Annotated in this window: 41 protein-coding genes and 1 pseudogene (1 of these 42 cut by a window edge); 11 read left to right on the forward strand and 31 right to left on the reverse strand. The window is 54.7% G+C overall.

Features of this window, described 5'->3' with window-relative positions; translation table 11 throughout:
- Window positions 1-254 precede the first annotated feature (254 nt).
- Entirely contained in the window at window positions 255-2,867 is a 2,613-nt protein-coding gene (gene pepN / locus SK62_RS13235; protein ID WP_015570910.1) for an aminopeptidase N, read from the reverse strand.
- Between the two features lie 254 nt (window positions 2,868-3,121).
- Here pepN and pncB point away from each other — a divergent pair, with 254 nt between their 5' ends.
- The 4 genes from pncB to SK62_RS13255 all read left to right on the forward strand — a co-directional run bounded on the left by pncB (window position 3,122) and on the right by SK62_RS13255 (window position 8,933).
- Window positions 3,122-4,324, forward strand: a complete 1,203-nt coding sequence (pncB, locus tag SK62_RS13240) for a nicotinate phosphoribosyltransferase (RefSeq protein WP_047719334.1) — start codon at window positions 3,122-3,124, stop codon at window positions 4,322-4,324.
- Window positions 4,325-4,492: 168 nt separating this feature from the next.
- Window positions 4,493-5,893 (forward strand): asparagine--tRNA ligase, encoded by a 1,401-nt coding sequence (gene asnS, locus SK62_RS13245; protein ID WP_015570955.1) that lies wholly within the window; start codon window positions 4,493-4,495, stop codon window positions 5,891-5,893.
- Between the two features lie 606 nt (window positions 5,894-6,499).
- Window positions 6,500-7,558: a porin OmpF gene (ompF, locus tag SK62_RS13250; RefSeq protein ID WP_015570956.1), complete on the forward strand. Its 1,059-nt coding sequence runs from the start codon at window positions 6,500-6,502 to the stop codon at window positions 7,556-7,558.
- Between the two features lie 184 nt (window positions 7,559-7,742).
- Window positions 7,743-8,933 carry an amino acid aminotransferase gene (locus tag SK62_RS13255; RefSeq protein ID WP_017384820.1) on the forward strand — a complete coding sequence of 397 codons (1,191 nt, stop codon included), beginning with the start codon at window positions 7,743-7,745 and terminating at the stop codon, window positions 8,931-8,933.
- A gap of 53 nt (window positions 8,934-8,986) precedes the next feature.
- Here SK62_RS13255 and SK62_RS13260 read toward each other — a convergent pair whose 3' ends face one another.
- The 7 genes from SK62_RS13260 to cmoM form a co-directional block, all read right to left on the reverse strand.
- Window positions 8,987-9,634 carry an MBL fold metallo-hydrolase gene (locus SK62_RS13260; RefSeq protein ID WP_015570958.1) on the reverse strand — a complete coding sequence of 216 codons (648 nt, stop codon included), beginning with the start codon at window positions 9,632-9,634 and terminating at the stop codon, window positions 8,987-8,989.
- A 20-nt stretch (window positions 9,635-9,654) separates the two neighbouring features.
- Window positions 9,655-10,206 carry a YcbK family protein gene (locus tag SK62_RS13265; protein ID WP_003858202.1) on the reverse strand — a complete coding sequence of 184 codons (552 nt, stop codon included), beginning with the start codon at window positions 10,204-10,206 and terminating at the stop codon, window positions 9,655-9,657.
- A 175-nt stretch (window positions 10,207-10,381) separates the two neighbouring features.
- On the reverse strand, window positions 10,382-12,205 hold the full coding sequence (gene ldtD / locus SK62_RS13270) for a L,D-transpeptidase (RefSeq protein ID WP_039271185.1): 1,824 nt from the start codon (window positions 12,203-12,205) through the stop codon (window positions 10,382-10,384).
- A gap of 179 nt (window positions 12,206-12,384) precedes the next feature.
- Entirely contained in the window at window positions 12,385-16,833 is a 4,449-nt protein-coding gene (gene mukB, locus SK62_RS13275) for a chromosome partition protein MukB (protein WP_045329586.1), read from the reverse strand.
- Window positions 16,833-17,537 (reverse strand): chromosome partition protein MukE, encoded by a 705-nt coding sequence (gene mukE, locus SK62_RS13280; protein ID WP_017384823.1) that lies wholly within the window; start codon window positions 17,535-17,537, stop codon window positions 16,833-16,835. Before mukE ends, mukB begins: the two co-directional genes overlap by 1 nt.
- The gene (gene mukF, locus SK62_RS13285) at window positions 17,518-18,840 is read right to left on the reverse strand and encodes a chromosome partition protein MukF (protein ID WP_015570962.1); all 1,323 of its coding nucleotides are present in this window, start codon (window positions 18,838-18,840) and stop codon (window positions 17,518-17,520) included. Before mukF ends, mukE begins: the two co-directional genes overlap by 20 nt.
- A 3-nt stretch (window positions 18,841-18,843) precedes the next feature.
- Window positions 18,844-19,623 carry a tRNA uridine 5-oxyacetic acid(34) methyltransferase CmoM gene (cmoM, locus tag SK62_RS13290; protein ID WP_003858212.1) on the reverse strand — a complete coding sequence of 260 codons (780 nt, stop codon included), beginning with the start codon at window positions 19,621-19,623 and terminating at the stop codon, window positions 18,844-18,846.
- 120 nt (window positions 19,624-19,743) lie between these two features.
- Between cmoM and elyC the strand changes: the two genes are divergently transcribed.
- Window positions 19,744-20,523: an envelope biogenesis factor ElyC gene (gene elyC, locus SK62_RS13295; RefSeq protein ID WP_015570963.1), complete on the forward strand. Its 780-nt coding sequence runs from the start codon at window positions 19,744-19,746 to the stop codon at window positions 20,521-20,523.
- Here elyC and SK62_RS13300 read toward each other — a convergent pair.
- The 13 genes and pseudogenes from SK62_RS13300 to SK62_RS13360 form a co-directional block, all read right to left on the reverse strand.
- Complete coding sequence (locus SK62_RS13300; RefSeq protein WP_003858216.1) at window positions 20,500-21,393, reverse strand: YcbJ family phosphotransferase; 894 nt, start codon at window positions 21,391-21,393, stop codon at window positions 20,500-20,502. The genes elyC and SK62_RS13300 overlap by 24 nt on opposite strands.
- 142 nt (window positions 21,394-21,535) lie before the next feature.
- Window positions 21,536-22,282 (reverse strand): 3-deoxy-manno-octulosonate cytidylyltransferase, encoded by a 747-nt coding sequence (kdsB, locus tag SK62_RS13305; RefSeq protein ID WP_047719333.1) that lies wholly within the window; start codon window positions 22,280-22,282, stop codon window positions 21,536-21,538.
- Window positions 22,279-22,461, reverse strand: a complete 183-nt coding sequence (gene ycaR / locus SK62_RS13310) for a protein YcaR (protein WP_003858220.1) — start codon at window positions 22,459-22,461, stop codon at window positions 22,279-22,281. Before ycaR ends, kdsB begins: the two co-directional genes overlap by 4 nt.
- A 45-nt stretch (window positions 22,462-22,506) precedes the next feature.
- Window positions 22,507-23,736, reverse strand: coding sequence for a winged helix-turn-helix domain-containing protein (locus SK62_RS13315; RefSeq protein WP_047719332.1), 1,230 nt, complete (start codon window positions 23,734-23,736; stop codon window positions 22,507-22,509).
- A gap of 43 nt (window positions 23,737-23,779) precedes the next feature.
- The gene (lpxK, locus tag SK62_RS13320) at window positions 23,780-24,757 is read right to left on the reverse strand and encodes a tetraacyldisaccharide 4'-kinase (protein WP_045142737.1); all 978 of its coding nucleotides are present in this window, start codon (window positions 24,755-24,757) and stop codon (window positions 23,780-23,782) included.
- Window positions 24,754-26,502: a lipid A ABC transporter ATP-binding protein/permease MsbA gene (gene msbA, locus SK62_RS13325; protein WP_003858227.1), complete on the reverse strand. Its 1,749-nt coding sequence runs from the start codon at window positions 26,500-26,502 to the stop codon at window positions 24,754-24,756. Before msbA ends, lpxK begins: the two co-directional genes overlap by 4 nt.
- Window positions 26,503-26,538: 36 nt before the next feature.
- Window positions 26,539-28,802, reverse strand: a pseudogene (locus SK62_RS13330) (ComEC family protein).
- A 212-nt stretch (window positions 28,803-29,014) separates the two neighbouring features.
- Complete coding sequence (gene ihfB, locus SK62_RS13335) at window positions 29,015-29,302, reverse strand: integration host factor subunit beta (RefSeq protein WP_003858233.1); 288 nt, start codon at window positions 29,300-29,302, stop codon at window positions 29,015-29,017.
- A 170-nt stretch (window positions 29,303-29,472) separates the two neighbouring features.
- The gene (gene rpsA / locus SK62_RS13340) at window positions 29,473-31,146 is read right to left on the reverse strand and encodes a 30S ribosomal protein S1 (protein WP_003858235.1); all 1,674 of its coding nucleotides are present in this window, start codon (window positions 31,144-31,146) and stop codon (window positions 29,473-29,475) included.
- 111 nt (window positions 31,147-31,257) lie between these two features.
- The gene (gene cmk, locus SK62_RS13345; protein ID WP_015570968.1) at window positions 31,258-31,941 is read right to left on the reverse strand and encodes a (d)CMP kinase; all 684 of its coding nucleotides are present in this window, start codon (window positions 31,939-31,941) and stop codon (window positions 31,258-31,260) included.
- Window positions 31,942-32,126: 185 nt separating this feature from the next.
- Window positions 32,127-33,410 carry a 3-phosphoshikimate 1-carboxyvinyltransferase gene (gene aroA / locus SK62_RS13350; protein ID WP_015570969.1) on the reverse strand — a complete coding sequence of 428 codons (1,284 nt, stop codon included), beginning with the start codon at window positions 33,408-33,410 and terminating at the stop codon, window positions 32,127-32,129.
- A gap of 68 nt (window positions 33,411-33,478) precedes the next feature.
- Complete coding sequence (gene serC, locus SK62_RS13355; RefSeq protein ID WP_017384829.1) at window positions 33,479-34,567, reverse strand: 3-phosphoserine/phosphohydroxythreonine transaminase; 1,089 nt, start codon at window positions 34,565-34,567, stop codon at window positions 33,479-33,481.
- Between the two features lie 162 nt (window positions 34,568-34,729).
- Entirely contained in the window at window positions 34,730-35,422 is a 693-nt protein-coding gene (locus tag SK62_RS13360; RefSeq protein ID WP_017384830.1) for a DUF421 domain-containing protein, read from the reverse strand.
- A gap of 127 nt (window positions 35,423-35,549) precedes the next feature.
- On the opposite strand from SK62_RS13360, the gene ycaO reads away from it, so the two are divergent.
- The 4 genes from ycaO (at window position 35,550) to pflA (ending at window position 41,852) form a co-directional block, all read left to right on the forward strand.
- Window positions 35,550-37,310, forward strand: a complete 1,761-nt coding sequence (gene ycaO, locus SK62_RS13365) for a 30S ribosomal protein S12 methylthiotransferase accessory factor YcaO (RefSeq protein ID WP_015570974.1) — start codon at window positions 35,550-35,552, stop codon at window positions 37,308-37,310.
- A gap of 406 nt (window positions 37,311-37,716) precedes the next feature.
- The gene (gene focA / locus SK62_RS13370; protein WP_017384832.1) at window positions 37,717-38,574 is read left to right on the forward strand and encodes a formate transporter FocA; all 858 of its coding nucleotides are present in this window, start codon (window positions 37,717-37,719) and stop codon (window positions 38,572-38,574) included.
- 51 nt (window positions 38,575-38,625) lie between these two features.
- Window positions 38,626-40,908 (forward strand): formate C-acetyltransferase, encoded by a 2,283-nt coding sequence (gene pflB, locus SK62_RS13375; RefSeq protein WP_015570975.1) that lies wholly within the window; start codon window positions 38,626-38,628, stop codon window positions 40,906-40,908.
- 203 nt (window positions 40,909-41,111) lie between these two features.
- Entirely contained in the window at window positions 41,112-41,852 is a 741-nt protein-coding gene (pflA, locus tag SK62_RS13380; RefSeq protein WP_003858250.1) for a pyruvate formate lyase 1-activating protein, read from the forward strand.
- Window positions 41,853-41,888: 36 nt separating this feature from the next.
- Here pflA and SK62_RS13385 read toward each other — a convergent pair whose 3' ends face one another.
- From SK62_RS13385 to lrp, 10 genes are all read right to left on the reverse strand, one after another.
- Window positions 41,889-42,410 carry an anti-virulence regulator CigR family protein gene (locus SK62_RS13385; protein ID WP_047717603.1) on the reverse strand — a complete coding sequence of 174 codons (522 nt, stop codon included), beginning with the start codon at window positions 42,408-42,410 and terminating at the stop codon, window positions 41,889-41,891.
- A 122-nt stretch (window positions 42,411-42,532) separates the two neighbouring features.
- Window positions 42,533-43,681 (reverse strand): MFS transporter, encoded by a 1,149-nt coding sequence (locus SK62_RS13390; protein ID WP_003858254.1) that lies wholly within the window; start codon window positions 43,679-43,681, stop codon window positions 42,533-42,535.
- Window positions 43,682-43,955: 274 nt separating this feature from the next.
- Window positions 43,956-44,819, reverse strand: a complete 864-nt coding sequence (locus SK62_RS13395) for a dimethyl sulfoxide reductase anchor subunit family protein (protein ID WP_017693703.1) — start codon at window positions 44,817-44,819, stop codon at window positions 43,956-43,958.
- 1 nt (window position 44,820) lies between these two features.
- On the reverse strand, window positions 44,821-45,438 hold the full coding sequence (locus tag SK62_RS13400; RefSeq protein WP_017384545.1) for a DMSO/selenate family reductase complex B subunit: 618 nt from the start codon (window positions 45,436-45,438) through the stop codon (window positions 44,821-44,823).
- A 10-nt stretch (window positions 45,439-45,448) separates the two neighbouring features.
- Window positions 45,449-47,893, reverse strand: a complete 2,445-nt coding sequence (gene dmsA, locus SK62_RS13405; protein WP_047718661.1) for a dimethylsulfoxide reductase subunit A — start codon at window positions 47,891-47,893, stop codon at window positions 45,449-45,451.
- 211 nt (window positions 47,894-48,104) lie between these two features.
- Window positions 48,105-49,397, reverse strand: coding sequence for a serine--tRNA ligase (gene serS / locus SK62_RS13410; protein WP_048249604.1), 1,293 nt, complete (start codon window positions 49,395-49,397; stop codon window positions 48,105-48,107).
- A 92-nt stretch (window positions 49,398-49,489) separates the two neighbouring features.
- A complete protein-coding gene (gene rarA, locus SK62_RS13415) occupies window positions 49,490-50,833 on the reverse strand; it encodes a replication-associated recombination protein RarA (protein WP_006809396.1) in 1,344 nt (447 codons plus the stop codon).
- A gap of 9 nt (window positions 50,834-50,842) precedes the next feature.
- Window positions 50,843-51,457 carry an outer membrane lipoprotein periplasmic chaperone LolA gene (gene lolA / locus SK62_RS13420; protein ID WP_003858270.1) on the reverse strand — a complete coding sequence of 205 codons (615 nt, stop codon included), beginning with the start codon at window positions 51,455-51,457 and terminating at the stop codon, window positions 50,843-50,845.
- 127 nt (window positions 51,458-51,584) lie between these two features.
- Entirely contained in the window at window positions 51,585-55,253 is a 3,669-nt protein-coding gene (locus tag SK62_RS13425) for a DNA translocase FtsK 4TM domain-containing protein (protein ID WP_045330660.1), read from the reverse strand.
- A gap of 135 nt (window positions 55,254-55,388) precedes the next feature.
- On the reverse strand, window positions 55,389-55,883 hold the full coding sequence (gene lrp / locus SK62_RS13430; protein ID WP_000228469.1) for a leucine-responsive transcriptional regulator Lrp: 495 nt from the start codon (window positions 55,881-55,883) through the stop codon (window positions 55,389-55,391).
- A gap of 543 nt (window positions 55,884-56,426) precedes the next feature.
- On the opposite strand from lrp, the gene trxB reads away from it, so the two are divergent.
- On the forward strand, window positions 56,427-57,395 hold the full coding sequence (gene trxB / locus SK62_RS13435; RefSeq protein WP_003858303.1) for a thioredoxin-disulfide reductase: 969 nt from the start codon (window positions 56,427-56,429) through the stop codon (window positions 57,393-57,395).
- A 114-nt stretch (window positions 57,396-57,509) separates the two neighbouring features.
- Window positions 57,510-57,671: the beginning of a heme ABC transporter permease/ATP-binding protein CydD gene (gene cydD, locus SK62_RS13440; protein WP_048249609.1), read on the forward strand. The gene runs 1,605 nt beyond the window's last position; 162 of the gene's 1,767 nt are visible here — the first part of the coding sequence; the start codon lies at window positions 57,510-57,512; the stop codon falls past the right edge of the window.

Raw genomic sequence — 57,671 nt, forward strand, 5'->3', positions numbered from 1 at the left:
AGAGCGTGTGGGGCTGAGGGAGACACAGGAGGACGGCTGCTATGAAGTATGGTGGTACAGCACGAAAGTGGGGATGATCGACCTGAAGAAAAAGTCGATCATCATGGGTAAAGGATGTTAAAAAGTGTTCACCATGTCCCCGAACACCTGTCTACCATGTCCCCGGACTGTACACCCACAGGGAGAGGGAGAAAACCGATGCCCCGCGACCCCACGTAGGCCCGGTAAGCGTAGCGCCACCGGGCTTTTTTACATCAGGCCAGCGCCTTAGCAATCTTCTCGTACAGATCGCCAGACAGATTTTCCAGCCCTTTCAGCTGCTCAAGCGCGGCGCGCATTTTCGCCTGACGCTGCGCATCGTAACGTTTCAGGCGGATCAGCGGCTCAATCAGACGAGACGCCACCTGCGGGTTACGGCTGTTCAGCTCGGTCAGCATTTCAACCATGAACTGATAACCGCTGCCGTCTTCGGCATGGAACGCGGCCGGGTTGCTGCTGGCGAAGGCACCAATCAGAGAGCGGACGCGGTTCGGGTTGCTCATGGTGAACGAACGGTGCTTCAGCAGGCTGCGTACTTTGCTGAGTACATCGGCTGCCGGGCTGGTGGCCTGAAGGATGAACCACTTGTCCATCACCAGACCATCCTGATGCCACTTGTCGTCGTACTCCTGCATCAGCGCATCGCGGCACGGTAGCTCGGCGGCAACGCTTGCGGCCAGCGCGGCCAGGGCATCCGTCATGTTATCGGCTTCGTGGTACTGCTTGCTGACCAGCGTGTTCGCCAGCTCTGCCTCACCAAACGCCAGATAGCGCAGGCAGGTATTGCGCAGGGAACGTTTACCTATATCCGCATGTTCCACCCGATACGCGTCCAGCTTGTTGGCGTTGTAAATGGCGAGGAACTCATCTGCCAGTTCGGTCGCCAGCGTGCGGGTCAGCGCTTCACGCACGGCGACGATGGCAATCGGGTCGATGATGTCAAACAGCTCGGCGATTTCAGTCGCAGACGGCAGCGTTAAAATTTCAGCCGCCAGCGCCGGGTCAATGTTCTCATCCAGCAGGATGGCACGGAACGCGTCTGCCACATGAACCGGCAGCGTCAGCGGCTGGCCCTGCTGGTAACGGTTGACGTTCAGCTTGATGTAGGTCGCCAGCAGGCTTTGTGCCGCATCCCAGCGCGAGAAATCGTTGCGCGCGTGACGCATCAGGAACGTCAGCTGCTGATCGCTCCACTTATATTCGAGTTTCACCGGCGCGGAGAATTCGCACAGCAGGGCAGGAACGGGCTGGAAATAGACGTTATCGAAGATAAAGGTCTGCTCTGCCTGGGTCACGTTCAGCACGTTATGCACCGGGTGGCCGCCCTTCTGTAACGGGATCACGTTGCCTTCGTTGTCGTACAGCTCAACGCTGAATGGAATGTGCAGCGGATGTTTCTCTTCCTGCTCGGCCGTTGGCGGCGTGCGCTGGCTGATGGTCAGCGTGTACTGCTCGGTTTCCGGGTTGTAGTCGTCTTTGACCGTCACAATCGGCGTACCGGCCTGGCTGTACCAGCGGCGGAAATGAGACAAATCGACGTTAGAGGCGTCCTCCATCGCCTGGACGAAATCGTCGCAGGTGGCCGCACTGCCGTCGTGGCGTTCGAAGTAGAGCTGCATCCCTTTCTGGAAATTCTCTTCACCCAGCAGGGTGTGGATCATACGGATAATTTCAGCGCCTTTTTCATACACCGTCAGGGTGTAGAAGTTATTCATCTCAATGACTTTATCCGGGCGGATCGGATGGGCCATCGGGCTGGCATCTTCTGCAAATTGCAGACCACGCATGGTGCGCACGTTGTTGATGCGGTTCACCGCCCGCGATCCCAGATCGGAGCTGAACTCCTGATCGCGGAAGACGGTTAAGCCCTCTTTCAGGCTCAGCTGGAACCAGTCGCGACAGGTGACGCGGTTCCCGGTCCAGTTATGGAAATATTCGTGGCCGATAACGCGTTCGATATCGAGGTAATCTTTATCCGTGGCGGTATCGGTACGCGCCAGCACGTATTTAGAGTTAAAGATGTTAAGACCTTTATTCTCCATCGCGCCCATGTTGAAGAAATCGACCGCAACGATCATATAGATGTCGAGGTCATATTCGAGGCCAAAGCGCGTTTCATCCCACTTCATGGAGTTGATGAGGGAGGTCATTGCCCACGGTGCGCGGTCAAGGTTGCCACGGTCCACGAACAGCTCCAGCGCGACTTCACGGCCAGAGCGCGTTTTAAAGGTGTCGCGCAGGACATCGAAATCTCCCGCCACCAGCGCAAACAGATAGCAGGGTTTCGGGAACGGATCCTGCCACTGTACCCAGTGACGGCCATTCTCCAGTTCCCCTTCACCAATCCGGTTGCCGTTGGAAAGCAGGTACGGGTACAGCGTTTTGTCGGCAATAATTTTGGTGGTAAAGCGCGCCAGGACGTCCGGGCGATCCAGATACCAGGTAATGTGGCGGAAACCTTCGGCTTCACACTGGGTACACAGGGCTACGCCTGACTGGTAAAGTCCTTCCAGCGCGGTATTGGCGGCAGGGCTAATTTCATTCACGATGCGCAGGGTAAAGCGTTCCGGCAGGTTGTCGATGACCAGCTGGTTGCCTTCTTCTTTATAGTCTGACCAGGCTTCATCGTTAATATGCAGGGAAACCAGCGTCAGGTCTTCACCATCCAGACGCAGCGGCACGGCTGTCGCGCTCTGGCGCGTCACCTGGCTTACCGCCGTCACCACGGTTTTTGTGGCATCCAGGTCGAAAGTCAGATCGATATCGCTTATCAGGTATTCCGGCGCACGATAGTCGTGGCGGTATTTAGCTTGTGGCTGTTGTGTCATAGAAAACCTTATGCATCGTTTGTCGAGTAACGATTCAATATATTCCTGTTGTGTAAAACGCGCTATGCAGAATGTTCATCTTTTCAGGCACAACGCCCTTTTTAGCTACATTTTTATAACACGGGGCACGAAATGCTCTCGACCATAAAGTGTGCTTATGTTGTGATCGGGGTTCAATAAATCACTAAACAGGGTATACTCCGGAGTTGTTTATTGTACTAAACGCTCCCGTGAGAGGATGCTACAGCGCACCTATGACTCAATTCGCTTCTCCGGTTCTGCATACGTTGCTGGATACCGACGCGTACAAGCTGCATATGCAGCAAGCCGTGTTTCACCACTATCATGATGTCCATGTTGCGGCGGAATTTCGCTGCCGGGGTGACGACTTGCTGGGTATCTACGCAGATTCCATTCGTGAACAGGTCGAGGCCATGCAGCATCTGGCGCTCACCGATGACGAATATCAGTGGCTTTCAGGCCTGCCTTTCTTTAAAGCGGATTATCTGAACTGGCTGCGTGAGTTCCGCTATAACCCGGAACAGGTCACCGTCACCAATGATAACGGCAAGCTGGACATTCGTCTGACCGGCCCGTGGCGCGAGGTGATCATGTGGGAAGTGCCGCTTCTGGCCGTGATCAGCGAGCTGGCCCACCGCTATCGCTCCCCTGAAACCGGTGTGACGCAGGCGGTTGCCGCTCTGGAGAATAAACTCGTTGAGTTTTCCACACTGACCGAAGGGCTGGATATGTCCCGCTTCCGTCTGATGGACTTTGGCACGCGCCGCCGCTTCTCTCGCGAGGTTCAGGAAGCCATTGTCAGACGTCTGCAACAGGAGCCGTGGTTCGTTGGCACCAGTAACTACGATCTGGCACGTCGCCTTGATTTAACGCCGATGGGCACCCAGGCGCACGAATGGTTCCAGGCGCACCAGCAGATCAGCCCTGACCTTGCCAACAGCCAGCGCGCCGCCCTCGCCGCGTGGTTAGAGGAATACCCGGATCGGCTGGGTATTGCCCTTACCGACTGCATTACCATGGACGCGTTCCTGCGCGACTTTGGCCCTGAGTTTGCCGAACGCTACCAGGGTTTGCGCCATGATTCCGGGGACCCGGTTGAATGGGGTGAGAAAGCCATCGCCCATTACGAAAAACTGGGCATCGACCCCATGAGTAAGGTGCTGGTCTTCTCCGATAACCTTGACCTGGCGAAAGCCGTCGACCTTTATCGCCATTTCTCATCGCGGGTGAACCTGAGTTTCGGGATTGGTACGCGGTTAACCTGTGATATTCCTCAGGTGAAACCGCTGAACATCGTCATAAAACTGGTGGAATGTAACGGTAAGCCGGTCGCGAAGCTCTCCGACAGTCCGGGCAAAACCATCTGCCATGACAAAGCGTTTGTCCGCGCATTACGTAAAGCCTTCGATCTGCCTCAGGTTAAAAAAGCCAGCTAACGGCTTCGGGGGAGCCTTCATGGCTCCCCTTCTCTTATTAATTTCTTATTTCTTCTCTTAAGACGGTGAAATTTACTTGTCTGATAGCGGATGGCAGGTAACATAGATATCCCCCCTACAAGGGCGGACAAGTGTTTATTTTTTCCGACTATTAACAGAGAGAATATTATGAGCGTTGTGCCTGTAGCCGACGTACTCCAGGGCCGTGTCGCCGTTGACCAGGAGGTCACCGTGCGCGGATGGGTGCGTACTCGCCGAGATTCTAAAGCTGGCATCTCCTTCCTCGCCGTCTATGACGGTTCCTGCTTTGATCCTGTACAGGCCGTCATTAATAATTCTCTGCCCAATTACAATGATGACGTTCTGCACCTGACAACCGGCTGTTCCGTGATCGTCACCGGTGTTGTGGTGGCCTCTCCGGGCCAGGGTCAGAGCTACGAAATTCAGGCGACCTCGGTGGAAGTGACCGGCTGGGTTGAAGATCCTGACACCTACCCGATGGCTGCAAAGCGTCACAGCATCGAATATCTGCGTGAAGTCGCGCACCTGCGTCCGCGCACCAACCTGATTGGTGCGGTTGCCCGCGTGCGTCATACGCTGGCGCAGGCGCTGCATCGCTTCTTTGACGAGCAGGGTTACTTCTGGGTTTCTACTCCGCTGATCACGGCTTCCGATACCGAAGGCGCAGGTGAAATGTTCCGCGTTTCAACGCTGGATATGGAAAACCTGCCGCGTACGCCGGAAGGTAAAGTCGATTACGACAAAGACTTCTTTGGTAAAGAAGCCTTCCTGACGGTTTCCGGCCAGCTCAACGGTGAAACCTACGCCTGTGCGCTGTCTAAGATCTATACCTTCGGCCCAACCTTCCGTGCGGAAAACTCCAACACCAGCCGTCACCTGGCGGAATTCTGGATGCTGGAGCCGGAAGTGGCCTTTGCCGATCTGAATGACGCGGCAGCCCTGGCAGAAGCGATGCTGAAATACGTGTTTAAAGCCGTTCTCGAAGAGCGCGCAGACGACATGAAATTCTTCGCTGAGCGTGTCGATAACGACGCCATCGCCCGTCTTGAGCGCTTCGTCTCCGCAGACTTCGCGCAGGTCGATTACACCGACGCGGTCGCAATCCTGGAAAAATGCGGTGAGAAATTCGAAAACCCGGTTTACTGGGGCGTGGATCTCTCCTCCGAGCACGAACGTTATCTGGCAGAGAAGCACTTTAAAGCACCGGTTGTGGTGAAAAACTATCCGAAAGACATTAAGGCGTTCTATATGCGCCTTAACGAAGACGGTAAAACCGTTGCCGCGATGGATGTCCTCGCGCCGGGCATCGGTGAGATCATCGGTGGCTCCCAGCGTGAAGAGCGCCTGGATGTGCTGGACGCGCGTATGCAGGAGATGGGCCTGAACCCGGCGGACTACAGCTGGTATCGCGATCTCCGTCGCTACGGCACCGTTCCACACTCCGGCTTTGGCCTGGGCTTCGAACGTCTGATTGCTTACGTAACAGGTGTTCAGAACGTACGTGATGTGATTCCATTCCCACGCACACCGCGTAACGCAAGTTTCTAACCGACCAAATCATTAATGGCCAGCAAATGCTGGCCATTATTTTATCCTGCAATGTCAGTTTTCGTCAGTCAGAAGTAAGCGTCTTTAAACCACAACCCCGCTATTACCTCTACCTGTTACGTTTTGTTTCCACGAAATATCCTGAGACAAAAAAATAACCCCATTCTTATTGCGCTTAAAACAATCCTTACGCATTAGCATAAAAAACAACCAATTTCACAGCCATCTGGATGGCTTTTATCGATCATAAGAAAAAATGAGCCGTTTAACTTCTGTTTATACGAAAGGCCTTTAGCTAAATTAAACATAAGGAAATCATATATATAAGAATAAAGCGGATGTTTAATTCGCCAGGTGGCACTGAAATTTGAGGTGCTTCACAAAGTTCCCAAAAATACATATTTAGTTACATATATTTTCTTTTGGTAACTGAATCTTGAAGATTGTAGCACTTTCAGTGTAGCGAAACGGTTCTATGAATGGAAAGATGCCTGTCAGACACATAAAGACACCTAACTCTCATCAATAGTTCCGGAAATATTTATTGACAGAATTTATTGGCGGCAGTGGCGAGTGTCATAAAAAAACCAATGAGGGTAATAAATAATGATGAAGCGCAATATCCTGGCAGTGGTAGTCCCTGCCCTGCTGGTAGCCGGTGCAGCAAACGCTGCTGAAATCTATAACAAAGACGGCAACAAATTAGATCTTTACGGGAAAGCAGTTGGCCTGCATTACTTCTCTGATTACGCGGGCAACGATGGCGACAACACTTACGCGCGTCTGGGCTTCAAAGGTGAAACTCAGATCAACGATCAGCTGACTGGCTACGGTCAGTGGGAATACAACTTCCAGGGTAACAACTCTGAAGGTGGCGATGCACAGAACGGCAACAAAACCCGTCTGGCATTCGCAGGTCTGAAATTTGGTGACGCAGGCTCCTTCGACTACGGTCGTAACTACGGTCTGGTCTATGACGCAATCGGCATCACCGATATGCTGCCTGAGTTCGGCGGCGACACCGGCGCGAGCGATAACTTCTTCGCAGGCCGTACGGGTGGTCTGGCGACTTACCGTAACAGCAACTTCTTCGGCCTGGTTGACGGTCTGAACTTTGGTGTTCAGTACCTGGGCAAAAATGAACGTGATGACGCAGTACGTTCCAACGGTGACGGCTGGGCAACCTCTCTGAGCTATGATTTCGACGGTTTCGGCATTGTGGGTGCTTATGGTGCAGCTGACCGTACCAACAACCAGCAGACGCTGGATTGGGGTAAAGGCGACAAAGCTGAGCAGTGGGCAACCGGCCTGAAATATGACGCGAACAACATCTACCTGGCAGCTATTTATGGCGAAATGCGTAACGCAGCGCGTCTGGGCAGCCGTGGTTTCGCTAACAAGTCTCAGGACTTCTCTGTCGTCGCTCAGTACCAGTTCGATTTCGGTCTGCGTCCATCCATCGCTTACTACAAATCTAAAGCGAAAGACGTAGAAGGTATCGGTGACGAAGACTACATCAACTACATCGACGTTGGTGCGACATACTACTTCAACAAAAACATGTCTACCTATGTTGACTATCAGATCAACCAGCTGAAAGATGACAACAAGCTGGGCATCAACAACGACGACATCGTGGCTCTGGGTCTGGTTTACCAGTTCTAATCAGCACACCTCGTTGTTATATGCTTAATGAACAGGGCTTCGGCCCTGTTTTTTTATTCCTGAGAGAAAATAATAGCGACTTTTGAAAAGCCGCACGCTTTTCGTCGCAAACGGTTGGCATTTTGTAAATCTACCGTTAACCTGATAGCGGATTTCACTTCTGTAATCACAATGGAACTTCGTCATGTTTGAGAACATTACTGCCGCTCCTGCCGACCCAATTCTGGGCCTGGCCGATCTGTTTCGTGCCGACGACCGCCCTGGCAAAATCAACCTGGGTATTGGTGTATATAAAGATGAAACCGGCAAAACTCCGGTACTGACCAGCGTCAAAAAAGCTGAGCAGTATCTGCTGGAAAACGAAACCACCAAAAACTACCTCGGTATTGATGGTATCCCTGAATTTGGTCGCTGCACCCAGGAGCTGCTGTTCGGCAAAGGCAGCACCATTGTGAGCGAAAAACGCGCCCGCACGGCGCAGACCCCAGGCGGTACCGGCGCACTGCGCGTGGCGGCAGATTTCCTGGCGAAAAACACCTCTGTGAAGCGTGTGTGGGTAAGCAATCCAAGCTGGCCGAACCACAAGAGCGTTTTTAATTCTGCGGGTCTGGAAGTGCGTGAATACGCCTACTACGACGCGGCAAACCACGCGCTGGATTTCGACGGTCTGCTGGCCAGCCTGAGCGAAGCCCAGGCGGGCGATGTGGTGCTGTTCCACGGCTGCTGCCATAACCCAACCGGTATCGATCCTACGCTTGAGCAGTGGGAACAGCTGGCTAAGCTGTCCGTTGAAAAAGGCTGGCTGCCGCTGTTCGACTTCGCTTACCAGGGCTTTGCCCGTGGTCTGGAAGAAGATGCAGAAGGTCTGCGCGCATTCGCCGCCGTCCATCAGGAGCTGATTGTCGCAAGCTCCTATTCCAAGAACTTTGGTCTGTATAACGAGCGTGTCGGCGCCTGTACGCTGGTGGCTGCTGACGAAGCAACCGTCGATCGCGCATTCAGCCAGATGAAGTCCGTGATCCGCGCTAACTACTCTAACCCACCGGCACACGGTGCGTCTGTGGTCGCGACGATCCTGAGCAACGATGCGCTGCGCGCAATCTGGGAACAAGAGCTGAACGATATGCGTCAGCGCATTCAGCGCATGCGTCTGCTGTTTGTGAACACGCTGGCTGAGAAAGGCGCTGACCGTGACTTCAGCTTCATCATCAAGCAGAACGGCATGTTCTCCTTCAGCGGCCTGACCAAAGAGCAGGTGCTGCGCCTGCGTGAAGAGTTTGGCGTGTATGCCGTTGCCTCTGGCCGCGTGAACGTTGCAGGTATGACGCCTGACAACATGGCGCCGCTGTGCGAAGCCATTGTCGCGGTGCTGTAACCTGCACCCATAAAAAAAGCCTGCATCGCGCAGGCTTTTTTATTTTACCGGGTTTACCAGACAGGCATTTCATCCTGAAGGAACGGGTTATGCAACCGCTCATCGCCCAGCGTCGACATCGGTCCGTGTCCAGGGATAAACGTCACATCATCACCTAACGGTAATAACTTCTGTTTAATCGACTGAATCAGCTGACCGTGATCGCCGCGTGGGAAATCGCTGCGTCCTACGCCCCCTTTGAAAATCACGTCACCGGAAATCAGCAGGCGCGACACGTCATCAAAGAAGACGATATGGCCGGGCGTATGCCCTGGGCAATGCAACACCTGTAAAGTTACATTCCCTACGTTAACGCGATCGCCTTCGTTCAGCCAGCGGTCCGGTGTCAGTGGCTGACACTCATCCAGACCAAACATGCGGCTTTGGGCAGGCAGCCCCTGAAGCCAGAACTCATCTTCTTTTTCCGGGCCGATAATCGGCACACCGTAGTGTTCAGCCAGTTCAGCCGCTGCACCCACATGGTCGAGATGACCATGGGTGAGTAAAATCTGCATCAGCGTTACACCGCTGGCAGCGACTTCCTGCTTGATTGTCTCAGCGTCGCCACCGGGATCAACAAGCGCGGCCAGTTTAGTTTGTTCACACCAGATCAATGAACAGTTCTGTGAGAACGCGGTAACCGGAATAATACGATAGTTCATACTGCTCCTGTGTTTCGTTATTACCAGTGCCGAACCGGCCCGGTATCAATATGCACAAAGTTGCTACGTGGGTAGTATCCTACACCACCTGCGCGCATAGATAACGCCGCTTTGCGAATATTGGCTAACGAAACGCCTTCAATATGGAAATCCATCGCCTGCCCTTTAGTGTGATAGCTTTTTTTCGCTACCCCACGGCTGTGGGCGCGCAATTCATTGTTGGTATCCAGAGAGCGATAGCCAGAAATGAGTTGCACCGGCCTTTTGGTCCCCAGCAGTCCCTGCAAGCGGTAAAGCTGATCGAATAATCCAGGGTCGATGGCTTTGATTTTATTCGCGCGGAAATCACGGAAAAAATGGTTGAGTCTTGCTAATTCATCCTGAATATAGCCTCTGCCATCGAAAAATTCCGCTTTAAGCGTCTCACCAGTATGCAGATTGTTGAGCGTTAAAATACGCGGACGAGGTGTCGAGAGGGTGGCAAATGCTGGCGTCGGAAGGATGGCTGCTGCGCCCAGCGCAACGCCACCTAACGCCAGCAATTTGCGGCGATTAGCGTCAAATTTGTCCATGATAATCAGGTCTACAGGTAAAAGAAATTGTCAATATGCTTAGCGCACGAAGGGCACCATAACTGGCAAAGCCTGCTACGTCAAGGCGCCCAACCCCAGTGAATACGCGGCTTGCAGACAGATCGCCTCATATTCACCATAACTTACGACAATCATTTTTACCGAACTACTTCATTTACCTGATTAATTGTTCCGCTTTTGGCAAAATTTGTGCGCCGGATCGCGCTGTCAGATCATAATTGTAAATATCTGTACGATACTGGGTGCGTCCGTCCGCGCCTACAAACGCCGTCAGATAGTAAAGATTGACCGGAATATTGTGGCGAATATTGACGTAACGCGTATCCCCCTGCTTCAGGGCATCTGATATCCGCGCATCGTTCCAGCCTGCATCCTGCAACAGCATATTCGCCAGCTCGGAGGCCTTGTTCACGCGAACACAGCCCGAGCTGAGCGCGCGTGCATCTTTCTGGAACAGATTATGGTTCGGGGTATCATGCAGGTAGATAGCGTCCGAACTTGGCATATTGAATTTGTAACGTCCCAGCGAGTTATGGGCGCCCGGTGCCTGCTGGAAACGGAACGGCAGGTTCGAAGGCGTAATCGTTGACCAGTCGACCATCCAGGGATCAATCGCTTCTTTGCTGTTCCAGCCCCGCATCACCGTATAGTTATGTCGCTCCAGATAACCCGGGTCATTCCATACCTTAGGCAGGATATCTTTGCGCGCCAGCGTCGGCGGCACGTTCCACGGCGGGTTAACCACCACGTTATTCAGCGCGCTGCTCATCATTGGCGTTTTACGGTCAGGTCGGCCGACAATCACGCGGGACGCCAGCACTTCGCTACCGTCCTGATAGTAGACCAGGGAGTACGCCGGAATGTTGACCATAATGCCGGTGGATAACGTGCCCGGCAGCAAGCGCAAGCGCTGGATATTCAACGCCAGCACCCCTGCCCGCTGGGCCGGAGAGACGTTCAGCCAGTCGCGAGTAGATGGACCAATCACGCCGTCAGCGCCAAGCCCCTGCCCAGCCTGGAACTGCTTCACTGCGGCGACCAGCTCGCGATCGTAAGCGGCGGGCTTATTGCTCAACGCAACGGCCGTTTTCTCTTTTACCGGCGCCGACGGGCTGACGACCGCATTTTGCGTCTCGTCACCGGGCAGCGCAATTTTAGGGCCGCTGTCAAGAATGCCGGAGCGTTTCATAATTTCGCGGATCGCAGGCACATCGCTGCTCCACTGCCCCGGACGCAGCGTTGTGGTGCCACGCAGTTGAGGCCACGGGCGGGAATCCGCAACCAGCTCAAGAAGCGACTGATGCATCGTGGCATATTGCGGATGGGCAGGCGCAAGGCTTGCGATAAAGCGCGGCAGTTCGCCGTTATCCAGCGACAGCTGCCACTGATTAATGACGGACAGCGCAGGCGTCGCCAGCTTGTACGGTTTACTGCTGTATAACCAGCGGTTGCCGTTCACCGAAATCCCCGCCACAAACTGTAAGTAGCCCATCATGGCATCAGACAGCACCACGTCACGCGCCTGTCCGGAAACGGCAGGGTCGGTCAGGAGCTCAACCCAGGTCGTGAACTGCGGCTGAAAGCCTGCAATCGCCACTTCAGCCAGCTGCTGCTGGAAGGCTCGTACCGCCTCGCGATTTTCCCACATCGGTTTCATATCGCGCGCAGCGTAAAGCAGCGTGAGCTGGTTAATATAAGCGGGAGTATAGCCCGAGGGCAGGCCGGTCATAAGCTGCTGGCGTAATGATTCAGTATCGATGCCTTCCGGCAGCGGTTTAATGCCGGCCATGATGGCCGTCGCCGGAGACTGATCCAGCGGTTGTGACAGCGACGTCGGCTGCGCGCCCATCGTCGCGGAGCTGTCAGTCGGTACAATTTCAGGCTCATCGGCCTGAGCGGTAAACAGTGGAGCAAACATCACTGTCAGGCACAAACTCAGCGCAGACAGCTGACGACCACGATTTTTCTTAAGCAACATCCCTTGCCCCCTGTTTTTCACGACATGCCCATTATTCTGGAGCTTTCCTTCAGTATAGAAAGGCATACTCGCTGCTGCCTTACCTTATGTAAAGAAGTTTAAAGATAACGCAGCCCTGAACACAAGTTAAGTGAATAAAAAAAGCGGCGCATGAGCGCCGCTATTTGTCGCACCCCGGGTTAAGAGGCGTCAGCCGTGCCCGGTAATGACTCCGGTGGCTGCGGGGCGAAACCACGCAGGCCCACGACGTGTACGTGTTCACTGTTCTGAAACACCTTACGCACCAGCTTGTAGGTTGTCCCTTTTTCCGGACTGATGTTTTCCGGCGCCGCGATGATGAGCTGCATATCGAGTCGCTCGCAAAGCTCAAACAGCGTGGCGATGGAGCGGGCGTCGAGACGCGCGGCTTCATCGAGGAACAGCAGACGGCATGGCGAGATGTCTTTGCCGCGCAGACGACGCGCTTCATCTTCCCAGCTCTGCACCACCATTACCAGAATCGACATACCGGTACCGATGGCTTCACCGGTAGAGAGCGCACCGGATTCCGCGCGCAGCCAGCCGTCTGAGCCACGGTTAACCTCAACTTCCATTTCCAGATAGTTGCGGTAGTCCAGCAGCTCCTCGCCGATGGTTTGCGGCGTACGCTGGCCCATGTCAATCTGCGGATTCAGACGCTGATATAGCTTCGCCAGCGCTTCGGAGAAGGTCAGGCGGTTACTGTTGAACAGATCCTGATGCTGTTCGTGCTGTTCAGACAACACGTCCAGCAGCGTGGAGTGCGCCTCACGCACGTTCACGTTCAGCCGCACGCTGTTGACCTGGCCAAACGACACGCTTTGCAGGCCCTGGTTCAGCTGACGGATACGGTTCTGCTCGCGCTGAATGGTTTTACGAATAATATTCGCCACGCTGCGGGAGCTGATTGCCAGCTTCTGCTCGCGGGAGGTCAGCTCCTCCGTCAGTCGGCCCAGCTCGATCTCCATCTGTTCGATCGCTTCCACCGGATCGTCGGTACGGATGATATCCTGACGAATACGCTCGCGTAAGTGCTGATAAACCGCCACGAAGAACTGAATTTTGCGCTCAGGACGCTTCGGATCTTCGGACATACGCAGCACGTCGCGCAGATGTTCGTTATCCGCCACCGCCAGACGCAGCGCGCCCAGCGCCTTATCCGACATAGAGCGCAGTTCATCGGCTGACAGGTACGCCAGCTCGCGACGATGCAGACGACGCTCCACGTTGTTATCTTTCACCATGCGCATCACCGCGCACCACCCCGCCTTCGCGGTCACAACCTGTTCACGCATCTCATGATAGTCACGCTCCAGCTTGCGCAGGCGTCGCGTCAGGTTGTCCATCTCTGCTTCACAGAAGGTCAGCGCTTTTTCCAGCTGATTACGACGCGCGCGGTTGTTACTGAGCTGAGCATGCAGCTCATCGCGGCGAATACGCGCCCGCTCTTCTGCACCGCTGTCGGCGCGAACGCCGATGTCCTGCAACTCTTTATGCAGATCGTTTAACAGCTCTTTCTTGGTGTCGAAGGAGCTTTTCAGCGAGGCCATGACCTGGCTGTACTGGCTCAGCTGTGCGGCGTGAGTACGCATCGCTTCACGGGCGCGCGTACGCTCTGCTTCGGCCTGCTCAAGACGCTGGCGCAGCTTTTCATTAAGATCGCTGTTCCCGCTCAGCATTTCTGCTGAATCGGAGTAGCCGAAGTGTGCGCGACGTTGCACCACTTCCGTCAGGGCAAACGCCTGCTGACGCGCTTCGCGCTGCACCTGCTGTGACCAGGCATAATCCTCTTTTAACTGCTCAAACTGTTCCGGGTCGCTCTGGAGAACGGAAACCATCGGCTCCAGTTTTGCCAGCTGATTGCCGTGCTGCTGCACAAAGCGCGCCGCTTCCTGCGCTTCGTCCAGACGTTCCTGAATTTCGTCCACGCGGTCGGCGAGCGTATCGTCCGCCAGCAGGTTCAGGCGCGGCAGGATGCGGTTAAGGGCCGCAACGCCCTCTTTCGCCTGCTCGAACTGCACGCGGCTTTGCTGGTTGTCATTTTCATGGCTGGCAAGCGCACGCTCCAGCTCTCCACGACGGGTGTTGAGCTTGCGAATTTCAGCTTCCGGATCGGGCTCAAAGGCAACGCCCAGGTGGCTGCCGATAAAGCGGCTGAACGCCTGATGCAGACGCTGCGTTTTTTGAACATCAAACGACAGGGTTGCAAAACGCTCAGAAAGCGTTTCGCGCTCAGCGTGCAGGCTTTCAATACGGTTTTCACGCGCGGCGCGGCCAAACAGCGGCAGTTCCGGGAAGCGCGAATAGCGCCACTGGCGATCGGCGATTTTCACCACCACCGCTTTTTCCAGCTCGTCGACGCTGAATACGCTGTCATCAAACGACTGCGGATCCCCTTCGATGAGGTAGAGATCTTCCGGGCAGTCTTCCAGCCCTGCAAGCTGGTCCGAAATCAGCGACAGATCCGGCACCACAATCGCGTTACGGGATGGACCGTACAGCGCGGAGAAGTACGGCGCATCGTCCAGGCCGACATCGTCGTAAATTTCAGACAGCAGCACGCCGCCGAAACGCTCGGCTAAGGCATTCAGGCGCGGATCTTCTGAGCCGCCAGGCTGGCTTAAACGCTCGATCTCTTCATCGACGTCACGCTTGCGCGCACCCACTTCGTCACGCTCAACAATCGCTTCACGCTCGCGCTCCAGCAGCTGTTGCATGTATTCGGTGACGTCCTGGCTGGAGGCAAACTCCTGGCCACACTGTTCGCTGAGCTGGTTCAGGCTGCTTTGTGCAGCCAGCCAGATCGGCGCACGCTGTAAGAGCGTCTTCGAACGCGACTGAAGCTGTTCCAGCTCCTGACGCAGCGTCATGCGCTGTTCGCTGGCGTTCGATACGGTATCCGACAGGGCCGCAATACGCGCTTCCAGCTCCTGGTGCAGGGCCTCAAGCTCGTCGAAATCGTAATTTTTACCCTGACGCTTGCAGAATTCCGCCAGCAGACGCTCGGCTTCCTGCTGTTCACGCAGACGCTGTTCCAGCTCGTTCAGGCGCATGCGCAGCGGCTGCACCTGTTCGGCCAGATGGCGTTGATTGACGCCGTCGCGCAGCAGCTCACGGGCAACGTCCCACGCTTCGTTACGCGCCAGCGGACCGTTGATCGCCACCACCAGCTGGTACGCCTGCTCAAACTGGCTATGCGCCGTTTGCGCCACGCTCATTTTCTGATCGAGAGAAAGCAGTTTCTCAGTGGCTTCCTGCTCTTTGGCCTGGAAGGTATCCAGCCATTCGTCAGCGCTTTCCGGGGTCAGGTCCGGCAGATGGCACAGCTCTTTGGCACGCTGCAACGCCTGCAATGCCTGGTTGTACTGAATCGCACGCGTCTGCTGCACATCCAGCGCCTGCTGGTAATCAGCAAGCTGGCTTTTCAGTTCATCCACTTCCAGCTCGGCGGCTTCCGCGCGGGCTTCGTTCTCTTCCTGCAAATCGGCGGCTTCGGCCACCACTTCATTTTGCTCTTCAAGACGAATTTGCAGCTCATCCAGATCGGCTTCATAGCGCTCGATTTTTTCCTGCTGACGCAGCGCGGTCTGCACCAGGTTCAGGTGATCGCTGGCCGCCTGGTAATCGGCTTCCAGATCCCCTTCCGCACCGTTGTGCTCGCCCAGTTCGCGCGCCATTTCGACATGCTTATACTGCTCAGCCACCAGCTGTTTGCGGGAGGTAAACAGCTCGCGGCGGTATTCCAGCGCCTGATCGAGATGAATACGGCGCTCGTTGGCGTGGCGCATATAGTCCGCCGCCACGTAGTTGGTGGCTTCGCTGATCAGGTGCTTAAACAGGTCGCGGTCAGACTGTGTGACGCGAATCGCTTCCAGCGTCATGCGGTTTTCACGCAGCGCGGCTTCCATATCCTGGAAGGCCTTACGCACGCCGCTGTTTTCCGGCAGCAGGTAGTCGCGCAGGGAGCGAGTAATGGCGCTGGAGATACCGCCGTACAGGGAGGCTTCAATCAGACGGTAGTATTTACTACGATCTGACGCGCTGCGCAGACGACGGGCTACCACACCGAGATCGAACATCAGAGAGTGGTAGTCGGTAATGGAGTTAAACTGCTTAAACTGCACGCCTTCGATAGCTTCCAGCTTGTCTTTCAGCTCCTGGAGCGTGAGGACGCGCGCCTGACGTTCATTCAGGGTTTCCGTCAGCAGCGCGGTCGGCTGTACGGAGGTTGGTAGTCCCTGGATCGCAAACGGTTTGATATCTACTTTACGGTCGCGGCCAGCAACCTGTTGCAGGCGCACGCCTACAACCACGCGCTGATGACGGGAGTTGATCACGTCCAGCACTGAATAACAGACGCCCGCTTTCAGCTTACCGTGCAGACCTTTATCACGAGAGCCGCTCGTGGCGCCCGCTTCAGTGGTGTTACGGAAGTGCAGCAGGGTCAGGTCAGGGATAAGCGCCGTCACGAAGGCCGCCATGGTGGTGGATTTACCCGCCCCGTTACCGCCGGAGAGCGTTGTCACCAGCTCATCCAGATCGAAGGTTCGGGCAAAGAAGCCGTTCCAGTTAATCAGCGTTAGTGAGCGAAATTTACCGCGTTCAATCATTACTCTTCCTCCCCGCTATCCGGCTGATTCTCTTCGTGCTCGTCATTGAGCTGCAAATGGTTTTCCACCGGCATCGCTTCACCGTCGCGGATCATGCGCAGCTGCGCTTCACGCGCATCGTCACCCGCACGCACGTCGGCGCCAAAACGGAAGACCGATTCGGTAATACGGAACTTGCTGCTGTCGTGACCCATGAACCAGACCATTCCCAGACGGCGCAGACGGTTCAGGGAAGAGCGAACTTTTTCCTGTAATTTCTGACGGTCCAGATCGGACCCCGTTGAGCGGTTATTGACCAGCTTGAGCAGCTTGCTTTCATCCGCCAGCGACAGCAGCTCATCGTAAAGCTCCTGCTGGGTGAAGATCCCTTCATTCGCCAGACGTTCCGGGCTGAGATAGAGGTAGCAGAGAATTTTGCCGACCATCATATCCAGTTCGGAAAGCACCGAGCGCGGAATAAGCGTGGTAGAGCGCGGACGCAGGTAGAAAAACCCTTCCGGCGCGCGGATCAGCTCAACGTTATAGCGAGCGTAAAACTCTTCCAGGTACTCCTGAAAGTCCATCAAAAAGGCGTGATTATCCAGCTCGTCAAGGCCAATGTGACGACCGGCACGCAGCTGGCTATCCAGCGCCGGAAACAACGGATTCGCCAGCGCCTGTGCCAGCTTAACTGGCATCACGTGTTCAATATTTGTCAATGACATGCGCCTGTACCTTGGCTCCGTAATCGTTAATCGGCTGCCACTTCGGCGGCAGTCCGGTGAAATCGGCTTGTGCGATGCCCAGGCGCACCGCCTGGTCTACAACAATGCGGGCAACATCGAAGTGGCGCGCGCGCGGATACTGCGCCAGATAGTCGCGTACCACGAGGCCAAGATCCAGCGGTGCTTGTCTGGTTTTGTAGACAGCGAGCTGTTCTTCGATCATCGCCGCAAGCTGCTCGCGAATTTCGTTAAATTCTTCGTATTCCAGATCCGGTGGCAGTTCACCGGTGACCTCTTCATCACGCAGCGCCATCTCTTCGTCGCGCATATCCAGCAGACGATCGGCGTTGGCGTAGGTCAGCGCCCACGGCGCATCGAAGTAGGTCTGTACCGACTGGCGCAGACGTTGAGCAAAGACGCGATTCTTATCCATATCGATGGCGGTACGGATAAATTTATGCACGTGGCGGTCGTAACCGATCCACAGGTCGATCGACTGCTGGCCCCAGCTGATAATGCGGTCAAGCTTGCTCTGCAAATCAAACACCAGACGGTCGATAAAATGCAGATCGTCGTGCGCCATCGTCGCGTCCTGAATGCGTAGCAGATTGGCCTGTAGCTTATCTCCCGCCGCCTCCAGCGTATCCTGCAACTCACGCAGCGTACCCGACGTTTCTGACAGCAAAAGTTCACAGCTGGAGATGGCCGCACGCCAGTCTTTATTAAGCAGTTGAGCGATATCGTCTTTCACCTGCTGCTGCTGTTCGTCCATCAGACGTTGAGTCAGATCGATACTGTCGAAAATCTCGGCAACCGAATATTTCAGCGGCGCGTAAACGTTGCGATGCCAGTGGAATTCATCACCGTTTTCATCAGCCGCGTCGGCGGCACGCTTCAGCTCGCCTGCAACAATAGAGAGCTGCATGGAGAGACGCAGCGTGGAAAATTCGCGCTGGCGGATGTAATAGTCGGTAATGCCAATGCCCAGTGGCGTAAGACGATAGATGGCGTTTCCTTCCGCCTGCTCGCTGGTAAAGCGGTTCAGCAGACGTTGACGCACCATATCATTGATTGCGTTGTTGGCACGCACGCTAATGGTTTCGCTGGTTTGCTCAAACGCATCACTGACGTGGCGGAACGCATCCACCAGTTCGCCTTCACTCATTTCGCCATCCAGGCGTTCGCCGTTTAGCGTCGCAACCGCCAGCAGGAATGAGAGTCTGTCTACCGGCAGCGAGATGGAGAAATCGTTTTTCCTGGCCCAGGCAACCAGTTCGGGGACTGTCTGGGAAAATTCACTCATAGATTATCCTTGCATCTGCGGCTTGCGCGCGGTGACGTGTATATAGCGGCCAAGGCTCAGATAAGGCTCCTGGCGGCAGTACCGCGTCTCTATTTCTGTTAAGGCGTCTAAACAGTCATCCTGTTTTTGTTTATCACGCAGATAATCATGAAACACCCTCACGCCGGTTTTGCCGGTAATTTCCCAACCGATCTCCTCCAGCCAGCCATAGACCTGCTGCGGTTCACGGGGGAAATCCGGTGAAAGCGTGCGTCGTTTCTTTTTATACATGCCCTGCTGTACATAGCCAAAATTGCCGACCAGCACGTTTCGCATTAGCAGGCCGTTGGCATTGTAAAACATCAGCGATAACGCACCGCCCGGGCGCAACATCGACCACAGCGTTTTTAACATCGCTTGTGGTTCGGCGATCCATTCGAGCACAGCATGAAACAATATCAGATCAACCTGCGTTTCCAAATGCTGCGGAATGTCCTGAGCGGCGCAATGTATAAAATGCATGTTGTCGCTCACACCTTTCTCTTCTGCCGCTCGCCCTGCGCGCGCAACCATCTCGGCAGAAAGATCGCAAAGCGTGACGTGATGTCCCCGCTGCGCCATCAGAATTGCAGTCTGACCTTCCCCACCGCCGGCATCCAGCACGCGCAACGGTCGGTCACCGAATTCAGCCAGCAGCTTGTCCAGATCCTGCCAGAGGATCGTCTGACGCAGCTGACCTTTGGTGGTGCCATAAATGTTGCGCGAAAACTTTTCCGCGATGTCATCAAAATTGCGATCCCGCATTGGGAGGGTTCCACTCACTGCAAAACCGCTATTTTGTCACACCCGCGCGGAGAATGAACCACTCTGGTGTAATATCACCGACAATCGCCTGCTGTATGGTTAAAAAAGGAACCAAAAAGGATGCTTTTTACCCTAAAAAAATATATCGGAGGCATGATGCTTCCCCTTCCCCTGCTGTTGCTTCTCATCGCGCTGGGGCTGGCATTAATATGGTTTAGCCGCTTTCAGAAAAGCGGTAAATCCCTCGTTACCGTGGGCTGGCTGGCGCTGCTGTTACTCAGCCTGCAACCGGTCGCTGACGGTTTATTACGTCCGATTGAAAACACCTACCCGACATGGCAGGGAAATCAGAAGGTGGGCTATATCGTGGTGCTGGGCGGCGGATATACCTGGGATCCGAACTGGGCGCCCAGCTCGAACCTGATCAACAACAGCCTGCCGCGCCTGAACGAGGGGATCCGCCTGTGGCTGGCCAATCCTGGATCGAAGATGATCTTCACGGGCGCTGCGGCAAAAACCAACCCGGTCAGTACCGCTGAAGCAGGAGCAAGAGTGGCTGAATCGCTTGGCGTACCACGTTCCGCCATCATCACGCTGGATAGCCCAAAAGATACCGAAGAAGAGGCGGCGGCGGTGAAACAGGCCATCGGTGATGTACCGTTCCTGCTGGTGACCTCTGCTTCACACCTGCCGCGCGCAATGATTTTCTTTGAGAAGCAGGGCCTGCATCCGCTTCCTGCTCCGGCAAACCAGATGGCTATTGACGCCCCGCTCAATCCGTGGGAACGGATAATCCCGTCCCCGGTATGGCTGATGCACAGCGATCGCGTCGGCTACGAGACGCTTGGCCGCCTCTGGCAGTGGCTCAAAGGTTCGTCAGGCAAGCCAGGGCAGGAGTGATTTTGCGGCCAGATCGAAACTGGCGCGATTAAAGCGCCCGGTGTTGACCAGCTGCGCCACCTCATCCCAGAGAAGATAGAGCCAGCGTCGCCAGAGAAAGGCCTCCGCAACGGGGGCGCGCTGAAGATAGTGCCAGAGCAAATCTTCCGCCGCCCCGCCCTCGCTCAGCCTGAACAGTTCGTACTCGCGCGGCGCCCAGAGCATGATCCCCGGCCCGACCATCGCCAGCAGCTGGTCGCTGCGCGAGTCTTTAAGCATACTGCGCAGCGTGAAATTGCCGTGAACCAGCACGCAGTTGTCGTTAAAACCCTCAAACAGCGTCGGCAGACATTCCCGGGTGCGGAATAAAATACGTTTGTCCTGCATCGTTAAACCGGTGTTGTTGAACTGGTTCAGCGTGCCCCACAGCACTTCAACACGCTGGCGATACCACAGCGGCCACAGGTTTTCCTGCGTGCTGTCCACCGCGCCAACAAGGCCCCGGCTGTCCTGCCGATGCCAGGCAAGCAGAGCCTCGACAATCTGATCTTTCAGCTGTTCCCAGCGCTCCGGTGTACGCGTCGGGGCTTCAACAGAAACCCCGCGTAAACGCTCGATAAGCAGAACATCCGGGCCGGGATGCTCCTCATGGGTCATCACGCCGTAGACCGTCGGCATGCGGACAGTCCCTTCCCGCGCCAGCATCGACATTTTCCAGGCCAGCTGTCTGGCGACGCCCGGCGAGGTAAAACTTCTGGCCATCAGCGGCATGGGGTTTCCCTGACTGTCGTACAACGACCAGAGTGCGGTATCGGCCTTTTCATTCACGCATTCCACCCGGCTTAGCTTTTCGCCAAGGAGATGGCTGAGTTCAGCACGCAGCTGTTCCATATGAGATTACCCCTATTAAGACTACTGCTTTTATAATGAGCGCGCGAAACCCGGATGTCACCCGGTAGAGATCAATAATGAAAAAGAAAAGGAAAATAGCCAGGCGGGAGAACATCCCCCCAGACGAGGGGATGCCAGCGAATTAACGCATTTCGACGCGTACGCGCTCGAGATCTTCAGGGGTATCCACGCCGGTGCCTGGGATTTCCTGGGCAACCGCAACGTGAATTTTCTCGCCGTACCACAGCACGCGAAGCTGTTCGAGCATTTCAATATGCTCCAGCGGGCTTGGTGCCCAGGCGACGTAGCGACGAATAAAGCCGGCGCGGTAGCCGTAAATACCGATGTGGCGCAGGAAGGTTTCGCCGATTGTCTCTTTCGATTGCGCGAAACGATCGCGATCCCACGGAATGGTGGCGCGGGAGAAATAGAGCGCGTAGCCCTTTGCGTCCATGACCACTTTCACCGCATTCGGATTGAACGCCTCTTCAGCGTGGTGAATCGGCACCGCGAGGGTCGCCATCCCGACCTGACGCTGTGCCAGGTTGTCGGCCACCTGACGGATAATCGCCGCCGGGATCATCGGCTCATCGCCCTGCACGTTCACAATCACCGTCTCGTCGCTGAAACCGCATTTTTCGACGACTTCCGCCAGGCGCTCGGTGCCTGACTGATGATCGGCACGGGTCATGCACACTTCCCCACCCGCGGCCTCAACCGCGCGCGCAACATCCGGGTGATCGGTGGCGACGATGACGCGTCCGGCGCCCGATTCGCGTGCCCGTTCAAGGACATGCACAATCATCGGTTTGCCATTGATATCCACCAGCGGTTTACCTGGCAGGCGCGTTGAAGCATAACGCGCAGGGATAATGACAACAAAACTCATGGTTTGATCTCTTCTGCCACCAGGGAACGGGCTTCATTTTCCAGCAGGACCGGAATACCGTCACGCAGCGGGAACGCCAGGCTGTCCAGTTTGCAAATCAGCTCTTGTTTATCCTGGCTGTAATACAGTTTGCCGTTGCACACCGGGCAGGCAATAATTTCAAGTAAACGGTGATCCATAGTTCCTCCGTATGGGTAATCGCTAAAGCTTATCACATTCCCTTTTCAGGGAGTGCCTGTTTCCCAGCCACCTCGACAGGTCGTAAACAGCCCCGCAGGCACGCGACCAAGTACAATTTCATGCGCCCCCTGCCAGCGGGCAAATTCACTGAGCGCAGTCGTTAACCCTTTTTCCAGGCCAGCCGTCACCTTTATGTCCTCTTCAAGCCAGAGCGCGATAATTTCAAGCATGCCGGTTTTACGGTGCATTTTAGCGTCCATGCGCCCGACTAGCTGGCCTTTGTGCAGCAGCGGCAAAACAAAATAACCATACTGCCGCCTGGGCGCCGGAGTGTAGCATTCCAGACGGTAGCTGAAATTAAACAACTGCCCGGCCCGCTTTCTGTCCCAGACAACGGGGTCGAACGGCGACAGCACGGCACTGTGGGTCGCCTGGAGTTTGCCCTCCTGCGCCTGCGCCAGCAGAGGGAACAAATCCGCATGCAACCACATTTCACCTAACGACTCTACCGAGACCGGCATGACGCGCTGTTCGCGCTGCCACGATTCCAGCAGTGGTTTTAGCTGCGGCTGACGCAGACGATAATAATCCGCCAGCCACTGTGGGCGGAAGATGCCAAGGCTGCGGGCGCTGTTCCCGAGCATGATGGCTTCGGCTGCGTCCTGAGACAGCAGGTCACGCGTATCGTCCCAGTGAGGCATAACACGGTGCGTGAGGTCATAGACGCGCTGAAAGTTGCGGCGCTCGACCACCATCACTTTGCCCGACGTAAACAGCCCTTCAAGATGGCGTTTGTGCGGTTTCCACTCCCACCATCCGCTTGCGCCTTTTCGCGGGTGTTCAAAATCCGCAGAGCGTACCGGCCCGTTTTCCTGAATATGGGCAATCAGTTGCTCTATTTCATCCGCGTGTTCCACCATCCACTCCTGACGGTATTTCCAGCCCATTTTGTCCGGGGCGAGCATGCGGTGACGCATCAGGGCAAAATCGCTTCGCGGGAGAAAACAGGCTTCATGCGCCCAGTATTCCATCAGTTCGCCCTGACTTAGCGCATTATCCAGCCACTGCGGAGGATAGTTTCCCAGGCGGCTAAACAGGACCAGATACGGGCTACGCGCCACGATGTTAATGGTGTCGATTTGCAGCAACGACATGCGTTGCACGGTAGAGAGGATATCAGCTGGCTGCGCGCGGCGGCGGGGCTTTTTCAGAAGCCCCTGGGCGGCAAGATGCAGGTTTCGTGCGGCTGCAAGTGAGAATTGCGGTAGAGACATGCGTTTTCCTGTCAGTCAAAGCGCCACCGGAACCGCGTAGAAGTTACTGCACTAACGCGAGCAGTTCCTTGAGCAAATGTTCCGGCTGTTCGCCGCTGAGTTCAGCGTCAACCGGCAGATACCACCAGTTTTCTTTCGCAAAGGCCCGGCATTTTACCGCGTCTTTTTCCGTCATGATCAGCGTCTGTCCCGGCGCTGCCAGCCTTTCAACCTCTTCGGCAACTAACGCCTGGTGATCGGCGAGCGGCACCCGTTTATCAAGCTTTGCGCCGCACTGCTCCAGCGTTGCGAAGAAACGCGGCGGATGACCTATACCGGCCATCGCAACCAGATGTTCCAGTTGCGCGACGTCTTTACGCACGCCGGTCAACATATTCACGGCCTGTCCGGGACGAAGATGCATCGGGATTTCGCCCGCTCTGGCTTCACCACCGTTTACAATCACAGCATCGACGCTCTTCAGGCGCGACGCACGCTCACGCATTGGACCGGCTGGCAGCCACCAGCCGTTGCCAAAACGCCGCACGCCGTCAATGACCACGATCTCTTTGTCACGCGCCAGCGCGTAATGCTGCAAACCATCATCGGTAATAACGATTTGTACGTCATGCTCCGCAAGCAGTGCCTTCACGGCATCACTGCGCACCGGCGATACCGCAACCGGCGCGCCGGTACGCTGGTAAATCAGTACCGGCTCATCACCGGCTTCAGCGGTTGTCGTAGCTGGGCTCAGCACCAGTGGATACTGCGCCGCTTTACCACCGTAACCGCGTGAGACAACTCCCGGGCGGATACCGCGCCTCTGGAGCTGTTCTACCAGCCAGATCACCACCGGGGTTTTGCCGTTTCCACCCGCCGTCAGGTTGCCGACCACCACCACCGGTACCGGTGCGCGCCAGGCGCGCTTGATCCCGAGGCGGTAAAGCAGACGAATAGCACCGCTCACCAGGCCATACAGCCAGGAGAGCGGGAGAAGCAGCACCCACAGAGGGGATTCACCCGACCAGATGCGTGCAATCATTGACCGAACTGCATTTTATGAAGCTGCGCGTAAACACCACGCTGTTCCAGCAGGTCCGCATGGCTGCCGCGTTCAACGATCACACCATCTTCCACCACCACGATTTCGTCAGCCTGTTCGATGGTCGACAGACGGTGCGCAATAACCAGCGAGGTACGGTTTTTCTGTAATTCATCCAGAGCAGACTGGATAGCGCGTTCAGATTCCGTATCCAGTGCGGACGTTGCTTCATCGAGGATCAGAATCGGGCTGTTGCGCAGCAGCGCACGGGCAATCGCGATACGCTGACGCTGACCACCGGAAAGCAGCACCCCGTTTTCGCCAATGATCGTATCCAGACCGTTATCCATTTTGTTAATGAAGTCCATCGCATAGGCCATACGCGCCGCATTCTCAATCTCTTCACGGCTGTACTCTTCGGTACGGGCATACGCAATGTTGTTCGCCACCGTATCGTTGAACAGATGCACGTTCTGCGAGACCAGCGCGACCTGGTTACGCAGCGACTGGAGGGTATATTCCCGCAGGTCGTGACCATCAAGCAGGATCTCGCCCTGGTCGATATCGTAGAAACGGGTAATCAGGCTGGCAATGGTCGACTTGCCCGAACCGGAACGACCGACCAGCGCAACGGTTTTACCCGCCGGGATGGACAGGCTGATATCACGCAGCGCCGGCACTTCACGGCCTGGATAGGTAAAGGTGACGTTACGGAATTCCAGGTCGCCTTTAGCGCGCTCGATCACGCGTGTACCTTCATCTTTTTCCTGTTCGGAATCGAGGATGCTGAACAGCGTCTGACAGGCTGCCATCCCGCGCTGGAACTGGGCGTTGACGTTAGTCAGCGATTTCAGCGGACGCATCAGCGCAATCATGGATGAGAACACCACCGTAATGGTACCCGCAGTCAGGGTTTCCATGACGCTCGGGAAACTGGCGGCATACAAGACGAAGGCCAGGGCCAGAGAGGCAATCAGCTGAATGATCGGATCGGAAATCGACGAGGCCGATACCATTTTCATTCCTTGCAGGCGCATTCTGTTGCTGACCTTGTCAAAGCGTTTGGTTTCGACTTCCTGACCGCCGAAAATCAACACTTCCTTATGGCCTTTCAGCATCTGCTCGGCGCTGGTAGTCACCTGCCCCATCGTATTCTGCATATTTTTACTGATGTTGCGAAAACGCTTTGATACCACGCGGATCGCGATGGAGACAATCGGCGCCAGCACAATAAGGATCAGCGACAGTTGCCAGCTGTAATAGAACATCATCGCGAACAGGCCGATGATGGATGCGCCTTCACGCACAACGGTAATCAGTGCGCTGGAAGAGGACGACGCCACCTGCTCTGAATCGTAGGTAATACGCGACAGCAGGGTGCCGGTTGACTGTTTGTCAAAGAATGAGACCGGCATCCCCATCATATGGCTGAACAGCCGGCGGCGCATGGTCATCACCACTTTACCGGATACCCAGGAGATGCAGTAGCTGGATACATAGCTGGAGATTCCGCGTAAGATCATCAGCCCAATAACCACCAGCGGCATCCATAGCAGCACTGAACGATCCGTTTTACCGAAACCGTCATCCAGTAACGGTTTGAGAAGCGATAACATAAACGTATCGCTGGCTGCGTTGAGGATTAACGCTACGCCCGCCACGATCAAGCCTGCTTTGAAAGGAGCAATCATCGGCCAGAGCCGGCGGAACGTTTGCCACGTGGAGAGATCTTTGTCGTTATGCATTCAAAAAACCAGCATTTGTTGAAATAGCCGCATATTCTACCCGTTATCTACGGGCGCGCCAAACCACTGATGATACCAACGCGGTAAATAGTGTTCGCGTAAGCGACGAATTTGCCGACTATGGTGCGAAAAGGTCACAGATATCTGCCCGGAATGCGGGGTATCAAGCCAGAGATATCCCTCCGTTCGATAGCGCCGGACCACTTTAATAGAAGGGAAACGCCACGCGTTATAGCGAGCCATCGAGGCCAGCGAAACCTGCCCCTCTACGCGCTGTAGCAACGGTGTTGAAGATGACGTGTTACTTCCATGATGTGGCACCTGGATCAGTGTAGACGCAAGCTGACGCCGCGATGGCTTAGCATTGCCAGTTCTGCCTGCGCTTCAATGTCTCCGGTCAGTAAAACGCTCTGTTCGCCGTCATCGATTTTTACCACACAGGAGCGGTTGTTACCTTTCGCCGAGGTGTTTTCGGGTGGCCAGTGTACGGAGAACGTTAAACCCTGCCACTGCCATCGCTGTCCTCGAAAGCACGGAAGATGTCCGGACCAGGATAAGGGGCTCCTGATCCACATTGCGGGCCAGGCAGCTTTTAGCGATGCCAGTCCCCCCGCGTGGTCGAGATGTTCATGGCTCAGGATCGCCCCTTCCGGTTTCAGATGATGCCAGCGTAGCCAGGGGATAATCAGCTGCTGCGCACTGTCCCCACCGGGCCATGCCAGCCCGGTGTCATACAGAATGGCCTTGCCGTGACGCTCAATGACCATCGCCAGCCCCTGCCCTACATCCAGCATATGCAGGGACCAGCTGTCTGTTTTAACCCTGTGCCAGAGGGGAAAGGCCAGCACCACGCTGCCTGCCAGACAGACTGCGGGTGCTGCGCTGAAGGCCCTGAATCGCCAGCCAATGACCAGCAGCCACGGCAGTAACGTCAGGTATTGCCAGCGTTCATCAACGTCCTGCCAGCCATTCGGTAAACGCATCAATAGCCAGAAAAGCCCTGCCAGAGATTTATCAGTAGCCAGCCAGACGATACTTTCCAGCACAGCGACCGGAAACAGATGCAGAAACATGCCGAGCAGGATCAGCGGAACTGAGATAAACGTGACCAGGGGAACGGCAAACAGGTTCGCCACCAGCGAGGAGAGGCTGAAACCATGGAAAATCAGGACCTGAAGCGGCAACAGAAGCAGCAACATTCCGACCTGCAAATACACTAGCGTAACCAGCGGCCGCAGGCACCGGCCACGTTGCCAGTGCGGGAGAGGCAACCACTGATACCAAAAAATAAGCGCGGCGACCGCAAACGCTGACAACGCCAGGCTTTGTGACAGTATCGCCAGTGGGTCGAAAATCAGGATCGCTGCCACGCAGGTAAGCCATACCTGCCAGGGCGACCACTGGCGACCGCTCATTTTTAATGCAGCCAGTACCACAAGCGCGATAACCGTGCGCAGCGCGGGCGGCTGCAAGCCCGTTAGCCATGCGTAAAACGCGGCAAAAATCAGCCCTGCCAGCAAGGGGATTTGGCAGATAATCCAGCGGCCCGGCAGGAAGAACTGAATGCCCCGCGCCAGAAACCAGATGACAGAAGCGGCCAGCGCAATATGTAATCCCGAGATTGCCATCAGATGCATCGTTCCGGTATCACGCATCAGGTTTTTTATCTCCCGCGAGACCGACAGCCGCTCCCCCATCCCCAGCCCCAGGATCACGGGTCCCCACTGATATGCTGAAAGAGTATTCTGTAGTGATGTCAGGTATTGCGCACGCAGACTACAGCCTTCGTCAACGAGCGCCGCATGGGTAAACCGTCCACTCAGCGTCTGGTGTCGGGCAAAGGCATTTTTCTGTGAATCATAGCCGCCATCGTTGAGTTCTCCGTGTACCGCCCTGAGCCGCAGGGTCATTGCCCAGCGTTGACCCACGCAGACGTTTTGCGGCAGATAGTTGCCATACAGCGCCACGCCCATGGCAGCCCACACGCGTTTTCCATTGAGTCTGACAATCCTTCCCTGATGCATCGTTGCGCCGTCCGTTGCGGTAATGACCACCTCGGCCTGCTGCGGTGCTTGCGTTAAATAGTTCATCTGCCACACGCTTTCCTGAGCGGCCAGGATCCCCCAGCACATAAAAAGCAATGCGAGGCCTGAAAACCTGAGCCATTTTCTCTGCTGTACGGATAACGCAATTCCTGCGGCAATCAGCAACCAGACAATATGCAAATCAGGCAAAACGGGTAACCAATAGAGCGGGATTATGGCCAGAATGGCGCACATACTGATAACGTGGATCCCCATCTTCACCTCCATGTTTCAGGCGATTATGCGGCGGGACTGATGCGTCGTCAGACAGAAAAAACGTGATTTACAGCGGGCGTTGCAACCTTTTTAAGTGTTTACAGCAAGGAGAAAATTTAAATGCGGCGCGTATTCAGAAATGCAGGGGCGGGATACAAAAAAAGCACCCTAAGGTGCTTTCTTTAAACTCAGTTTAACCCTGATGATTAAACTCAGTTACCGTAAATATTGGCGCGATCACGCAGTTCTTTACCCGGCTTAAAGTGCGGAACATACTTTCCTTCCAGCTCCACTTTATCGCCAGTCTTCGGGTTACGCCCGGTACGTGGTGCACGATAGTGCAGAGAAAAACTACCGAAACCGCGGATTTCAATGCGCTCGCCCTGGGCAAGAGTGGTAGCCATATGCTCCAGCATCTCTTTAACGGCATCTTCCACAGCCTTGGCAGGGATATGCGGTTGCTGACTGGCAAGTCTTTCAATCAATTCTGACTTGGTCATGATTCCTCCGGTTCCTTTCAAACCCATTAGCTGAACAGCTTATTAAACAAGGGCGGCCGTAGCCGCCCTTTGTTATTGATTACAGGACGAATCCTGCAATCTGTCAAGTCTGCTCTCCATCCTTCGCGCTGTAAATGCGTTACAGCTCAAATGATGGTGCGAACCTGAACTTACTCGCCTTTAGCTGCTTTGAAAGCTTCAGCCATTGCGTTGTTAGAGAAGTTTGCATCTTCCTGTTTGTTCACAGTTGCGATTGCATCTTTCTCATCAGCTTCGTCTTTAGCACGAACAGACAGGCTGATTGCACGGTTCTTACGGTCAACACCGGTGAACTTAGCTTCAACGTCGTCACCAACGCTCAGAACCAGAGTTGCATCTTCAACGCGGTCACGTGAAGCTTCGGAAGCGCGCAGGTAACCTTCAACGCCGTCAGCCAGTTCTACGGTTGCGCCTTTAGCGTCAACAGCAGTCACTTTACCGTTTACGATTGCGCCTTTCTTGTTCAGTGCAACCCAGTTGTTGAACGGATCTTCTGCGAGCTGTTTAACGCCCAGGGAGATACGCTCACGCTCTGCGTCAACTTGCAGAACAACTGCTGCGATTTCGTCGCCTTTTTTGTATTCACGAACTGCTTCTTCGCCTGCAACGTTCCAGGAGATGTCAGACAGGTGAACCAGGCCATCGATGCCGCCGTCCAGGCCGATGAAGATACCGAAGTCAGTGATAGACTTGATTTTACCTTCAACACGGTCGCCCTTGTTGTGGGTTTCCGCGAACTGCTGCCATGGGTTGTTTTTGCACTGCTTCAGGCCCAGGGAGATACGACGACGTTCTTCGTCGATATCCAGAACCATCACTTCCACTACATCACCAACGTTAACAACTTTGGATGGGTGGATGTTTTTGTTGGTCCAGTCCATTTCGGAAACGTGCACCAGACCTTCAACGCCTTCTTCGATTTCAACGAAGCAGCCGTAGTCAGTCAGGTTGGTAACGCGACCAGTCAGTTTAGTACCTTCTGGGTAACGCTTAGCGATAGCTACCCATGGATCTTCGCCCAGCTGTTTCAGGCCGAGGGATACACGAGTACGCTCGCGGTCGAACTTCAGCACTTTAACAGTGATTTCGTCGCCCACGTTCACGATTTCGCTTGGGTGCTTAACGCGTTTCCACGCCATGTCGGTGATGTGCAGCAGGCCATCAACGCCGCCCAGGTCAACGAATGCGCCGTAGTCAGTGAGGTTCTTAACGATACCTTTGACTTCCATGCCTTCCTGCAGGTTTTCCAGCAGCTGATCGCGTTCTGCGCTGTTTTCGGATTCGATAACGGCACGACGGGAAACAACAACGTTGTTACGCTTCTGGTCCAGCTTGATTACTTTGAACTCAAGCTCTTTGCCTTCGAGGTGCAGGGTGTCACGGACTGGACGAACGTCTACCAGAGAACCTGGCAGGAACGCACGAATACCATTCAGCTCAACAGTGAAGCCACCTTTAACTTTGCCGTTGATAACACCGACCACAGTTTCAGCTTCTTCGTAAGCTTTTTCCAGCGTGATCCATGCTTCGTGACGTTTAGCTTTCTCACGAGACAGCAGGGTTTCGCCGAAGCCGTCTTCTACTGCGTCCAGAGCAACGTCAACTTCGTCACCAACCTGGATTTCCAGCTCGCCCTGGGCGTTTTTGAACTGCTCAGCCGGGATGGCAGACTCAGATTTCAGACCGGCGTCAACCAGTACAACGTCTTTGTCGATAGCAACAACAACGCCACGAACGATGGAACCCGGACGGGTTTCGATTTCTTTTAAGGATTCTTCAAACAGTTGAGCAAAAGATTCAGTCATGTTTAATCTTCAGGTTAATATTAACGTCCACCTGGCTCCGTGCCGGATGGGGTTGTTTCACATACCCGCCGTCAATCCATTGCAGCGGGGGTACTGCTAAATCGGTCGCGATTACGCGAGTGCCAGTTTTTGGCGCGCATATTGTAGCGCTTTTTCAATCACTTGCTCAATAGTTAAACTGGTTGAATCCAGCACTAATGCGTCTTGCGCGGGAACAAGTGGTGCGACGGCGCGGTTACGATCGCGGTCATCGCGCTCTTTTATCTCGGATAAAAGGCGATCAAAGTTAACACTAAACCCCTTTTCCTGCAACTGAAGCATGCGGCGTTGAGCACGTTCTTCTGAAGAGGCGTCAAGGAAAATTTTCACTGGCGCATCGGGGAATACCACGGTTCCCATGTCGCGGCCGTCGGCGATCAGCCCCGGCGCTTCACGGAAACCGCGCTGGCGACGTAACAGCGCTTCACGAACGCGTGGGAAAGCCGCCACCTGAGAGGCCGCATTGGCCACTTCTTGCGTACGGATTTCACCGCTGACATCTTCCCCTTCAAGGATCACTTCAAGGTTGCCATCGGTCGAGACAAAGCGCACATCCAGATGCGCAGCCAGCGGTACCAGAGCTTCTTCAGACGCAACATCCACATGATGATGCAGCGCAGCCAGCGCCAGCACGCGATAGATTGCTCCCGAATCTAAAAGATGCCATTGCAATGCTTCCGCCATCGCTTTGCACAGAGTACCTTTCCCTGCGCCACTTGGCCCATCAATGGTGATTACCGGGGCAATTGCCGTCATCTTTTTCTCCTTAATTAAGGCATACCGTTTACATGAACGCCGCGCATTATACGCGCCAACGTGCGCAACTGTTACCTTTGCGTGCAAATTACGGAATGATTGAAGCAGAGTGTAGAAGAAATGAAAGAGGATGAGTGTCAGAAAGCGTAAGGAAATGCCGCATCAGGTGATGCGGCATACGATCATCAGGCCAGGGTGCTAATGCGCGCCAGCTGTTCGAAGTAGTCCGGGAACGTTTTTGCCGTACACTTCGGATCAAGGATAGTGACTGGCGTATCTGACAACGCCACCAGCGAGAAACACATCGCCATGCGGTGATCGTTGTAGGTGCCAATTTCTGCAAATTGCAGTTTTGCCGGCGGCGTGACGCGAATGTAGTCTTCGCCCTCTTCTACCTCGGCCCCCACTTTACGCAGCTCGGTTGCCATCGCGAACAGGCGGTCCGTCTCTTTCACACGCCAGTTGTAAATGTTTCGCAGCGTGGTGGTGCCTTTCGCAAACAGCGCAGCGGTGGCAATGGTCATCGCCGCATCCGGAATATGGTTCATATCCATATCGATGGCGTTCAGCTCACCGTGGGTGCAGGAGATGAAGTCATCGCCCCAGGTCACCACCGCGCCCATTTTTTCCAGCACGTCAGCAAAACGGATATCGCCCTGCACGCTGTTGCGGCCAATGCCCGTCACTTTAACCGTACCGCCTTTAATCGCGCCTGCGGCAAGGAAATAGGAGGCGGATGAAGCATCGCCTTCAACCAGGTAGTGGCCCGGGGACTGATACTGCTGCGCTCCGCGCACCACGAAACGCTGATAAGACTGGTTTTCCACCTCAACACCAAAGGTGTTCATCAGGTGCAGGGTGATATCAATGTACGGCTTAGAAACCAGGTCGCCTTTAATGCTGATGACGGTGTCCTGTGGTGCCAGCGGTGCGGTCATCAGCAGCGCAGTCAGGAACTGGCTGGAAACGCTACCGTCAACCTCAACATTACCGCCAGTGAATCCCCCGCGCAGACGCAGGGGCGGGTAATTTTCCTGCTCAAGATAATCAATCTGCGCGCCGCCCTGACGCAGGGCATCCACCAGATGGCCGATCGGACGCTCTTTCATTCGCGGCTCACCGGTCAGCACAATATCGTTACTCCCCAGACACAGCGCAGCGGCCAGAGGACGCATCGCGGTACCGGCGTTACCCAGGAAAAGCTCCAGCGCTTCAGCAGAATGTAACGCGCCGCCGTTACCGGTGACTTCACAACGGGTACGATCGTCAGACAGCGCGTACTGAACGCCCAACGCTTTCAGTGCATTGAGCATATGGCGCACGTCATCGCTGTCCAGCAGATTAGTGAGGACGGTGGTGCCGTTTGCCAGAGCTGCCAGCAGCAGAGCGCGGTTCGAGACACTTTTTGAACCAGGCAGATTAATGGTGCCATCTACCCGCGCGATAGGTTGTAACGTCAGGGATTCCATGAAACTCAACTCTCAGCTCAACATAATAAAAACCCCGCAGGAACGCTGCGGGGGTGAAAAACAGCCAATTAACCGTGACGACGTTCGAAGTCGATCATGAAATCAGTCAGGGCTTTAACGCCCTCCAGCGGCATGGCGTTATAGATAGAGGCGCGCATTCCGCCTACCACACGGTGGCCTTTCAGCGCATGCAGACCCGCCGCGAAGGACTCTTCCAGGAACACGTTATCCAGGTTGCTGTCCGCCAGCTGGAACGGCACGTTCATGCGCGAACGGTTAGTTTTGGCGACATCGTTACGGTAGAAATCGCTCTTGTCGATCACGCCGTACAGCAGTTCAGCCTTTTGCTGATTGATCTTATCCATCTGCGCCACACCGCCTTTTTGCTTCAGCCATTTGAAGACCAGGCCGGAGAGATACCAGGCAAACGTTGGTGGGGTGTTGAACATGGAATCGTTGTCGTTCAGGACGGTGTAATCCAGAATTGACGGGCAAGACTTATGGGCTTTCCCCAGCAGGTCTTCACGCACAATAACGATAGTCAGACCCGCAGGACCGATGTTTTTCTGGGCACCCGCGTAGATGACGCCGTAGCGGCTGACATCCAGCGGGGTGGACAGAATGGTTGAAGAGAGATCCGCCGTCACAATGACATTTTCGCCAAAGTCTGGCTCTTCGTGAATGGCAATACCGTCGATGGTTTCGTTCGGGCAGTAGTGAAGATACGCGGCGTTGTCAGAAAGCTGCCACTCACTCATCGGCTTCACGGCGCGCAGACCGTCAACGGTCACTTTGGCATCGATGACATTCGGCGTGCAATATTTGTGCGCTTCTTTTACCGCACTGGCCGCCCAGTAGCCGGCATCAACGTAATCAGCGGTGGTTTTGTCGCCCAGTAGATTGAGCGGGATACCCGCAAACTGGCCGCGTCCACCGCCGTGACAGAACAATACTTTGTAGTTCGAGGGAATGTTCAGCAGATCGCGAAAATCCTTTTCTGCTTCTTCCGCCACCTGAATAAACGCTTTACCCCGGTGGCTGACTTCCATCACCGACGTACCCAGACCGTTCCAGTCACACAGCTCCTGTTGAGCCTGTTTGAGCACGTCTGCCGGTAACATTGCCGGACCTGAACTGAAATTAAAGACTTGAGCCATTTCCCCTCACCACGCTAAAAGCCATAAGTTATAACTGTGGATATCGGTTTTATCATTCAGTGACACGCGCCGCAATGTCTAAAACTGATGGCCGAAGAAATGTGCCCCTCGTCACACAATACAATCTGCCGTACCGTTGTCACAAAACCGACAAAATCGCTGTCAGGTGTTACGTTTAGCCCGGCTAACCTTCGTCCATTCTGGATTCGTACAGCGGGGGCATAATTGATGTTCGCCCGCCTGCATAACCACGACATGACTACATTTTATGCAGGCGTACTCGCCCGCTTCAGGTACAGTTTTGTATCGCTCGATGAGCATATCCGGCAGGATGCACAGGCCGGGCTTCACCTCATCGTCGGAATAGTAATAGACGCTGATTTGACCATTCGTTTCCATAATCGCCAGACGCACCTGCCCCAGTTGCTCAACGCTGCTCAAACGGAGTTCCATAAAGAACTCAAACTCCGTCATATTGGCGCTTTGCACATTCTCCCAGGCCAGTTGACCATCTTCGACAATCACCACCGGCTTCCCTTCGAGCAGATCTTCCAGTTTCTCACTTTTCGACATCAGCCACATGACCAGCCGGTACAGCAGTGCAAGCGTCACGAAGACGATAAAGACCGGCACCATCGGCACATCGTCATAAAAGGCAACGTCCCCTGCCGCCGACCCCAGCGTCAGGATGATCAGCACTTCAAACAGCGACATCTGCCGCACGCCGCGACGTCCGGTGATTTTCAGAAACAGGAAAACGAGTACAAAGGTGTACAGGCTGCGCAGCGCTACTTCGCCTAAAAACTCAGGAGGGACTTTATCAAACGCCATCCGCTGGAGATCGAAAGCTTTCATTTTTTTATGCCTTAACAGTAGGTTACTGCTTATAAGCATAGTCCAGCCATTTATTTTCGCCGGAGATAGCACCCGTCACGCAAAACCCGTATCATTGCGCGCTTTACGTACGATAAAAGTGAACGCCATGACTCAAACGTTTATCCCCGGCAAAGACGCCGCTCTGGAAGATTCCATCGCTCGCTTCCAGCAGAAACTGACCGACCTGGGCTTTAATATCGAAGAAGCCTCCTGGCTGAATCCGGTGCCTCACGTCTGGTCCGTGCATATTCGCGACAAAGACTGTGCGCTGTGCTTTACCAACGGTAAAGGCGCGACCAAAAAAGCGGCGCTGGCCTCTGCACTGGGTGAGTATTTTGAGCGTCTGTCCACCAACTACTTCTTCGCCGACTTCTGGCTGGGCGAAACTATTGCCAACGGTCCGTTCGTTCACTATCCGAACGAAAAATGGTTCCCGCTGACCGAAAACGATGAACTGCCGGAAGGCATTCTCGATGCCCGCCTGCGCGCGTTCTACGATCCGGAAAACGAACTGACCGGCAGCATGTTGATCGACCTGCAATCCGGCAATGAGGATCGTGGGATCTGCGCCCTGCCGTTCACCCGTCAGTCTGACGAGCAGACCGTTTATATCCCGATGAACATCGTCGGCAACCTGTATGTGTCTAACGGCATGTCTGCCGGTAATACCCGCAACGAAGCGCGCGTGCAGGGATTGTCTGAAGTTTTCGAGCGTCATATCAAAAACCGCATTATTGCTGAATCCATCAGCCTGCCGGAGATCCCGGCTGACGTGCTGGCGCGCTACCCGGGCGTGGTGGAATCCATCGCCAAACTGGAAGCAGAAGGTTTCCCAATCTTTGCTTATGACGGCTCTCTGGGCGGCAAATATCCGGTTATCTGCGTGGTACTGTTCAACCCGGCAAATGGCACCTGTTTCGCCTCCTTCGGCGCGCACCCGGACTTCGGCGTGGCGTTGGAGCGTACCGTAACCGAACTGCTGCAAGGTCGTAGCCTGAAAGATCTCGATGTCTTTACTCCGCCAACCTTTGATGACGAAGAAGTCGCCGAGCACACCAACCTCGAAACTCACTTCATCGACTCCAGCGGTTTGATCTCCTGGGATATGTTCAAACAGGACGCGGACTATCCGTTCGTGGACTGGAGCTTTGCCGGTACGACGGAAGAAGAATTCGCCACCCTGATGGCGATCTTCAACGCGGAAGATCAGGAAGTTTACATTGCCGACTATGAACACCTCGGTGTTTACGCGTGCCGTATTATTGTGCCAGGTATGTCGGACATTTATCCGGCAGAAGATCTGTGGCTGGCGAACAACAGCATGGGCGCACATCTGCGTGAAACCCTGCTGGCCCTGCCAGGCAGCGAGTGGGATAAAGAAGATTATCTGAACCTGATCGCCCAGCTGGACGAAGAAGGACACGATGATTTCACCCGCGTGCGCGAACTGCTGGGTCTGGCGACCGGAAAAGATAACGGCTGGTACACCCTGCGCATCGGCGAGCTGAAAGCGATGCTGGCGCTGGCGGGCGGCGATCTGGATCAGGCTTTGGCCTGGACCGAGTGGACGATGGAGTTTAACCAGTCCGTCTTCTCCGCCGAGCGCACTAACTATTACCGTTGCCTGCAAACGCTGCTCCTGCTTTCTCAGGAAGACGACCGCGAGCCATTGCAGTATCTGAACGCCTTTGTACGTATGTACGGTGCGGATGCCGTTGAAGCTGCCAGCGCGGCGTTGAGCGGTGAAGAACCATTCTACGGCCTGCAAGCGGTTGACAACGATCTGAAAGCCTTCCCGGCGCATCAGTCACTGCTGAATGCGTATGAAAAATTGCAGAAGGCAAAAGCCGCTTACTGGTCAAAATAAGCGCATATAACATTAATGGCTGTAGGCGTATTCAATCGCCTGAGCTATATTACGGGGCAATTTCATTGCCCCTTTTTTTTTATTTTTCCGCAATGACGTTTAATTGTAATAATTAAGTTAACCACGGGTAAATATAAAAACGCTTACCTGAGCTTTACTGTTACTAATTATAATAAATACTCCATTTTAATTAACTGTTCCACGGGAGGCTGAAGGAAAAAATTCAACTCTTTTCATAACTTTTAAAATTTATTTTTATACGGATAATCAAATAGTTACTCCGCTTTTGCTGTAAAACCATACACACTGCGGGCCTATAAGCCAGGCGAGATATGATCTATATCAATTTCTCTTCTATAATGCTTTGTTAGTATCTCGTCGCCGACTTAATAAAGAGAGAGTTAGTGTGAAAGCTGACAACCCTTTTGATCTATTACTCCCCGCTGCGATGGCGAAAGTTGCCGAAGAAGCGGGTGTCTACAAAGCCACGAAACATCCGATGACGACGTTCTTTCTGGCCATTACGGCTGGGGTGTTCATCTCCATCGCTTTCGTCTTCTATATCACAGCCACCACCGGCACTGCCGGGATGCCTTTCGGCATAGCGAAATTGATTGGTGGTATTTGCTTCTCACTGGGCCTGATTCTCTGCGTCATCTGCGGCGCCGACCTCTTCACCTCAACGGTGCTGATTGTGGTGGCAAAAGCCAGCGGAAGAATTACCTGGGGTCAACTGGGGCGCAACTGGCTCAACGTTTACGTTGGCAACCTGATTGGCTGTCTGCTCTTTGTTCTGTTGATGTGGCTCTCTGGCGAGTATATGACCGCCAACGGCGGCTGGGGGCTTAACGTCCTGCAAACCGCCGACCACAAAATGCACCATACATTTATCGAAGCTGTTGCTCTCGGCATCCTCGCAAACCTGATGGTCTGCCTGGCGGTCTGGATGAGCTACTCTGGTCGTAGCCTGATGGATAAAGCCATGATTATGGTTCTGCCGGTTGCGATGTTTGTTGCCAGCGGCTTTGAGCACAGTATTGCGAATATGTTCATGATCCCGATGGGGATTGTTATCCGCAACTTTGCAAGCCCGGAGTTCTGGACTGCTGTAGGTTCAACCCCGGAAAGTTTTTCACACCTGACTATTATGAACTTCATTACTGATAACCTGATCCCCGTCACTATCGGGAACATTATCGGTGGGGGTCTGTTAGTTGGGTTGACATACTGGGTCATTTACCTGCGTGGCGGCGATCATCATTAATGGTTGTCTCAGGCAGTAAATAAAAAATCCACTTAAGAAGGTAGGTGTTACATGTCCGAGCTTAATGAAAAGTTAGCCACAGCCTGGGAAGGTTTTACGAAAGGTGACTGGCAGAATGAAGTCAACGTCCGTGACTTCATTCAGAAAAACTATACCCCGTATGAAGGTGACGAATCCTTCCTGGCTGGTGCGACTGACGCAACCACCAAGCTGTGGGACAGCGTAATGGAAGGCGTTAAACTGGAAAACCGCACTCACGCGCCAGTTGATTTTGACACCTCCGTTGCTTCTACCATCACTTCTCACGATGCTGGCTACATCAACAAAGCCCTTGAGAAAATCGTTGGTCTGCAAACTGAAGCACCACTGAAACGCGCAATCATCCCGTTCGGTGGTATCAAAATGGTTGAAGGTTCCTGCAAAGCGTATAACCGCGAGCTGGACCCAATGCTGAAAAAAATCTTCACCGAATACCGTAAAACCCATAACCAGGGCGTATTCGATGTTTACACCAAAGACATTCTGAACTGCCGTAAATCTGGCGTTCTGACCGGTCTGCCAGATGCCTATGGCCGTGGCCGTATCATCGGTGACTACCGTCGCGTTGCGCTGTACGGTATCGACTTCCTGATGAAAGACAAATACGCACAGTTCGTCTCTCTCCAGTCTGACCTGGAAAACGGCGTAAACCTGGAAGCGACTATCCGTCTGCGTGAAGAGATTGCTGAACAGCACCGTGCGCTGGGTCAGATCAAAGAGATGGCGGCTAAATACGGCTGCGATATCTCTGGTCCTGCAACCAACGCTCAGGAAGCTATCCAGTGGACCTACTTCGGCTACCTGGCCGCTGTTAAGTCTCAGAACGGTGCAGCAATGTCCTTCGGCCGCGTATCCACCTTCCTGGATGCGTACATCGAACGTGACCTGAAAGCAGGCAAAATCACCGAACAAGACGCTCAGGAAATGATTGACCACCTGGTCATGAAACTGCGTATGGTTCGCTTCCTGCGTACCCCAGAATATGATGAGCTGTTCTCTGGTGACCCAATCTGGGCAACCGAATCTATCGGCGGTATGGGCGTAGACGGCCGTACTCTGGTAACCAAAAACAGCTTCCGCTTCCTGAACACCCTGTACACCATGGGTCCTTCTCCGGAGCCGAACATCACCGTTCTGTGGTCTGAAAAACTGCCTCTGAACTTCAAGAAATTCGCCGCTAAAGTGTCCATCGACACCTCTTCTCTGCAATACGAGAACGATGACCTGATGCGTCCTGACTTCAACAACGATGACTACGCTATCGCTTGCTGCGTAAGTCCAATGGTTGTTGGTAAGCAAATGCAGTTCTTCGGTGCCCGTGCAAACCTGGCGAAAACCATGCTTTACGCAATCAACGGCGGCGTTGATGAAAAACTGAAAATGCAGGTTGGTCCTAAGTCTGAACCGATCAAAGGCGACGTGCTGAACTATGACGAAGTCATGGAGCGCATGGACCACTTCATGGACTGGCTGGCTAAACAGTACGTGACCGCGCTGAACGTTATCCACTACATGCACGACAAGTACAGCTACGAAGCCTCTCTGATGGCGCTGCACGACCGTGACGTCGTTCGCACCATGGCGTGTGGTATCGCAGGTCTGTCCGTTGCTGCTGACTCCCTGTCTGCAATCAAATATGCGAAAGTTAAACCAATTCGTGACGAAGATGGTCTGGCTATCGACTTCGAAATCGAAGGCGAATATCCGCAGTTTGGTAACAACGACGCTCGCGTTGATGACATGGCGGTTGACCTGGTAGAACGTTTCATGAAGAAAATTCAGAAACTCACTACCTATCGTAACGCTATCCCGACTCAGTCTGTTCTGACCATCACCTCTAACGTTGTGTATGGTAAGAAAACCGGTAACACCCCAGACGGTCGTCGTGCTGGCGCGCCATTCGGCCCAGGTGCTAACCCAATGCACGGTCGTGACCAGAAAGGTGCGGTTGCCTCTCTGACCTCCGTTGCTAAACTGCCGTTTGCTTACGCGAAAGATGGTATCTCTTACACCTTCTCTATCGTGCCAAACGCGCTGGGTAAAGACGACGAAGTGCGTAAAACTAACCTGGCGGGTCTGATGGATGGTTACTTCCACCACGAAGCGTCCATCGAAGGTGGTCAGCACCTGAACGTGAACGTGATGAACCGTGAAATGCTGCTCGACGCGATGGAACACCCTGAGAAATATCCTCAGCTGACCATCCGCGTATCTGGCTACGCAGTACGTTTTAACTCCCTGACGAAAGAACAGCAGCAGGACGTTATTACCCGTACTTTCACTCAGTCCATGTAAGTGGAATTGACTGAAATCACGCGTTAAAAAGCGTACAATAAAGGCTCCACGCAAGTGGGGCCTTTTTAACACCCTCGCTTCATCAGTCTCTTTTGTCCGCTATCTATACTTAATGGATAACAGCCAAAACAGACTCGACATAGCCTTTGAGCTGTGCATCTACATAGGCCCCCGGATGGGCCAAATTCGGAGATATCACCGCAATGTCAATTATTGGTCGCATTCACTCCTTTGAATCCTGTGGCACCGTCGATGGCCCGGGGATCCGCTTTATCACTTTCTTCCAGGGCTGCCTGATGCGCTGCCTGTACTGCCATAACCGTGACACCTGGGACACCCATGGCGGTAAAGAAGTCACCGTTGAAGATCTGATGAAAGAGGTGGTGACCTATCGCCACTTCATGAACGCGTCCGGCGGTGGCGTGACGGCATCCGGCGGTGAAGCCATTCTTCAGGCTGAGTTTGTGCGCGACTGGTTCCGCGCCTGCCACAAAGAAGGCATTCATACCTGCCTCGACACCAACGGCTTTGTGCGCCGTTACGATCCGGTTATTGATGAACTGCTTGAAGTGACCGATCTGGTGATGCTCGATCTCAAGCAGATGAACGATGAGATCCACCAGAATCTGGTTGGCGTTTCAAACCACCGTACGCTGGAATTTGCCAAATACATTGCCAATAAAGGCGTCAAGACCTGGATCCGCTACGTGGTGGTGCCGGGCTGGTCAGATGATGATGACTCTGCACATCGTCTGGGTGAATTTACCCGGGATATGGGTAACGTGGAGAAAATTGAACTCCTGCCCTATCACGAACTGGGTAAACATAAATGGGTGGCGATGGGTGAAGAGTACAAACTCGATGGCGTGAAGCCGCCGAAAAAAGAGACGATGGAGCGCGTCAAAGGTATTCTTGAGCAGTATGGCCACAAGGTCATGTATTAACGAAAAGGCCCGGTGAAAACCGGGCCTTTTTATATTCTATTTAAAGACGCCGTTAATAACGGAAGTCACAATCGCCGTACTTAGCGCAATTAAGACCAAGTCGTCACCTACCACGCGCCATTCATAGCCCGGATAGGAAGGAAGCTGACCCAGCATATCGGCTGGCACGGTTTTCTTCGCAATGCCCGGAGGCAGTGGCTTACCGCGCGCCAGGTTTTTCGCAATTCCCGGAGGCAGAGAGTCGTAGCCCGTTAAGCCGTAATTCAGTGCCAGATGGCGGGCATGATCGAAGCTCACGCGAGCATCCACATCATTACCGACATCTTTGCTGTTTTTAAAGCTCTTATCCGATTTCCCAGGGTTATCCTGACCGTTATTGTGTTTATTACCATGGTTACCAGCGTTCCCGTTACCATGATTGCCGCTATTACCTTGTCCGCCACCGTTTCCGTGACCACCACCATTCCCGTTTCCAGGATTAGCCATGGCCGGAGCCGTTGCAAACGTTAAAGCCAACACTACGGCAAGTGCGATAGTGGAAAAACGACGAGTAGACATGATTGCAGCCTTTTAGTGGTAAACTCATTTGAATTATCGCCAGGCAGTAAAAACTCACAATAAGTAAAAGTCTTATATGTGACAGGGACAAAAAAGCCTGTCATCGACAGGCTTTTAATAAGTCATGCATGGGCCACTGGCGTTGGATGTTCGCCCACTTTGCGCAGCAGCATTAACAGATAAATAAACGACACGCTGGCGATCATAATAAACAGCAGATTGTCAGAATAATTTTGCATGAGCATAGCGGTAAAAGTCGGCCCCAGTAAACTGCCGATGGTGTAACTCAGCAACAAAGCCTGGTTCATTGCAACCAGCTGGTGATGCTCAACTTTCTCACAGGCCCAGGCCATCGCGACCGGATAGAGGGTAAAGCCCGCAGCCCCCAGAATGAACAGCGCAGGCGCCATCGCGGCGTTGCTGAGCATGGCGAGACAGCCCATGATGACCACGAAGACCTGAACGCGCAGCACCAGCAGACGACCAAAGCGGTCCGCCAGGCGGCCAATCGGCCACTGGCCGACAATCCCCGCGCTGACCATCACCGCCATCCAGAAACCGATCCCGGAATCACTGACGCCCTGATGGTTAAGATAGAGCGGCATCAGGCCATAGAGCGAGCCCAGCACAATCCCGGAAATAATGCAGCCGTTAACCCCCAGACGCGCCTGGCGCAGTCTCAGCATCGGCCAGACGTGGGTAGCTTCCTGATGCTCGCTGTTTTGATTCACAATGCGGGTAAAGAGCAGCGGCAGGATCGCCGCCAGAACCATGCCCGTCACCCACGGCAGCACGCTCATCAGGTCGGTTGGCAGTTTGCTGACCATCAGCTGTCCCAGAACGGTACCGACGTAGTAAACCATCATATAGGCCGCCAGCAGACGCCCGCGATTACGGGACGTTCCGCTGCACATTAGCGCACTTTCAACCACCACCCAGATCATGGCGCAGCCGACGCCCGCAATAAAGCGCCAGACCATCCAGCTCCAGAAGCCGACCATGAGGCCTAAACCGGCGCAGCCGACGGCAAAGATCAGCGACGCCAGATAATAACTGCGGTTAAAACCAAAGCGCTTAATAAGGCTGCCCGTTAATAAGGTGCCCAGCAGATTGCCCGTAAAAAAGGACGAGCTAACCATACCCACCTGCCAGGTCGGTAAGTTTTCATGGGCGAGCCATAGTGGGACGAGTGTGTTTAACACCGCGATCGCCAGGGTCAGCAAAAGCAGGCCACAGAGCAACAAAAGCACCGGGCGGGTATAGGTGGTCATGGATTAAAAACCGTGAGGAAGTTCAGATTTCGTGCGCATCATGCCACTGGCAAAAACAAAGTCAATCCACCGGTTCAGGCGTCACGCACGTTATGCGCCTTGTCGATTTAAAAAACTCATCCTGCTAATGCAAAGCCTGTTACTGATATTAATTATCTATTTGTTTTTATTTATTTCCGGGAATTTTTACAACGAAACATCAGTCGAAAAATTTCATGAATGAAAAAAGAAAAGCCGGGCGCTATGTCCCGGCTTTTTATAACAAAATCTAAAATTAGCTGGCGATAGCCATACCGACCGTCATATGCAGACCGTAAAATACGCCGCGACCAATTAACTCCCCTGCCAGCACCAGCACAAAGGCCAGGGACAGTAACGGCAGCGCAGGCGAGTAACCTTTAAGCTGAGGGGCAATCCAGCACACCAGCGCCGCCGTCAGCAGCACCACACGCCAGGCCATCAGCGAACCGTAATCCGGCACCAGCGCCGAAGCCTGCTGGATAGAGCTGTGAATGGTCGCCAGCTCCGCTCCCTGCATGAGCGCGACAACGGTACTGATTACCAGCGCCAGCAGCGAGACCGCGGGCAGTAGGCGCATCGCCCAACCATTAATGCCAGCCACACGCAGCAGCAGATAACCCAGCAGCGGCCCGCCAATAAACATGGTCAGGAAGAAGCTCATCGGCGTCCAGACGCTGTACCAGGTCGGAACGGTATCGATGGTGTTGTACACCCGGACCATCATCCAGACGAAGACAACGCCCAGTACCATGGTGACGATGAGCCACAACGCGCGTAACCCTGACGGCAGCTTTTTCACCGCTGCCAGTAACCACCCCAGCCCGCCAACGGCAAAGAAGATTGCGCCGCTGGCAATCTCGTTACTCAGCGAAGAGGCACCTACGCGGTTCAGGGAGTTGAACGCGCGCATCGGTGAGCCCAGGTGCAGCGTAGAGGCGATAAACCCAATGCCCATCAACACCCACAGGCCAAACATGCTTAACACCAAACGCTGCTGCTGTTCAGCATTGAGGTTCCCTTTTAACAGCGCCAGCGCAAGGACGATAAACCCGCCCGCCACGCACTGCCCAAAGACCGTGAAGATCATCAGCGGCCATTCATGCCATCCACTTCCCATCTCACACCTCCTTCGGGTTTGCCAGGTAGCCGGTGGTGTCACCCGTCGGACGGCTGTTGGCGTTAGGTTTAATCACAATACTCGGCTTCGTGAAGTGCGCAGACGGCAGCGGCGCGACGGCAGCAAGCTGACCGTGTTTTTTGCGCAGCTCTTCAATCGGGCCAAAGTCCAGCGCGCGCAGCGGGCAGGACTCGACGCAGATGGGCTTTTTGCCGTCCGCCACGCGGCTGTGGCAGCCGTCGCACTTGGTCATGTGGCCTTTGGCGGCATTGTACTGCGGCGCGCCGTACGGGCAGGCCATGTGGCAGTAGCGACAGCCGATGCAGACATCCTCGTCCACCACCACAAAACCGTCGTCGCGCTTGTGCATTGCCCCGCTCGGGCAGACCTTGGTGCAGGCCGGATCTTCGCAGTGGTTGCAGGCAATCGACAGGTAATAGGCGAAGACATTCTGATGCCAGACGCCGTTGTCCTCCTGCCAGTCGCCGCCCGCGTATTCATAGATACGCCGGAAGCTGACGTCCGGGGTCAGATCTTTGTAATCCTTACAGGCCAGCTCGCAGGTTTTGCACCCGGTGCAGCGGCTGGAATCAATAAAAAATCCATACTGGGTTGTCATCGGTTACTCCTTACGCCTTTTCAACCTGAACGAGGTTTGTGTGGGATGGGTTGCCCTTCGCCAGCGGCGACGGACGCTGCGTAGTGAGAACGTTGATGCAGCCCGCCTGATCGATACGGTTCGCATCCGGGTTATACCAGGCCCCTTCCCCCAGCGCGACAACGCCAGGCATCATACGCGGAGTCACTTTAGCTTCGATATGCACTTCGCCACGTCCGTTGAAGATACGTACGCGATCGCCATTACTGATGCCGCGCGCTTTCGCATCCATCGGGTTGATCCACATCTCCTGTCGGCAGGCCGCTTTCAGTACGTCAACGTTGCCGTAGGTGGAGTGAACACGCGCTTTGTAGTGGAAACCGGTCAACTGAAGCGGGAATTTCGCCGTCAGCGGATCGTTGTAGTTTTCGAAGCCTGGCGTATAAATCGGCAGCGGATCGATTACGTCCCCTTCCGGCAATTCCCACGTTGCGGCAATTTTTGCCAGCTCTTCGGAGTAGATCTCGATTTTGCCCGACGGCGTGGTCAGCGGATTGGCCTGCGGATCGTCGCGGAAGGCTTTATACGCCACGTGATGCCCTTCGGGATCGCGCTGCTTGTACATGCCCTGCTTGCGGAAGGTATCGAAGTCCGGCAGGTCAGGAATGGCTTTGCGTGAGAGCTCGTGCAGATGGCGCATCCACCCTTCCTGAGTACGTCCTTCAGTGAACTGCTGCTCAACGCCAAGACGTTTCGCCAGCTCAGAAGTCATCTCATAGATGGTTTTGCACTCGAAGCGCGGTTTGATGGCCTGGTCAGTGAAGATCACATAGGACATGTTGCCGCAGGAGGCATCCAGCGCGAAATCCATCTGCTCAGACGCGGTGCAGTCTGGGAGCAGAATATCGGCATACTTCGCCGATGAGGTCATGTGGCAGTCGATCACCACAATCATTTCGCACTTCTTGTCGTCCTGCAAAATTTCATGGGTGCGGTTGATTTCAGAGTGCTGGTTGATCAGGCAGTTACCGGCGTAGTTCCAGATCATTTTGATCGGCACGTCCAGCTTATCTTTGCCCCGAACACCGTCACGCAGCGCGGTCATTTCCGGGCCGCGCTCGATCGCGTCCGTCCACATAAACATGGAGATGCTGGTCTGAACCGGATTATCCAGCGTTGGCATACGTTCAAACGGGACTTCATACGAGCCTTCACGCGCCCCGCTATTACCGCCGTGAATACCAACGTTGCCAGTCAGAATCGAGAGCATAGAAATAGCGCGGGTGGCAATTTCGCCGTTCGCGTGACGCTGTGGTCCCCATCCCTGGCTGATATAAGCCGGTTTTGCTGAACCAATTTCACGGGCCAGCTGAACAATACGTTCGACTGGAATGCCGGTAATGGTGGATGCCCACTCAGGGGTTTTCGCTACCCCGTCGCTGCCCTGACCAAGAATGTACGCTTTGTAATGCCCGTTAGCCGGTGCGCTGGCTGGCAGGGTCTTCTCGTCATAACCAACGCAGTATTTATCAAGGAACGGCTGATCGACGAGGTTTTCAGTGATCATCACATACGCCAGCGCATTGACCAGCGCCGCATCGGTACCAGGGCGAATAGGGATCCACTCGTCTTCACGTCCCGCGCCGGTATCGGTATAGCGCGGATCGACGATGATCATACGTGCGTTGGATTTGGCGCGCGCCTGCTCAAGATAATAGGTTACCCCACCGCCGCTCATCCGGGTTTCGCCTGGGTTGTTACCGAACAACACCACCAGTTTACTGTTTTCGATATCCGACGGGCTGTTACCGTCTGCCCAGCCGCCGTAGGTGTAGTTCAGACCCGCAGCAATCTGTGCGGAAGAGTAGTCGCCGTAATGATTGAGATAGCCGCCGCAGCAGTTCATCAGGCGCGCCACCAGCGTTTTACCCGGCGGCCAGGAGCGGGTCATGGTACCGCCCAGCGTCCCGGTGCCGTAGTTGAGGTAGATGGATTCGTTGCCATACTCTTTGATCAGGCGCTGCATGTTAGTCGCGATAATATCGTAGGCTTCGTCCCAGCTAATACGCTCGAACTTCCCTTCCCCACGCTTACCGACGCGCTTCATTGGGTATTTCAGACGATCCGGGTTATAAACGCGACGGCGCATTGAACGGCCACGCAGACAGGCACGAACCTGATGTAACCCTTCGTAGTTATCATCGCCGGTATGGTCTGTTTCGACATATTTGATTTCACCGTCCACAACATGCATACGCAGAGGACAACGGCTACCACAGTTAACGGTACAGGCACTCCACACCACTTTTTCCGGGGCTGAAGCGGGAGACAGAGCCTCCGCCGCCGACGCCAGACGGGTAAAAGGGAGCGTAAAGGCGCTGCTGGCAACCGCCAGACCGCCTATTGCCGTGGTTTTCATCAACCCACGGCGAGTGACCTCGGCAGCCATTAACGCTTCAGGCGCTTTGATTTTCATAAAGACTCACTTTGGTTGCTCACAAAGAAATAAAGGGCGGCATACACCGCTATATAGTTTTATGTATAACGATATTTTTGGTTATCAGTGTTTTATGCTGACTTTCGTTCGGAGGAGTATTACTACTTTAGAGGGAGGGGTTATTGCTTCGTATCAAATCAGAGGCATAAAAAAAGCGCCCTGAGGCGCTTTTTTGTCTTAGAGCAAATAATTAGCCGATGAACTGCTGGCCTTTCATGTAAGGGCGCAGCACTTCCGGGATCTCAATGCGTCCGTCAGCCTGCTGGTAGTTTTCCAGCACAGCAACCAGCGTACGGCCTACTGCCAGACCGGAACCGTTCAGGGTATGAACCAGACGGGTTTTCTTGTCAGATTTGCTGCGGCAACGCGCCTGCATACGACGCGCCTGGAAATCCCAGACGTTGGAGCAGGAGGAGATTTCACGGTAGGTGTTCTGCGCAGGCACCCAGACTTCAAGGTCGAAGGTTTTGCAGGCACCGAAGCCCATGTCGCCGGTGCACAGCGCCATACGGCGGTACGGCAGGCCCAGCAGCTCCAGCGCTTTCTCAGCATGACCGGTCATCTCTTCCAGCGCGTCCATAGACTCTTCCGGACGAACGATCTGCACCATCTCAACTTTATCGAACTGGTGCATACGGATCAGACCGCGCGTATCGCGACCGTAAGAACCGGCTTCAGAACGGAAACATGGAGAGTGCGCGGTCAGTTTGATTGGCAGATCGTCTTCGTCGATGATCTCATCACGCACGAGGTTGGTCAGCGGCACTTCCGCGGTTGGGATCAACGCGTAGTTGCTGCTGTCTGCTTCCTCGTCCAGCGGACGGGTGTGGAACAGATCGCCGGCAAATTTCGGTAACTGGCCGGTACCGTACAGCGTATCGTGGTTAACCAGATACGGAACGTAGGTTTCGCTGTAGCCGTGCTGCTCGGTGTGCAGATCCAGCATGAACTGCGCCAGAGCGCGATGCAGATGGGCAATTTGACCTTTCATGACCACAAAGCGAGAACCCGTCAGCTTAACCGCAGCCGCAAAGTCCAGGCCCGCGTGCATTTCGCCCAGCGTGACGTGATCGCGCACCTCAAAGTCAAACTCGCGAGGCGTGCCCCAGCGTTTCACTTCAACGTTGTCGTTTTCGTCTTTGCCGACAGGCACGCTGTCGTCAGGAATGTTCGGGATCGCCAGAGCAATATCACGAATTTCAGCCTGAAGAACATCCAGTTCAGCTTTCGCCTGATCCAGCTCTTCACCCAGTTTGTTCACTTCCAGGCGTAATGGCTCAATATCTTCCCCGCGCGCTTTCGCCTGGCCAATGGATTTCGATCGAGAATTACGCTCTGCTTGCAGATTTTCAGTTTGTACCTGCAAAACTTTACGACGCTCTTCAAGAGCGCGCAGCTTATCTACATCCAGCTTAAAGCCCCGGCGTGCCAGTTTTTCAGCGACTGCGTCTGGCTCATTACGCAGCAGATTGGGATCGAGCATGCTTATCCTGTGCTTATCGAATTAAAAAAGGAAAAAGTGACCACAGCCTGCGGCCACAGAGATATATTGCCAACATTACCGCAACGATTGAACTAACGGTAGCGTTTTATAGGGCTATTTTGATCCTGTCCGGCAAGCCAGGCGAGCTTTTCGCCAATCTTACCCTCAAGACCTCTGTTTGTGGGGTGATAATAGCGGGTTTGTGCCATCTCCTGCGGGAAATACTCCTCGCCGGCGGCGTAGGCATTGGGTTCATCATGGGCGTAGCGATACTCCTGCCCGTAACCCATCTCTTTCATCAATTTGGTTGGCGCATTGCGCAGATGAACCGGCACATCGTAGTCCGGACGTTCACGTGCATCTGACATCGCCGCTTTGAAGGCGGTATACACCGCGTTACTTTTCGGCGCGCAGGCCAGATAGACAATTGCCTGCGCAATGGCACGCTCACCTTCCGCGGGTCCGACGCGGGTAAAGCAGTCCCAGGCGGAAATAGCGACCTGCATGGCGCGTGGATCGGCATTACCGACATCTTCTGACGCGATGGCCAGGCAGCGACGCGCGACATATAACGGATCGCCACCGGCGGTAATAATACGCGCGTACCAGTAGAGCGCCGCATCCGGGGCGCTGCCGCGCACGGACTTATGTAATGCAGAGATCAGGTCGTAAAAACGATCGCCTTTATTATCGAAGCGTGCGCTGCGCTCACCGGCTATTTCGGTCAGCAGCTCCTGCTTTAGCACCCGCTTTCCGGCATCATCCACTTCGGCCATATCGGCCATCATTTCCAACGTATTCAGCGCCCGACGCGCATCGCCGTTGACCAGTTCAGCGATCGCACGACGCGTGTCGTCCGGCAGAACGATATCCTGTCCGCCGTAACCCCGCGCTTTGTCCTCCATCGCCTGGGTCAGAACCTTTTCGATATCCTCTGTGGTCAGGGATTTAAGCAGGTAAACGCGGGCGCGGGAAAGCAGCGCGGAGTTGAGTTCAAACGACGGGTTTTCCGTGGTTGCGCCGATGAAGAAAATCGTGCCGTCTTCAATGTGCGGCAGAAACGCATCCTGTTGGCTCTTGTTGAAGCGGTGGACTTCATCAACAAAAAGAATGGTGCGGCGCCCGGCATTACGGTTTTGCCGCGCGCGCTCGATCGCCTCACGAATTTCCTTCACGCCGGAGGTAACCGCCGAGATACGCTCAACGTCCGCGTTAGCATAGCGGGCGATCACTTCAGCGAGGGTTGTTTTGCCGGTGCCGGGTGGCCCCCAGAGGATCATGGAGTGCAGATGCCCGGCCTCTATGGCGCGCGGCAAGGGTTTCCCCGCAGCCAGCAGGTGTTGCTGGCCGATGTACTGCGCTAAATTTTCTGGCCGCATACGGGCGGCCAGAGGTTGAAACGCATTATCTGAAAAATCGAGCGACAGGTTGCTCACTCATGCCTCTTACTTATTACGTTGGTCGTCCACCGTTACGCCCTGCGGCGGGGTAAAGGTGAATTTCGAAGCATCTACAGCGCCGTTTTGCTGAGACTTAAGCTGATAGCTACTGCGCTGATCGTCCTGCTCAACCGCACCGAACTGATTAATGGTACCGTTGCTGCTCACGTTAATGGTGAACTGCTTCAGGTTACCGTTGCTGCCTTTTGGCGTCAGGACGAACTCATCACCGTTTTGTTTAATGTTGTACTGCTGCCAGTCGCTGGACTGGTTACGGGCAATGAGCATAAACGGCGTATTGCTGGTCGCGTCTTTCAGCCAGGTGGCGGTCGCCTGCTCAACAAACGGGTTGTAGAACCATAAGGTTTTCCCGTCGGACACCAGCACGCTTTCATCCGGCTGGGTCATGTGCCAGTTGAAGAGATTCGGGCGTTTCACCCACAAATCCCCCTGACCTTCCTGCACCGCGTTGCCACTGCCGTCAGTCACTTTTTGCGTGAAGCTGGCGTGGAAGCTGCTCACTTTATCCAGTCGGCTTTTAAGGTCGCTGGCTGCATCAGCCCAGACGCTGCTGGCAACAAAACTGGAGAGTAATGCACAGGCGATGGCGATTTTTTTCATTGTTATTCCTTAAAATACGTCTTCCCGATATGGGGGTTCCGTTTCTATTCTGGACCTGCCCGAAGGCAGGCGACAGAAGAATATGCTTAATTTTTGCTGATTTACCCTTCTTTGCAATCGCTGAAGGTTAATCAAACGGCGGTGGCGCCAGCACCTCACGGTTACCGTTATGCCCCTGTTCGCTCACAATACCCTGGGCTTCCATCTGCTCGATAATACGCGCCGCGCGGTTGTAGCCAATACGGAACTGGCGCTGGACGCCGGAGATGGACGCCTTACGTTTTTCGGTAACGAAATTAACCGCCTGGTCAAATAACGGATCCAGCTCTTCGCCGCCGTCAAAACCACCGCCGCCACCTTCGCTTTCACTGTCGGAGGTGATGCCGTCAACGTATTGCGGCCGACCGCGCGCTTTCCAGTCCTGCACCACCGCATGCACTTCCTGGTCGCGAACAAACGCACCGTGTACGCGCACCGGCGAGGTGGAGTTCGGGCCGGAATAGAGCATATCACCCATACCCAGCAGCGACTCTGCACCGCCCTGGTCAAGGATAGTACGCGAGTCAATTTTACTCGACACGGTAAACGCGATACGGGTCGGGATGTTTGCCTTAATAAGACCGGTGATAACGTCTACGGACGGACGCTGCGTCGCCAGCACCAGGTGGATGCCCGCCGCACGCGCTTTCTGCGCCAGACGCGCAATCAGCTCTTCCACCTTCTTGCCAACGGTCATCATCAGGTCGGCGAACTCATCCACCAGCACCACGATGTAAGGCAGTTTTTCCAGCACCGGATGCTGGGTATCCATGCTGTCCCCCGGCTTCCAGTATGGGTCCGGAATCGGACGGCCCATACGTGCCGCCTCAGCGATTTTCTCGTTATAACCGGCCAGGTTACGCACGCCCAGCGCAGACATCAGCTTGTAGCGACGCTCCATTTCATTGACGCTCCAGCGCAATGCGTTGGCGGCGTCCTTCATGTCGGTCACTACTTCCGTTAACAGGTGCGGAATGCCTTCGTAGACGGACAGTTCAAGCATTTTCGGGTCGATCATGATGAAACGCACATCTTCAGGCTGCGCTTTGTAGAGCATACTGAGGATCATAGCGTTCACCCCGACCGATTTACCGGAGCCGGTGGTACCCGCAACCAGCAGGTGCGGCATCTTCGCGAGATCGGCAACCACCGGATCGCCAGCGATATCTTTACCCAGCACCACGGTCAGCGGGGACGGATTGTCGCGGAATTTGGTGTTATCCAGAACTTCACGCAGATAAACGGTCTGGCGTTTCTTGTTTGGCAGCTCAAGGCCAACGTAAGGCTTACCTGGGATCACTTCCACCACGCGTACCGCCACGGTCGACAGAGAACGCGCCAGGTCACGGGAGAGGTTAGAAATACGCGCCGCTTTTACGCCTGGCGCCAGATTCAGTTCGAAACGGGTGATCACCGGGCCAGGTGAGTAGTTCACCACGTCCGCTTTAATACGGAAGTCAGCCAGACGCGCTTCCACCAGACGGGCCATCTGCTCAAGAGCAAAAGTATCCACCGGTTCGACTTCCGCTGGCGGCGGCGTTAACAGATCCAGCGACGGCAACGGCGTACTTGGTCGTTGCAGCGGACGGCTGTCTCCGTTACGCATCAGCAGCGGGTGAATCAGGCTTTCCTGCGGCTGTGGTGCTGGCTGCTGGAACTGCGGCTGCGGCGGTTGGGCCGACGGTGTATGCGGCTGCGCATAAGCCTGCGGCGCTGGCTGTTGTGGCTGCGCATTAACCTGCGGCGCTGGCGCCTGACGCACCGGTTCCGCTTCTGGCATCACGCTCGGCGTGAACAGCGGTTCGCTCGGACCGTCATCCACCAGATCTTTCATCGGTGAAAATTCAAAATCCGAGAGCGAGAACGGGTTTGCCCCTGAAGGCTGCTCACCGGAATAACGTTGCTGTTGCGTGGCCGCAAACTGACGCGCTAATTCCGCTTCGGCAGCATCATCTTCATCCTGCTGAGAATGAACATCGTGTTGGTACTCATTCCCGTAGCGTTGAGTCTGCTGGGCGGCAAACTGACGCGCCAGCTCATCCTGATGCAGTTCGTCGGCATCATCTTCGTAGTCGGACTCACGGGCTTTCTCTTCCGCCATACGCTGGGAAGGCAGTTTAATGCCATAGGAGGCCAGCTCCCGGCGCGTCGGTACGCGCACGCGATTAGGACGCGGCAATTGTGGACCAATGCCCTCTTTTACCTGAGGACGTGGCGCACCATCGGTTGCCGGGCTGAATAGCGGAGCGGACGCGGCAGCGGCTGCCGTTGCCTGCTTCACGGTTTCCGCTCTCGACGCAACGGCTGGCGCTGGGTCTACAGGTGCAACGCTCGCAGAAGGCGCTTTTACAACAGGCTCCTGCACCGGCTCAGGCACGGGCTGATACCAGGCGGCAAGCTGCTCGCGCTCTCGGGCACGGCGCTCTTCCACCTCTTCAAAATAGTACAATGGCGGACGGGATGGCTTCGCTTCCTCCACCATTTCGGGTTCAGACACCGGCGCAACGTATGGCTGTTCAGGCTCAGCAGGTTCGGGCGTATAGGCCTGATACGGCTGTTGCGGCTCGCTGGCAGGCTCAGGCGGCTGATACGGTTGCTGCCACTGTTCCTGCTGCACAGGAATATAGCTTTCAGGCTCCGGCGCAATGGTCGGTTCAGGCGTATGGACGCCTGGCGCAGTCTGCCAGTCCACCTGCGGTTGCTGGATCGCGGACTCCGGTGCCGGAACAGGCGAGGACGGCATCACGGCTTCAACAGGCGCAACATGGGCCTGCGCAGCCGTCGTTGCGGCAGCAGCAGCGGCTACCGGTTCAGTCACGGAATGACCATGCAACAGCGGATCGTATTCATCATACTCACCCGGCGTAGCTCGATGACCAGAGAACAACACATCATCAGGATCGACGGCCGCGCCGCGATACTCAATCTGCTCCTCTTCATCCATACGTTTGCCGGAGAAAAGCGCGGCATCCGTTTTACGGCCTAACGGGTTAGCAAATTTTTCAGCAACGCGCTGGCGGCGTGCCAGAGCACCGCGCAGAATACGGGCACGGCGGGATTCACGACGCTGCACGGGTGCCTCGTCTTCCTCTTCGTACTCATCTTCATATTCGTCTTCATCGACCCACGTGTCATCACGACGGGTGCGATTGCTGGCAAACGTCAGCAGAGTCAGAATAAAGCTGCCGATTTTTTCGGCAATGCTCACCCAGGACCAGCCGGTAAACAGCGTCAGGCCCGCTGCCCAGATACAAAGCAGCGCCAGCGTGCCGCCGCTGCTGTGAAGCATCGGTTGCAGCGCGGAGCTCAACAGGCTGCCAATCACCCCGCCGGAGGCGAAGTACCAGATGTCATCGGCGTTGATCGCCGCCAGTCCGCAGGAGGTGAGGATCAGCGCCAGGGCGCCAATCAGGCGCAGCGAAACGGCAAAATAATCGATGTAGTCGTCGTTCTGTCGATGACGCCAGGCAAACCAGCATCCGCCAATAATGATGACGGGAAGGGTATAGGCCATCACACCGAAAATGAAGAAGAGTGTGTCCGCAAGCCAGGCACCGGGAACGCCACCTAAATTATGGATAGGCTCATGCCATGCGGTTTGCGACCAGCTGGGGTCTGAGGGGTTGAAACTGAGTAAGGCAGCCATCAGCCAGACGGCAAAAAGGGCAATAACAATCAGTAACGCCTCAAGGAGACGACGTCCGCTGCTTAGCTTAGATAATGTGACTTCTTTGTCTTCAGTGTATTCCTGGCTCAAGAAAGGCTCTCCAGGTATCAGGCATGTCCTGCCTGTGTGCTAAAACGGACAACAGCGCCGGGACTCCCCGGCACTGTTGCTGTATGGATTAACAGGAGTGTAATCAAACTACACTGATTTTGCACCTGTTCCGTGTTAGCGCGTCTTAATAACCAGACGATTGCTCTGTTTGACCTCTTCCATCACCACATAAGTACGGGTGTCGTTCACGCCTGGCAGACGCAGCAGGGTTTCACCCAGCAGCTTACGGTAGGCGGACATATCAGGCACACGGGTTTTCAACAGGTAGTCAAAATCACCGGAAACCAGATGACACTCTTGAATTTCTTCAAGTTTTTGTACAGCGGCGTTAAATTGCTCAAACACATCTGGTGCACCACGATTCAGAGTAATCTCAACAAATACCAGAAGTGAGGCATCCAGATAATGCGGGTTCAGCAGAGCCGTATAGCCCTGAATAAAACCCTGTCTTTCCAGTCGACGCACACGCTCAAGGCACGGCGTCGGGGAAAGTCCCACACGTTTTGAAAGCTCGACGTTGGAAATACGCCCATCCTTTTGCAATTCATTAAGAATGTTACGATCGATACGGTCGAGATCTTTGCCAGGGCGCTTCTTGCTATCTACCATTATTATTGTCTCTCTGTATTCCTTCCCTACTCCTGCCTGGACCCTGTGCACATCACTGTTCAGAGCCTGGACCCGTTATTCATCACATCGCCTGGTTATGTATTAGACGCGATGTAGATTCGGGTTCTGCGGTAAGAAGACCGTTGCCCGAAAGCAGTCACAGACATCACGTATGGCGTCTGTCCACACCATGCGTAGATTTCACTGACCCGGTAAAAATGGCATTTCCGTGCATGTCTATGCGGCATGCAGTTCGTGCGTCTTTTTTTCTTCCTTGAATGTTTTCGCAAAAGCGCAGGGGATTGTCAAAGCAAAACATCGATTTTTAGTACAACATGCCGGATATTCATTACGGAGGGGTATTAATCCTCATTTTATTGCCTTATAAACGCGCGGTTTTCAGTAGCAGAAGTGATGTGACCGCCTCTGACCCATAGGGCGCGTCTATTGCATATATCGGAAGCAAAACTCTCCTGCTCTTTTTTTACGGCAACAAATTCCCTACAATCCAGCCCATTGCCTGCCAACAACAATGGGGATCTCATGGGCACGACCAAACACAGTAAGCTGCTAATCCTTGGTTCTGGACCTGCGGGATATACCGCAGCGGTCTATGCTGCACGCGCTAACCTGCAACCGGTACTGATCACCGGGATGGAAAAAGGCGGTCAGCTGACCACCACCACGGAAGTGGAAAACTGGCCTGGCGACCCGAACGACCTGACCGGGCCGCTGCTGATGGAGCGCATGCACGAGCATGCCGCCAAATTCGAAACCGAAATCCTGTTCGACCACATCAATAAAGTGGATTTGCAGAACCGTCCGTTCCGCCTGACGGGTGACAGCGGCGAATACACCTGCGATGCGCTGATAATCGCCACCGGCGCCTCTGCCCGCTATCTCGGCCTGCCGTCTGAAGAAGCGTTCAAAGGCCGCGGCGTGTCAGCCTGCGCGACCTGCGACGGTTTCTTCTATCGCAACCAGAAAGTTGCGGTTATCGGCGGCGGCAACACCGCTGTGGAAGAAGCGCTGTATCTGGCAAATATTGCCTCAGAAGTACACCTGATTCACCGTCGCGACACCTTCCGCGCGGAGAAGATCCTGATTAAACGCCTGATGGACAAAGTGGCGAGCGGCAACATTGTGCTGCATACCAACCGTACGCTGGAAGAAGTGACTGGCGATCAGATGGGCGTGGCGGGACTGCGTATCCGTGATACCCAGAACACCGATAACGTCGAAACGCTGGAAGTGGCAGGCCTGTTTGTGGCAATCGGTCACAGCCCGAACACGGCTATCTTTGAAGGCCAGCTGGAGCTGGAGAACGGCTACATCAAAGTGCAGTCTGGCATTCACGGCAACGCCACCCAGACCAGCGTTCCGGGTGTCTTCGCAGCTGGCGACGTGATGGACCATATTTATCGTCAGGCGATCACCTCTGCGGGCACCGGTTGTATGGCCGCGCTGGACGCAGAACGCTACCTGGACGGGCTGGCTGAACAAGGCAAATAATCTTTACAAGTCAGTAACAAACGTAAATAAAGGCGGCCACTGGTCGCCTTTATTTTTGCTCGCGTGTAACATGCAGAGGTCTAATTTCTTATAACGTCACCTGCAAAGTACGCAATGGAAAAAACCCGTCAACAAGAGTTAACCCGCTGGCTGAAACAGCAAAGCGTTCTGTCCCGCCGCTGGCTTATGATTTCCCGCGTTTTGGGATTCATCAGCGGTCTGTTGATTGTTGCCCAGGCATGGCTGCTGGCCCGCATTCTCAACCATATGATCATG

Origin of the sequence: Enterobacter sp. BIDMC109, from assembly GCF_001037885.1 — a bacterium.
Classification (GTDB): domain Bacteria; phylum Pseudomonadota; class Gammaproteobacteria; order Enterobacterales; family Enterobacteriaceae; genus Enterobacter; species Enterobacter hormaechei_C.

Excerpts from the sequence above, each read along its gene's own strand:
- SK62_RS13400 (WP_017384545.1), bottom strand. The coding sequence starts at position 45,438 with ATGACAACCCAGTATGGATTTTTTATTGATTCCAGCCGCTGCACCGGG.
- elyC (WP_015570963.1), top strand. The coding sequence starts at position 19,744 with ATGCTTTTTACCCTAAAAAAATATATCGGAGGCATGATGCTTCCCCTT.
- SK62_RS13265 (WP_003858202.1), bottom strand. The coding sequence starts at position 10,206 with ATGGACAAATTTGACGCTAATCGCCGCAAATTGCTGGCGTTAGGTGGC.
- SK62_RS13385 (WP_047717603.1), bottom strand. The coding sequence starts at position 42,410 with ATGTCTACTCGTCGTTTTTCCACTATCGCACTTGCCGTAGTGTTGGCT.
- lpxK (WP_045142737.1), bottom strand. The coding sequence starts at position 24,757 with ATGATTGCACGCATCTGGTCGGGTGAATCCCCTCTGTGGGTGCTGCTT.
- lolA (WP_003858270.1), bottom strand. The coding sequence starts at position 51,457 with ATGAAAAAAATCGCCATCGCCTGTGCATTACTCTCCAGTTTTGTTGCC.
- mukF (WP_015570962.1), bottom strand. The coding sequence starts at position 18,840 with ATGAGTGAATTTTCCCAGACAGTCCCCGAACTGGTTGCCTGGGCCAGG.
- ihfB (WP_003858233.1), bottom strand. The coding sequence starts at position 29,302 with ATGACCAAGTCAGAATTGATTGAAAGACTTGCCAGTCAGCAACCGCAT.
- mukB (WP_045329586.1), bottom strand. The coding sequence starts at position 16,833 with ATGATTGAACGCGGTAAATTTCGCTCACTAACGCTGATTAACTGGAAC.
- pflB (WP_015570975.1), top strand. The coding sequence starts at position 38,626 with ATGTCCGAGCTTAATGAAAAGTTAGCCACAGCCTGGGAAGGTTTTACG.
- rpsA (WP_003858235.1), bottom strand. The coding sequence starts at position 31,146 with ATGACTGAATCTTTTGCTCAACTGTTTGAAGAATCCTTAAAAGAAATC.
- ompF (WP_015570956.1), top strand. The coding sequence starts at position 6,500 with ATGATGAAGCGCAATATCCTGGCAGTGGTAGTCCCTGCCCTGCTGGTA.
- serS (WP_048249604.1), bottom strand. The coding sequence starts at position 49,397 with ATGCTCGATCCCAATCTGCTGCGTAATGAGCCAGACGCAGTCGCTGAA.
- SK62_RS13255 (WP_017384820.1), top strand. The coding sequence starts at position 7,743 with ATGTTTGAGAACATTACTGCCGCTCCTGCCGACCCAATTCTGGGCCTG.
- mukE (WP_017384823.1), bottom strand. The coding sequence starts at position 17,537 with ATGTCATTGACAAATATTGAACACGTGATGCCAGTTAAGCTGGCACAG.
- ycaR (WP_003858220.1), bottom strand. The coding sequence starts at position 22,461 with ATGGATCACCGTTTACTTGAAATTATTGCCTGCCCGGTGTGCAACGGC.
- serC (WP_017384829.1), bottom strand. The coding sequence starts at position 34,567 with ATGGCTCAAGTCTTTAATTTCAGTTCAGGTCCGGCAATGTTACCGGCA.
- SK62_RS13390 (WP_003858254.1), bottom strand. The coding sequence starts at position 43,681 with ATGACCACCTATACCCGCCCGGTGCTTTTGTTGCTCTGTGGCCTGCTT.
- cmk (WP_015570968.1), bottom strand. The coding sequence starts at position 31,941 with ATGACGGCAATTGCCCCGGTAATCACCATTGATGGGCCAAGTGGCGCA.
- lrp (WP_000228469.1), bottom strand. The coding sequence starts at position 55,883 with ATGGTAGATAGCAAGAAGCGCCCTGGCAAAGATCTCGACCGTATCGAT.
- ldtD (WP_039271185.1), bottom strand. The coding sequence starts at position 12,205 with ATGTTGCTTAAGAAAAATCGTGGTCGTCAGCTGTCTGCGCTGAGTTTG.
- pncB (WP_047719334.1), top strand. The coding sequence starts at position 3,122 with ATGACTCAATTCGCTTCTCCGGTTCTGCATACGTTGCTGGATACCGAC.
- SK62_RS13315 (WP_047719332.1), bottom strand. The coding sequence starts at position 23,736 with ATGTCTCTACCGCAATTCTCACTTGCAGCCGCACGAAACCTGCATCTT.
- SK62_RS13395 (WP_017693703.1), bottom strand. The coding sequence starts at position 44,819 with ATGGGAAGTGGATGGCATGAATGGCCGCTGATGATCTTCACGGTCTTT.
- cmoM (WP_003858212.1), bottom strand. The coding sequence starts at position 19,623 with ATGCGGGATCGCAATTTTGATGACATCGCGGAAAAGTTTTCGCGCAAC.
- asnS (WP_015570955.1), top strand. The coding sequence starts at position 4,493 with ATGAGCGTTGTGCCTGTAGCCGACGTACTCCAGGGCCGTGTCGCCGTT.
- aroA (WP_015570969.1), bottom strand. The coding sequence starts at position 33,410 with ATGGAATCCCTGACGTTACAACCTATCGCGCGGGTAGATGGCACCATT.
- msbA (WP_003858227.1), bottom strand. The coding sequence starts at position 26,502 with ATGCATAACGACAAAGATCTCTCCACGTGGCAAACGTTCCGCCGGCTC.
- pflA (WP_003858250.1), top strand. The coding sequence starts at position 41,112 with ATGTCAATTATTGGTCGCATTCACTCCTTTGAATCCTGTGGCACCGTC.
- ycaO (WP_015570974.1), top strand. The coding sequence starts at position 35,550 with ATGACTCAAACGTTTATCCCCGGCAAAGACGCCGCTCTGGAAGATTCC.
- dmsA (WP_047718661.1), bottom strand. The coding sequence starts at position 47,893 with ATGAAAATCAAAGCGCCTGAAGCGTTAATGGCTGCCGAGGTCACTCGC.
- kdsB (WP_047719333.1), bottom strand. The coding sequence starts at position 22,282 with ATGAGTTTTGTTGTCATTATCCCTGCGCGTTATGCTTCAACGCGCCTG.
- SK62_RS13300 (WP_003858216.1), bottom strand. The coding sequence starts at position 21,393 with ATGGAACAGCTGCGTGCTGAACTCAGCCATCTCCTTGGCGAAAAGCTA.
- trxB (WP_003858303.1), top strand. The coding sequence starts at position 56,427 with ATGGGCACGACCAAACACAGTAAGCTGCTAATCCTTGGTTCTGGACCT.
- SK62_RS13360 (WP_017384830.1), bottom strand. The coding sequence starts at position 35,422 with ATGAAAGCTTTCGATCTCCAGCGGATGGCGTTTGATAAAGTCCCTCCT.
- SK62_RS13260 (WP_015570958.1), bottom strand. The coding sequence starts at position 9,634 with ATGAACTATCGTATTATTCCGGTTACCGCGTTCTCACAGAACTGTTCA.
- pepN (WP_015570910.1), bottom strand. The coding sequence starts at position 2,867 with ATGACACAACAGCCACAAGCTAAATACCGCCACGACTATCGTGCGCCG.